At 66.9% G+C, this 57,671-nt stretch carries 48 protein-coding genes, 2 tRNA genes and 1 other RNA gene; 33 read left to right on the top strand and 18 right to left on the bottom strand.

Annotated features, from left to right (window positions below; genetic code table 11):
- Positions 1-158: 158 nt before the first annotated feature.
- Genes HMPREF3167_RS07520 through HMPREF3167_RS07510 form a run of 3 tightly spaced genes read left to right on the top strand, consistent with a single transcriptional unit; the run spans position 159 to position 2,982 of the window.
- Entirely contained in the window at positions 159-1,103 is a 945-nt protein-coding gene (locus HMPREF3167_RS07520) for an ABC transporter permease (protein ID WP_062614181.1), read from the top strand.
- On the top strand, positions 1,103-2,227 hold the full coding sequence (locus HMPREF3167_RS07515) for an iron chelate uptake ABC transporter family permease subunit (protein WP_236698699.1): 1,125 nt from the start codon (positions 1,103-1,105) through the stop codon (positions 2,225-2,227). The genes HMPREF3167_RS07520 and HMPREF3167_RS07515 overlap by 1 nt, the downstream gene beginning before the upstream one ends.
- Positions 2,224-2,982, top strand: coding sequence for an iron ABC transporter ATP-binding protein (locus HMPREF3167_RS07510; RefSeq protein ID WP_070446319.1), 759 nt, complete (start codon positions 2,224-2,226; stop codon positions 2,980-2,982). The genes HMPREF3167_RS07515 and HMPREF3167_RS07510 overlap by 4 nt, the downstream gene beginning before the upstream one ends.
- A gap of 155 nt (positions 2,983-3,137) precedes the next feature.
- On the opposite strand, the gene pgm is transcribed toward HMPREF3167_RS07510, so the two are convergent.
- Positions 3,138-4,817, bottom strand: a complete 1,680-nt coding sequence (pgm, locus tag HMPREF3167_RS07505) for a phosphoglucomutase (alpha-D-glucose-1,6-bisphosphate-dependent) (RefSeq protein WP_062614179.1) — start codon at positions 4,815-4,817, stop codon at positions 3,138-3,140.
- Positions 4,818-5,165: 348 nt separating this feature from the next.
- On the opposite strand from pgm, the gene HMPREF3167_RS07500 reads away from it, so the two are divergent.
- The gene (locus HMPREF3167_RS07500; RefSeq protein ID WP_148132423.1) at positions 5,166-7,124 is read left to right on the top strand and encodes a Rib/alpha-like domain-containing protein; all 1,959 of its coding nucleotides are present in this window, start codon (positions 5,166-5,168) and stop codon (positions 7,122-7,124) included.
- A gap of 230 nt (positions 7,125-7,354) precedes the next feature.
- Here HMPREF3167_RS07500 and HMPREF3167_RS07495 read toward each other — a convergent pair whose 3' ends face one another.
- From HMPREF3167_RS07495 to HMPREF3167_RS07460, 8 genes are all read right to left on the bottom strand, one after another.
- Entirely contained in the window at positions 7,355-10,039 is a 2,685-nt protein-coding gene (locus tag HMPREF3167_RS07495) for a lysylphosphatidylglycerol synthase transmembrane domain-containing protein (RefSeq protein WP_070446315.1), read from the bottom strand.
- A gap of 156 nt (positions 10,040-10,195) precedes the next feature.
- Entirely contained in the window at positions 10,196-12,538 is a 2,343-nt protein-coding gene (locus tag HMPREF3167_RS07490; protein ID WP_068538870.1) for a heavy metal translocating P-type ATPase, read from the bottom strand.
- Complete coding sequence (locus tag HMPREF3167_RS07485) at positions 12,535-12,762, bottom strand: heavy-metal-associated domain-containing protein (protein WP_070446313.1); 228 nt, start codon at positions 12,760-12,762, stop codon at positions 12,535-12,537. Before HMPREF3167_RS07485 ends, HMPREF3167_RS07490 begins: the two co-directional genes overlap by 4 nt.
- 409 nt (positions 12,763-13,171) lie before the next feature.
- Positions 13,172-14,671: a hypothetical protein gene (locus HMPREF3167_RS07480; protein WP_070446310.1), complete on the bottom strand. Its 1,500-nt coding sequence runs from the start codon at positions 14,669-14,671 to the stop codon at positions 13,172-13,174.
- A 154-nt stretch (positions 14,672-14,825) separates the two neighbouring features.
- Positions 14,826-15,491, bottom strand: coding sequence for a DedA family protein (locus tag HMPREF3167_RS07475; RefSeq protein ID WP_062614173.1), 666 nt, complete (start codon positions 15,489-15,491; stop codon positions 14,826-14,828).
- A 5-nt stretch (positions 15,492-15,496) separates the two neighbouring features.
- The gene (purB, locus tag HMPREF3167_RS07470) at positions 15,497-16,897 is read right to left on the bottom strand and encodes an adenylosuccinate lyase (RefSeq protein WP_070446308.1); all 1,401 of its coding nucleotides are present in this window, start codon (positions 16,895-16,897) and stop codon (positions 15,497-15,499) included.
- A gap of 140 nt (positions 16,898-17,037) precedes the next feature.
- Positions 17,038-17,874, bottom strand: coding sequence for a fructosamine kinase family protein (locus tag HMPREF3167_RS07465; RefSeq protein ID WP_070446306.1), 837 nt, complete (start codon positions 17,872-17,874; stop codon positions 17,038-17,040).
- Between the two features lies 1 nt (position 17,875).
- Positions 17,876-18,274 carry a phage holin family protein gene (locus HMPREF3167_RS07460; protein ID WP_062614170.1) on the bottom strand — a complete coding sequence of 133 codons (399 nt, stop codon included), beginning with the start codon at positions 18,272-18,274 and terminating at the stop codon, positions 17,876-17,878.
- Positions 18,275-18,348: 74 nt separating this feature from the next.
- Here HMPREF3167_RS07460 and HMPREF3167_RS07455 point away from each other — a divergent pair, with 74 nt between their 5' ends.
- Complete coding sequence (locus HMPREF3167_RS07455; protein WP_070446304.1) at positions 18,349-19,404, top strand: histidinol-phosphate transaminase; 1,056 nt, start codon at positions 18,349-18,351, stop codon at positions 19,402-19,404.
- Between the two features lie 125 nt (positions 19,405-19,529).
- Here HMPREF3167_RS07455 and HMPREF3167_RS07450 read toward each other — a convergent pair whose 3' ends face one another.
- Together HMPREF3167_RS07450 and HMPREF3167_RS07445 are read right to left on the bottom strand one after the other, a co-directional pair.
- Positions 19,530-20,363, bottom strand: a complete 834-nt coding sequence (locus tag HMPREF3167_RS07450; RefSeq protein ID WP_062614168.1) for a YwiC-like family protein — start codon at positions 20,361-20,363, stop codon at positions 19,530-19,532.
- A 3-nt stretch (positions 20,364-20,366) separates the two neighbouring features.
- Positions 20,367-20,969 carry a hypothetical protein gene (locus tag HMPREF3167_RS07445; protein WP_062614167.1) on the bottom strand — a complete coding sequence of 201 codons (603 nt, stop codon included), beginning with the start codon at positions 20,967-20,969 and terminating at the stop codon, positions 20,367-20,369.
- Between the two features lie 103 nt (positions 20,970-21,072).
- Between HMPREF3167_RS07445 and HMPREF3167_RS07440 the strand changes: the two genes are divergently transcribed.
- Genes HMPREF3167_RS07440 through aroD form a run of 7 tightly spaced genes read left to right on the top strand, consistent with a single transcriptional unit; the run spans position 21,073 to position 27,017 of the window.
- Positions 21,073-22,062, top strand: a complete 990-nt coding sequence (locus HMPREF3167_RS07440; protein ID WP_246825753.1) for an AAA family ATPase — start codon at positions 21,073-21,075, stop codon at positions 22,060-22,062.
- A gap of 8 nt (positions 22,063-22,070) precedes the next feature.
- Positions 22,071-22,949 carry a DUF58 domain-containing protein gene (locus tag HMPREF3167_RS07435; RefSeq protein ID WP_160326888.1) on the top strand — a complete coding sequence of 293 codons (879 nt, stop codon included), beginning with the start codon at positions 22,071-22,073 and terminating at the stop codon, positions 22,947-22,949.
- A complete protein-coding gene (locus tag HMPREF3167_RS07430) occupies positions 22,942-23,397 on the top strand; it encodes a hypothetical protein (protein ID WP_062614165.1) in 456 nt (151 codons plus the stop codon). Before HMPREF3167_RS07435 ends, HMPREF3167_RS07430 begins: the two co-directional genes overlap by 8 nt.
- Entirely contained in the window at positions 23,391-24,365 is a 975-nt protein-coding gene (locus tag HMPREF3167_RS07425; protein WP_083281126.1) for a vWA domain-containing protein, read from the top strand. Before HMPREF3167_RS07430 ends, HMPREF3167_RS07425 begins: the two co-directional genes overlap by 7 nt.
- Positions 24,362-25,372: a vWA domain-containing protein gene (locus HMPREF3167_RS10135; protein ID WP_062614163.1), complete on the top strand. Its 1,011-nt coding sequence runs from the start codon at positions 24,362-24,364 to the stop codon at positions 25,370-25,372. Before HMPREF3167_RS07425 ends, HMPREF3167_RS10135 begins: the two co-directional genes overlap by 4 nt.
- A complete protein-coding gene (locus HMPREF3167_RS07415; RefSeq protein ID WP_168160844.1) occupies positions 25,369-26,256 on the top strand; it encodes a tetratricopeptide repeat protein in 888 nt (295 codons plus the stop codon). The genes HMPREF3167_RS10135 and HMPREF3167_RS07415 overlap by 4 nt, the downstream gene beginning before the upstream one ends.
- Positions 26,253-27,017 (top strand): type I 3-dehydroquinate dehydratase, encoded by a 765-nt coding sequence (aroD, locus tag HMPREF3167_RS07410; protein ID WP_070446296.1) that lies wholly within the window; start codon positions 26,253-26,255, stop codon positions 27,015-27,017. Before HMPREF3167_RS07415 ends, aroD begins: the two co-directional genes overlap by 4 nt.
- A 28-nt stretch (positions 27,018-27,045) precedes the next feature.
- On the opposite strand, the gene HMPREF3167_RS07405 is transcribed toward aroD, so the two are convergent.
- Positions 27,046-27,474 (bottom strand): membrane lipoprotein lipid attachment site-containing protein, encoded by a 429-nt coding sequence (locus HMPREF3167_RS07405; RefSeq protein ID WP_062614160.1) that lies wholly within the window; start codon positions 27,472-27,474, stop codon positions 27,046-27,048.
- A gap of 312 nt (positions 27,475-27,786) precedes the next feature.
- Here HMPREF3167_RS07405 and HMPREF3167_RS07400 point away from each other — a divergent pair, with 312 nt between their 5' ends.
- The 3 genes from HMPREF3167_RS07400 (at position 27,787) to HMPREF3167_RS07390 (ending at position 30,782) form a co-directional block, all read left to right on the top strand.
- A complete protein-coding gene (locus tag HMPREF3167_RS07400; protein WP_210382985.1) occupies positions 27,787-28,758 on the top strand; it encodes a potassium channel beta subunit family protein in 972 nt (323 codons plus the stop codon).
- A 186-nt stretch (positions 28,759-28,944) separates the two neighbouring features.
- Positions 28,945-29,949, top strand: coding sequence for a ferrochelatase (gene hemH, locus HMPREF3167_RS07395; RefSeq protein WP_068538861.1), 1,005 nt, complete (start codon positions 28,945-28,947; stop codon positions 29,947-29,949).
- A gap of 44 nt (positions 29,950-29,993) precedes the next feature.
- Positions 29,994-30,782, top strand: coding sequence for a CDP-alcohol phosphatidyltransferase family protein (locus HMPREF3167_RS07390; protein WP_068538860.1), 789 nt, complete (start codon positions 29,994-29,996; stop codon positions 30,780-30,782).
- Positions 30,783-30,835: 53 nt separating this feature from the next.
- On the opposite strand, the gene HMPREF3167_RS07385 is transcribed toward HMPREF3167_RS07390, so the two are convergent.
- Entirely contained in the window at positions 30,836-31,888 is a 1,053-nt protein-coding gene (locus tag HMPREF3167_RS07385; RefSeq protein WP_062614156.1) for a hypothetical protein, read from the bottom strand.
- Between the two features lie 130 nt (positions 31,889-32,018).
- Complete coding sequence (locus HMPREF3167_RS07380; protein WP_070446294.1) at positions 32,019-33,413, bottom strand: MATE family efflux transporter; 1,395 nt, start codon at positions 33,411-33,413, stop codon at positions 32,019-32,021.
- 281 nt (positions 33,414-33,694) lie between these two features.
- Between HMPREF3167_RS07380 and ppk2 the strand changes: the two genes are divergently transcribed.
- Positions 33,695-34,627 carry a polyphosphate kinase 2 gene (gene ppk2, locus HMPREF3167_RS07375; RefSeq protein WP_062614154.1) on the top strand — a complete coding sequence of 311 codons (933 nt, stop codon included), beginning with the start codon at positions 33,695-33,697 and terminating at the stop codon, positions 34,625-34,627.
- A 64-nt stretch (positions 34,628-34,691) separates the two neighbouring features.
- On the opposite strand, the gene ffs is transcribed toward ppk2, so the two are convergent.
- Positions 34,692-34,788: signal recognition particle sRNA small type (gene ffs, locus HMPREF3167_RS07370), an RNA gene on the bottom strand.
- Between the two features lie 132 nt (positions 34,789-34,920).
- Here ffs and HMPREF3167_RS07365 point away from each other — a divergent pair.
- From HMPREF3167_RS07365 to HMPREF3167_RS07330, 8 genes are all read left to right on the top strand, one after another.
- Positions 34,921-35,005: transfer RNA gene (locus HMPREF3167_RS07365), tRNA-Ser, on the top strand.
- Positions 35,006-35,526: 521 nt separating this feature from the next.
- On the top strand, positions 35,527-38,631 hold the full coding sequence (locus HMPREF3167_RS07360; RefSeq protein ID WP_070446292.1) for a DNA polymerase III subunit gamma and tau: 3,105 nt from the start codon (positions 35,527-35,529) through the stop codon (positions 38,629-38,631).
- Between the two features lie 2 nt (positions 38,632-38,633).
- Positions 38,634-39,251 carry a recombination mediator RecR gene (gene recR / locus HMPREF3167_RS07355; RefSeq protein ID WP_179853720.1) on the top strand — a complete coding sequence of 206 codons (618 nt, stop codon included), beginning with the start codon at positions 38,634-38,636 and terminating at the stop codon, positions 39,249-39,251.
- Between the two features lie 58 nt (positions 39,252-39,309).
- Positions 39,310-40,584, top strand: a complete 1,275-nt coding sequence (locus HMPREF3167_RS07350) for an aspartate kinase (protein WP_062614152.1) — start codon at positions 39,310-39,312, stop codon at positions 40,582-40,584.
- A complete protein-coding gene (locus HMPREF3167_RS07345) occupies positions 40,581-41,636 on the top strand; it encodes an aspartate-semialdehyde dehydrogenase (RefSeq protein ID WP_062614151.1) in 1,056 nt (351 codons plus the stop codon). Before HMPREF3167_RS07350 ends, HMPREF3167_RS07345 begins: the two co-directional genes overlap by 4 nt.
- Positions 41,637-42,172: 536 nt before the next feature.
- Complete coding sequence (locus tag HMPREF3167_RS07340; RefSeq protein ID WP_070446291.1) at positions 42,173-42,805, top strand: endonuclease domain-containing protein; 633 nt, start codon at positions 42,173-42,175, stop codon at positions 42,803-42,805.
- Between the two features lie 107 nt (positions 42,806-42,912).
- Positions 42,913-43,368, top strand: coding sequence for a hypothetical protein (locus tag HMPREF3167_RS07335; protein ID WP_062614149.1), 456 nt, complete (start codon positions 42,913-42,915; stop codon positions 43,366-43,368).
- A gap of 29 nt (positions 43,369-43,397) precedes the next feature.
- Positions 43,398-44,489, top strand: a complete 1,092-nt coding sequence (locus tag HMPREF3167_RS07330; protein ID WP_062614148.1) for a Gfo/Idh/MocA family protein — start codon at positions 43,398-43,400, stop codon at positions 44,487-44,489.
- A gap of 59 nt (positions 44,490-44,548) precedes the next feature.
- Here HMPREF3167_RS07330 and HMPREF3167_RS07325 read toward each other — a convergent pair whose 3' ends face one another.
- Together HMPREF3167_RS07325 and HMPREF3167_RS07320 are read right to left on the bottom strand one after the other, a co-directional pair.
- Complete coding sequence (locus HMPREF3167_RS07325) at positions 44,549-45,820, bottom strand: DUF4032 domain-containing protein (RefSeq protein WP_062614147.1); 1,272 nt, start codon at positions 45,818-45,820, stop codon at positions 44,549-44,551.
- A gap of 109 nt (positions 45,821-45,929) precedes the next feature.
- Positions 45,930-47,111, bottom strand: a complete 1,182-nt coding sequence (locus HMPREF3167_RS07320) for an ABC transporter ATP-binding protein (protein WP_083200622.1) — start codon at positions 47,109-47,111, stop codon at positions 45,930-45,932.
- 395 nt (positions 47,112-47,506) lie between these two features.
- Here HMPREF3167_RS07320 and HMPREF3167_RS07315 point away from each other — a divergent pair, with 395 nt between their 5' ends.
- The 3 genes from HMPREF3167_RS07315 to HMPREF3167_RS07305 all read left to right on the top strand — a co-directional run bounded on the left by HMPREF3167_RS07315 (position 47,507) and on the right by HMPREF3167_RS07305 (position 50,470).
- Positions 47,507-49,354, top strand: coding sequence for a serine/threonine protein kinase (locus tag HMPREF3167_RS07315; RefSeq protein WP_083281123.1), 1,848 nt, complete (start codon positions 47,507-47,509; stop codon positions 49,352-49,354).
- A 64-nt stretch (positions 49,355-49,418) separates the two neighbouring features.
- On the top strand, positions 49,419-50,246 hold the full coding sequence (locus tag HMPREF3167_RS07310) for a DsbA family protein (RefSeq protein ID WP_168160843.1): 828 nt from the start codon (positions 49,419-49,421) through the stop codon (positions 50,244-50,246).
- A 151-nt stretch (positions 50,247-50,397) separates the two neighbouring features.
- A tRNA-Thr gene (locus HMPREF3167_RS07305) sits at positions 50,398-50,470 on the top strand.
- A 141-nt stretch (positions 50,471-50,611) separates the two neighbouring features.
- Here the strand turns inward: HMPREF3167_RS07305 and HMPREF3167_RS07300 are convergent.
- Positions 50,612-51,280 carry a uracil-DNA glycosylase gene (locus HMPREF3167_RS07300; RefSeq protein WP_062614144.1) on the bottom strand — a complete coding sequence of 223 codons (669 nt, stop codon included), beginning with the start codon at positions 51,278-51,280 and terminating at the stop codon, positions 50,612-50,614.
- A gap of 151 nt (positions 51,281-51,431) precedes the next feature.
- Here HMPREF3167_RS07300 and HMPREF3167_RS07295 point away from each other — a divergent pair, with 151 nt between their 5' ends.
- From HMPREF3167_RS07295 to groL, 6 genes are all read left to right on the top strand, one after another.
- Positions 51,432-52,094 (top strand): ABC transporter ATP-binding protein, encoded by a 663-nt coding sequence (locus tag HMPREF3167_RS07295; RefSeq protein WP_210382984.1) that lies wholly within the window; start codon positions 51,432-51,434, stop codon positions 52,092-52,094.
- A 10-nt stretch (positions 52,095-52,104) separates the two neighbouring features.
- Positions 52,105-53,121 carry a COG1361 S-layer family protein gene (locus tag HMPREF3167_RS07290; RefSeq protein ID WP_068539094.1) on the top strand — a complete coding sequence of 339 codons (1,017 nt, stop codon included), beginning with the start codon at positions 52,105-52,107 and terminating at the stop codon, positions 53,119-53,121.
- Entirely contained in the window at positions 53,122-54,495 is a 1,374-nt protein-coding gene (locus HMPREF3167_RS07285) for an ABC transporter permease (RefSeq protein WP_062614141.1), read from the top strand.
- A gap of 135 nt (positions 54,496-54,630) precedes the next feature.
- A complete protein-coding gene (locus HMPREF3167_RS07280; RefSeq protein WP_068539096.1) occupies positions 54,631-55,026 on the top strand; it encodes a DUF3263 domain-containing protein in 396 nt (131 codons plus the stop codon).
- A 106-nt stretch (positions 55,027-55,132) separates the two neighbouring features.
- On the top strand, positions 55,133-55,723 hold the full coding sequence (locus tag HMPREF3167_RS07275) for a LytR C-terminal domain-containing protein (RefSeq protein ID WP_068539098.1): 591 nt from the start codon (positions 55,133-55,135) through the stop codon (positions 55,721-55,723).
- Between the two features lie 272 nt (positions 55,724-55,995).
- Positions 55,996-57,621: a chaperonin GroEL gene (gene groL / locus HMPREF3167_RS07270; RefSeq protein ID WP_062614186.1), complete on the top strand. Its 1,626-nt coding sequence runs from the start codon at positions 55,996-55,998 to the stop codon at positions 57,619-57,621.
- Positions 57,622-57,671 lie beyond the last annotated feature (50 nt).

Below are 57,671 nucleotides of genomic sequence, written 5' to 3'. Positions count from 1 at the left end.
CCCCCGGGCAGGGCGCTAAGTCTCATCAGCAGGACGCCCGTTACCGGCGCCCACTCCAACCCCTCAAGCTGGAGGAATCCCGCGGCTGCCGCCACTCCGAATGCGGGGAATCTGCCACCTGTCGTCGCTCCGCGCGCCGGGGCCACTTCCTACGTTCGATGGGGGCGCTGGCCGGCCTCGTCGTCGTGCTCGGAGTCGTCTCCACGCTAATAGGCGGGGCGAACATGTCGATCGGCGCGATCCTCACCGGTTCCGCCTCCGCCGACGACCTGCAAATCCTCTTCGGCTCCCGCCTCCCGCGCACGCTCGCCGTCATCCTCGCCGGCGCCGCGATGGCCGTGGCCGGCCTCGTCATGCAGCTGCTAGTGCGCAACCGGTTCGTCGAGCCATCCACCACCGGCGTCACCGAATCCGCCGGCCTCGGCATCCTCGTCGCCACCCTCTTCCTCCCCACCCTCTCGCTCCCCGGCAAGATGCTCATCGCGTGCGCATTCGCGCTCGCCGGCACCGCCCTGCTGACCCTCATCCTGCGCAGCCTCAACCACCGCGACATCATCATCGTCCCCCTCGTCGGCCTCATTCTCTCCGGCGTCATCGGCTCGGCCTCCATGTTCCTCGCCTGGGAATTCCAACTCCAAGGCACCCTCAACGCCTGGATGACCGGCGACTTTTCCGGCATCATCCGCGGCCGCTACGAACTCCTCTGGATCGTCGCCGCCGTCGCCGCCCTCGCCTACCTCTTCGCTGACCGCTTCACCATCGCCGGCCTCGGTGAAGACCTCGCCCGCAACCTCGGCCTCAACTTCGCCGCCGTCCAAACCGTGGGCCTCACCATCGTCGCCATTGTCACCGGCATCACCACCGTGGTCGCCGGGCCGCTGCCCTTCCTCGGACTTGTGGTGCCCAACCTCGTCTCCATCCTCCACGGCGACGACATCCGCCGCTCCCTTCCCCTCGTCGCCCTCATGGGCTCCACATTCGTACTCATCGCCGACATCATCGGCCGCGTCCTCATCGCCCCCGCCGAAGTCCCCGTCGGCGTCGTCATGGGCATCCTCGGCGCCGGAATCTTCCTCACTATCCTGATCCGGAGGGTAAAATAGTGACCATCCGTATTCACGACGCGCGGGCCGCCGCGCCCGCCTCCGCCTCGGCTCCTGCGCCCGCTGCTACCGCCTGGGAAGTCGGGCAGGCGCCCGTCGTCCGAGCCCACGGGGCTGAGCCCGCGACCGGCGTCGTGAACCTACCCACTATCGAAAGCATCCTGCACGCCCGCCGCACCCAAACCCGCAGGCGGCTCGCACTCATCGCGCTACTTGCGCTCGCCGCCTGCGCCCTCTTCCTCCTCTACGACGCCCTCGACGCCTGGGCCATCATCGGCAAACTGCGAGCGACGCGGCTGGGGGCGCTCGTCGTCGTCGCCGTCTCGCTCACCACCGCGACCGCCGTCTTCCAAGCCGTCACCCGCAACCGGATCCTTTCCCCCTCGGTCATGGGCTTTGACTCCATGTTCCAACTCATGGCCACCGCCTCCATCTTCTTCTTCGGCTCGGCGCGCGTAAGCGCCGTGCCCAACGCGGTCATGTTCCTCATCAACACGGTCCTCATGACAGGCCTCGCCGTGTCCATGTTCTTGACGGTCCTGCGCGGGCGGCGCTCGAACGTCTATCTACTCGTACTCGTCGGGATCGTCGTGGGAACCTTCCTGCGTTCCATCACCTCACTGCTCTCTACTGTGATGGATCCCGGCGAGTACCTCACTGTCGCCGACGTCGGCACCGCGTCCTTCGCCGTCGTCAACACCGAATCCCTGGGGATCTCCGTGATCGTGGCCGTTGCGGCGATCGCCTACATCGTGGCGCGCAGTCGCGTGTGGGACATCCTCTCGCTCGGGCCGGAGGTCGCCATCGCGCTGGGGCTCGACTACCGGCGGGAGGCGAAACTGGCGCTGACGGCGTCGTCACTGCTGGTAGCCTGCGCGACCGCGCTGGTGGGGCCGCTCATGTTCTTCGGGCTGCTCGTGGTGAACATTGCCCACTATGTTGGCACGTCCACCCGGCTGCGGGAGCTGATCGGGGTGTCCGCGGGGGTCGGCGTGGTGGTGCTCGTAGGCGGGCAGGCTCTTTTGGAACACGTGCTACACCAGGCCACGATCCTGCCCGTAGTGCTTGAACTGGTGGGTGGGCTGTTGCTGCTCGCGATGATTGTGAAGGGAACGCGCCGATGATCGAACTGACCAATGTGACCATGGCCTACGACGCCGACCCCGTCGTCCGCGACGTCACCCTCACCCTGCCCGACTCCGGCGTGACTGCGCTGATCGGCCCGAACGGGGCGGGCAAGTCCACGCTTCTGTCCGGGATCGGGCGGCTACACCCGCTCATCGGCGGCTCGGTGCGGATCGACGGGCGCGAACTGGGTGAATGGGACACCGACGCGCTGGCCCGCACGATTGCGATCTTGCGGCAGGAGAACCACCTGGCCATCCGGCTCACCGTGGCCGAACTCGTCATGCTCGGACGGCACCCCCACTCCAAGGGCCGGCGCACCCGCGAAGACTACGCCCACGTGGCCGACGCCCTCCAATGCGTGAACATGCGCGACCTTGCCGACCGCTTCATCGACGAACTCTCCGGCGGGCAGCGCCAACGCACCTTCATCGCCATGGCCCTCGCGCAGGATACCAAATACTTGTTGTTGGATGAGCCGCTCTCCGCCCTGGACATGCGCCACGGCCGCGACATGATGCGGCACCTGAAGGGCGTGTGCGCCGAGCGCGGGATCTCCGTGGTCATCGTTATCCACGACGTCAACACCGCCGCCGCCTACGCCGACCGCATGGTCGCCATGAAAGACGGGTATCTGGCCTGCAGCGGCACGCCCCCTGAAGTCATGCGCGAAGACGTACTGGGCGAGATCTTCGACGTCGAGGTCAACGTGGCCGAGCTGGGCGGGCGCCTGGTTGCGATGCCGGTGGCGTAGCCGCGGGCGCGGGCGGCCGCCCCTATCCTGGTTTCTCGTCACGCAAAGTGTTTTTTCGTCACTCAAATTGTCGATTTAGGTGACGAAAAAACACTTTGCGTGTGCCGAACCGGCGGGGTGCCCCGCGCTGGCGTAGGGCCAGCGCCCGCGTGTCCCTACGCCAGCGCGGCGCTCACCACGTCCTTCGCCTCGGCCTGCACCTGGGCCAGGTGCTCGGCGCCCAGGAAGGATTCGGCGTAGATCTTATACACGTCCTCCGTGCCTGACGGCCGGGCCGCAAACCACGCGTTCTTCGTGGTCACCTTCAGCCCGCCGATCGGGGCGCCGTTGCCCGGCGCCTCGACCAGCCGTGCGGTGATCTCCTCGCCCGCCAGGGTGGTCGCGGCCACGTCTGCCGGCGAAAGCGCCTTCAGTTTAGCCTTCTCCTCCTTGGTGGCCGCCGCGTCGATCCGCGCGTAGGCGGACTCGCCGTAGGCCTCGGTCAGCTCGCGGTGCAGCACCGACGGCGACTTCCCCGTCACCGCCAAGATCTCCGAGGCGAGCAGGTCAAGGATGATGCCGTCCTTGTCCGTGGTCCACACGATCCCATTCTTGCGCAGGAACGACGCCCCCGCGGACTCCTCACCACCAAAGCCCAGCGACCCGCTGACCAGCCCCGGCACGAACCACTTGAACCCGACTGGCACTTCCACCATTGGCTTGCCCATCCCGGCAACCACGCGGTCAATCAACGACGACGACACCAGCGTCTTCCCCACACCCACCGTGGGCCCCCACTCGGGCCGGTTCTCAAACAGGTACTTGATGGCAACGGCCAGGTAGTGGTTGGGGTTCATGAGCCCCGCGTCCGGGGTGACGATCCCGTGGCGGTCGGAGTCGGCGTCGTTACCCGTGGCGATGTCGAACGGGACCGCGCCGTCCGCGCCCGGCTTCATCCGCCCAAGCAGCGAGGCCATCGCGTAGGGCGAGGAGCAGTCCATGCGGATCTTGCCGTCCCAATCCAGTGTCATGAACGGCCACGCCGGGTCGACCACCGGGTTCACCACGGTCAGATCCAGCCCGTAGCGCTCGCCGATCGCGCCCCAGTACTCGGCCGACGCCCCGCCCATCGGGTCGGCGCCAATGCGCACGCCCGCCGTGCGGATCGCCTCAAGGTTGATGATCGACTGCAGGTCGTCCACGTAGGCCGACAGGTAGTCGTGCCCGCGCGTCGTCTCCGCGTTCCGGGCCTGTTCGTACGGCACGCGCTTGACGTTCTTCCAGCCCTGCCGCAGGATCTCGTTCGCGCGCGCGGCGATTACCTCGGTGGCGTCGGTGTCAGCCGGGCCGCCGTGCGGCGGGTTGTACTTGAAGCCGCCATCGCGCGGCGGGTTGTGCGACGGCGTGATCACGATACCGTCTGCCAGCCCTGGCCCCTCGGTGCGCACGCCCGCCGCCGTGTCCGCACCATTCGCCGTGAGAATCGCCAGCGACACCGCCGGAGTGGGCGTCCAGGACCCGCGGGCGTCAAGCCGCACCTCGACGTCGTTGGCAGCCAGCACCTCAAGCGCCGTGCGCTCGGCCGGCTCGGACAGCGCGTGCGTGTCGCGGCCGATGTACAGCGGACCGTCGATCCCCTTCGACGCGCGGTACTCCACAATCGCCTGCGTGGTGGCGACGATGTGGGCTTCGTTGAAAGCGCCATCGAAGGCGGAGCCGCGATGGCCCGAGGTCCCGAACACGACCTGCTGAGCCGGGTTGTCCGGGTCCGGCTCGATGTCGTAGTAGGCGGAGATCAGGGCATCGACGTCGATGAGGTCTTCCTTTTGGGCAAGCATGCCAGCACGTTCGTTCATGCTCCTATCGTCTCACTTTTCCGCCCCACCTTCTATGGTCAAACACGACTCAACGCTGCCGCCCGGCCGGGTTTGCGCGTGGGGCATTTGAATTTCCTGGACGATTTCGGGGCGTTCTTCGTATATGAGTAGATCGCCCCGGATTCGTCCAAAACTCTTCAATCGGTCCGACGCCCCGACGACCCCCGGCCCGCGGGCGTTCGAACTCGCCAACAACCACTTTGTATCAGAGGATTGTCTGACATGCCGTGTGCTGATACGCTCGATAATGCACAATAATCGCTTCCATATGCGTGGGATCGTGCAACCCATGCGCCGGAGCGTCGGCATTTTTCAAAGGGGAAAGAAATGACAGGAATTCGGCGCCTTATCGGCGTTGGCCTGGTAACCTGCCTTTCGGTGGCAGGCTTGCTAGCTGTGCCGCCCGCGCCCGCGGCGCTTGCGGACAGGGGTCCGGTCGGGGAGATGGTCACCATTGCTAAATGGTATGATAATATCCCAGAGGGTATTAAGTATCGGATCCCGGCGCTGACCCAGACGCCCAACGGCGACCTCCTCGCCGTCTACGACATGCGCCCCAATCAGGACGCCCTGGCGAGTAACATCGGCGTCGTGAAGCGCACAGCCTCCCAGACCGCGCCGGCGATCGCGGACTCGATCGTGGAGGGCGCGGCGGTTCCGAGCTACGAAATCCCGGACAATGGGATCGGCTACGAGCTGGATGGCAAGCTGGTCGAGCCCGGCGTGTACCGGGCCCAGCCGGGCGAGCGCATCGACCTGAAGCTGCATGGCCTGGCCGAGCACGGCTACACGCTACCCGCGGACACCCCGGTCGCTTGGACACACACCTTCCTTAAGGTCACCGCCGGCCCGATCGTGGTGCACGCGGGTGAGGTGATCACGGCCACACCGGTTGACGTGGCCGGCAATGGCGGCGCGCTGAGCTTCGAGCTCGGTGATGGGGCACCGGCGTGGCTGGAGCTCTCCGACTACGGCGTGCTGACCGGCACCGCGCCCGCCGATGCGCCCGAGGGCACCGTGACATTCCCGGTCCTCGTCACCGAGCAGGTGGACGCGGAACACGCGGCCATCCCAGCGAGCATCCCGGGCACGTACACCGCGCAGGCGATGGTCACGCTGACCGTCGTGCCGGCGGGAGTCAACTCGGATGACCTTCCGCAGCTGAGCGTGGTGCTGGCGGGCAACCCGTACGACGCCACGGTGGGTGAGCCGGCCACTAGCCTCGCGCCCGACGCGGTAGATGCTACCGGCATGCCGGTGGCGTGGCCTGAGGGCACCACGTTTGCGTTGGCGGACGGCGCACCGGAGGGCGCGACCATCGACTCCGTCGGCGCGGTGACCTTCACGCCGGGCGAGGCCGACACAGGTGAGGACGTGGACATCACGGTCAACATCACCTACCCGCCGCTCACGGCCCACGCGGATTCCGAGGCGTCGTTTGTGCTGACCTTCCGGGTGGCTGAGGGCGAGTCGGGACCGGACCAGCCGGGCGTAACCTGCCAGCCTGAGAACTTCACCGGGCGGGCACCGTACGCGACCAACCGCTTTGGTGAAGCCACCGGTGATCGTCTGGCCGATCTGTGGTCGCTCGACGCCGAGGGCAAGATTCACTTCTACGAGAATGTCGGATCCGCGTTCGTCCACAAATATGTCGCGCACTGCCCGGGTGCGGAGGTCACGGCGATGACGGCGATCATGGATGCCAACGGGGATCGGCGCGCCGACCTCCTCATCCGCCACGCTGACGGCGACCTGTACTTCTACTACTCGCTCGGGCGCGGCCAGCTGGTCCAGGGGATTAAGGCTGGGCACGGCTGGAACGGGATGGACAACATCACCTACATGGGCAGGCTGGGGACGAAGGAGTACGTCGTCGCGCGGCAGGTCGCAACCGGCGACCTCTACCGCTACGACCTCACCCGCAACGGCCTGGCGAACGGCACGAAGATCGGCCACGGCTGGCAGGAGATGACCAACATCGTGGGCATCGGCCAGTTCGTCGGCGATTCGTACCCGGACGTCGTCGCCACGAGGTCGGACGGCAAGCTGTTCGTGTACGCCGGCACCAATAGGGGCGTGCTGGTGGGCAAGGGGCAGATCGGACACGGTTGGTCGAACTTCGGGATGCTCTCCTCTCCCGGGGACGTCGACGGTGGTGGCACCTTCGACCTCATTGGCATCCGCAATGACGGTACGCTGTTCCTTTACAAGAACCTGCTGGGTGGGCGCTTCGGTGGTGCTACCCAGATCGGCCACGGCTGGGGTTCGATGAAGGCAACTAGCTAGGCGCTTGCGATCAGGGGGGGGGCGAGCGTCACGCCCGGCCCCCTGTGCAGGTGGGATTTGAATTTCCTGGACGAATTCGGGGTGATCTTCGTATATGAGGAGAGCGGCCCGGATTCGTCCAGAATTTTACAATCGTCCCGCGGGATGCCGGCTCAACGACGCTCGGCTGACTCCGGGCCCAACGACGCCGTGGCTCGACTTTCCCGCCGGCCGGCGGCGAGCCAGCCCGGCTAGACGATGTTGCGCTTCTGCGCGATCTGCAGCGCCACCCAGCCGATCGGCACGCGGCCCCAGAAGGTGAAGAGTCGGTAGAGCACGGCGGTGGAGAACGCGATCGAGGAGGGCACGCCGGCGATCACGAGGCCACCGGTGAGGGCCGCCTCCACGGGGCCAATGCCGCCGGGGGAGGGCACCACGGAGCCCACCGAGTTGGAGATCAGGTAGGTGACGGCGAGGGTGATGATCGGCAGCTCGTAGCCGAACGACTTGAGCGCAAACCCGAAGCAGGCGATGAACGCCACCGACATGAGCACCGACCCCAGCGCGCCCAGCAGGAGCCGGGTGGGGTGGGTGAAGAGCCACACGAGGCGGGGCCACACCTGGCTGATCGTGGGCCGGATCTTCGCCATGACCCAGCGGCGCAGCTGCGGCACGCCGCCCACAATCCCGCCGACTACCACCACGATCGCGATCGCTATCTGGATCGTGCCGGACGGCAGGGAGAGGTTGCCGAAGTCGCCGGTAAACAGGGAAAGCATCACGAGCAGCGCGATCGTCACCACGAACTGGCCCACCTGCACCACGGACACGGTGGCGATCGCGGCGGGAGTTGCCACGTTCTTCTTTTGCAGGAAGCGCAGGTTGATGGCGGCGGGCCCGATGCCGGCGGGTGCCACGAGCGTGATGACCGACGCCGCCACCTGCACCAGCAGCGCCTCACGGTAGGGCACGGCTTCCTTCGAGAACGCCACGAGCGTGAGCGCCACGCCCGCATACGTGCCGAGCCCGAAGAGGAACGCCACCACCATCCACCACGGGTTGGCGCCGAGGATGGCGGTGCGCAGGTCGTCGAAGTTGAGCGAGCCAAACAGGATGATGAGCGCGATGACGCCGATTGCCACCGTGGCGATCGTCTTGAGGGAGAACCGCTTATACTCCACGGTTTGCAGGTTGGAGGCCTCGGGCACTTCGGCGGCGAGGGCGTCGCGCAGCGCCTGCAGTTCCTTCTTTTCCAGGGCGTCGCGCGTGGCCTGCGGGAGGATGGAGGTCTGGAGGAAGGGCGCGATGGAGGCGACGGTCGTCGTGGTCAGGTTCCGGTTCGCCGACGCCACGGCCCGCTCCACGCCGACGACGCCGGCCAGCATCGCCACCGTCTGCGCGAGGTCGACCTGCCGGGCCGTGTCCGTGGAAAGTACGGCGGCGTGCTGCCAGTTCGCCACGTGGAGGCCGGCCGGGGTGATCTTGACGTACTTGGCGTGCATGTTGCCGTGCGACATGCCGTGGCGGTGGGCGCGGGTGAGTTCGTCCCACAGGTGGTCGAGGTCGTCGTCGGAAAGCGCGCCGGGATCGGCGTCGATCAGTAGCGGGTCCTCGGTGGCGAGCTCGGCCACGAGGATCGAGGAGTCGAGGCGGGCGATCGTGGCGCAGGCCGGCTCGGTCACCCCAATCTGCTCGGCCCGCATCTGCACCAGCAGCATCTGTTCGGCGGTGGCCTCGAGCGTGCGGCGGGTTTGGCGGATGACGGTGCGCAGGGAGATTCGCGCCCACACGTCGTCCAGGAAGGACAGGATCTGGCGGTCGTTGTCGAGCACCTTGAGGTGGAAGGCCCGCCCGTGAATGTCGGTTGCAATGTAGTTGCGCGACACCGCCGACGGCCGAGTGGCCGGGTAGCGCGCCATGGTCTCGTCGCGGAGGGCGTAGGAGTCGACGTCGGTGAGCTCACGTTCGTCGCTGGGGCGAGTGAGGTTGTCGATCTCGTCGATGAGGTTGGCGGTGTCGGTATCGGGCACGTCGTCGGCGGGGTCGAGGATCTTGCGGATCTGCTCGAGCGCCGCAAGGTTCGTGTGCCCGATGGGGGAGGAGGTGGTGACGTCGGTGGCGTGCAGCATCTCGTCGCCAGTCAGGGGGTCGATGCGGACGGCGGTCACGACGTCGATCCCCGCCTTGCGTATCAACGCTACGAAGCGCGCGCCGGTGGTGCGGTCCGGCGCGCCGCCAACAATGTAGCGGGTGAGTAGGCCGGACAGCCCGCCGATGAGGACGGTGAAGAGCGCGCCGGAAAGATTCTGGTTGCCGCGCAGGATCGACAGGACGAGCGCGATGCCGAGTAGCCACCAGCCCACGCGCGTGATCCAGGATCCCTTCGACGATCCGGACACGGTGAGGAGCGTGGCGAGAAGCGCCACGTAGGGCAGGGCCACGATGAGCGCCACGTAGGGCAGGGCCACGATGAGCGACTGGTCCTGGATCGAGTCTGAGACCTGGTCAAACAGGTCCGAGTTCGGCCACCACTTCGTGCCCATCCACACCACGAGCGCCGAAATCCCCACGGCCGCCGCCGACCCGATGAAGGCCGTGGCGAGGGCGCGCCAGCGCTTGCGAATCACCATCTCGCCCAGGATGAGGATCGGAAGGAAGAAGGACATGAGGCCCTCGAGGGCGTTGATCGGCAGGGCCAGGATCGTCTCGAGGATACCGGAGGTGGCCTGCCGCACGTCCTGAGTGACCGCGATCGTGGTGGACTTGGCGTAGACCGACACCAGGATGACGAACGCGATCCCCACCACGCACAGCGCGGCGCCGAATAGGTCGGCGGGGTTGCGCACCCAACGTTGCTGGGAGTCGATCAGGACCACCTCCCGCTCGGGGGTTTGATCCCTCGCGGCGCGGCTAGCTGTATCGTGGCGGGGTTTCACATGCCCGATCCTACTCATCCGCGGGGCGTTGACTCCACTTTGCCGGCCCGCGGGCGGGGTCACGGGAGCGCGGCCGTCAAAAATCAGGACTCTGAGAGTTTTCGTTGCCGAAATCGGGCGTTTTGCTCTCAGAGTCCTGACGTTTGACGGAGATTGCTAGGCATTGCGCAGGCGCAGCGAGTTCCCGACCACAATCACCGACGAGCTCGCCATCGCGAACGCCGCGATCCCCGGCACGATCACACCGAATACGGCCAGCGGGATCGCGATGAGGTTGTAGGCGAAGGCCCAGGCCAGGTTCTCCTTGATGATCTGCAGGGTGCGGGCCGAGACCCGCAGCGAGTTCGGGATAGCGCGGATGTCGGAGTTGACGATCGTGATGTCGGCGGCGGCCTTGGCCACGTCGGTGCCGGAGCCCATTGCGATCGACAGGTCGGCGCCGGCGAGGGCCGCGGCGTCGTTGACCCCGTCGCCCACCATCGCCACCTTCTTCCCCGCGGCCTGCAGCTCTTTGAGCACCTCGAGCTTCTGCTCGGGCAGGACGTCGGCGCGCACATCCTCGATGCCGAGCTCGGCGGCCACGGTGGTGGCTGCCGGGGCGTTATCGCCGGTGACGAGCACTGGGGTGAGGCCCCGATCGCGCAGGGCGGCGAGAGTGTCGGCGGCCTCGGGGCGGACCGTGTCGCGCACGGCGATCAGCCCCAGTGCGGTGTTGCCCCTGGTCACGACGACGACGCTCGCGCCCTCGCGCGCGAGGTCCTCGGCACGCTCGGCCAGATCCGAGGGGACGTTGGCCGCAAGCCAGGTGAGGCGGCCGGCGGCGACCCTCTCGCCGCCGGCCGTACCCGCCACGCCCATCCCCGCATGGTTGGCAAAGTCAGAAACAGGGGCGGGTGTAATGCCGCGCTCGCGAGCCGACCGCACAATTGCCTGGGCGATCGGGTGCTCGGAGTGGGACTCCAGCCCGGCGGCAAACGCCAGGACGGCGTCTGCCGCCCGCGTGCCAGCCGTGCCGCTATCGGCGCCCGAGGCTGCCGACTCGGCGTCTGCAGCGTCGGCCCCGGTGCCAATACGCCCAAACCCGGCTCCAGCCGCGGCCTCAACCTCGCTGACCGACATGACGCCGCTGGTCAGGGTCCCGGTTTTGTCGAGCATGATGGTGTCCACGGCGTGGGCGCCCTCGAGCACCTCGGGGCCGCGGATGAGCGCGCCCAGGCGGGAGAGCCGACCCGAGCCGACCAGCAGGGCCGTAGGAGTTGCGAGCCCCAGCGCGCACGGGCACGCCACCACCAGCACGGTGATCGCGGAGGCCAGCGCCATCTCGGCGTTATCGGTAAACATCCGCACGCCGAACGTCGCCAGCGCGATGAGGATCACCACGGGCACGAACACGGCCGATATCTGGTCGGCGATGCGCTGCACGGGCGCCTTGCCCGTCTGGGCCTCGGCGAGGAGGCGGCCCATCTGGGCCAGGGTCGTGTCCTTGCCCACGCGCGTGGCGCGCACCTCGATCGACCCGTGCGTGTTGAGCGTGGCGCCGGTGACCTCGTCGCCCTCGCCCACGTCCACCGGCAACGATTCGCCGGTCACGAGCGAAGCGTCAATTGACGACGAACCGGCCACGATCACCCCGTCCGTGGCCACGGTCTGTCCGGGCCGCACCCGGAAAACATCCCCCACGCGAAGCTGCGCCACGGGGACAACCTGCTCCACGGTGTCGTCGGAACCGGCCCTCCGAACAAGGAGCGCCTCGGACGCGCCGAGCTCGAGGAGGGAGCGCAGGGCGTCACCGGCACTGCGGCGCGAGCGGGCCTCCAGCCAGCGGCCGATGAGCAGGAACGTGACGATCATCGCGCTGGTCTCGAAGTAGAGGTGCGGCTCGGCGGCATGCCCCAGGCCGTGGACGCCGGTCATGTGCATCGTGTAGCCGATGCGCCCGGCGCCGCCCAGGGTCAGCGCCCACAGGGACCAGCCCATCGACGCCAGCACACCCAGCGAGACCAGCGTGTCCATGGTGGAGGACCCGTACCGGGCCGCGCGGAACGCCGCCCGATGGAACGGCCACCCGCACCAGAACGCCACCACCAGCGACACCGCGCCGATCACCCACTGCCAGCCCGGGAACTGCAAGGCCGGGACCATCGACAGGCCTACCACCGGCACCGACAACACAGCAGAAACGACGAAGCGCCGCCACAGGTCCGCCACCCGCGCCTGGGCGGACGCCTCCGCGGCAGCCTCGGCGGCCTGGATCATGTCCGCGTCGGGGGCGTCGCCCGTGCGGCTGATCACCGAGGCGTCGTAGCCGGCCTTGACCACGGTGCCCACGAGCTCCTCGTTGGACAGCTCCGCGGCCGAGTCATCCAGCTCGATGTGAGCGCGCTCGGTGGCGAGGTTAACTACCGCCGTCACCCCGGGGACCTTGTTCAGCTTCTTTTCAACGCGCGCCACGCAGGAAGCGCAGGTCATCCCGCGGACGGCGAGGTCAACTTCGATCATGAGCGGACGATCTCGACGACGTTGTAGTTACCCGCCTCATCGACAGCGCCGCGCAGGGCCTCATCCGACACCTCGGCCGACGTGGTCACGCGGACCTCGGACGTGCCCTTCGGATCCAGGGTGACATCCACGGCATCCACGCCGGGCAGCTCCATGAGCTCCTCGGTCACGTGGGCGACGCAGTGATTGCAGGTCATTCCGTTGACCTTGACAGTGGTGGACATGGCAAGCCTTTCGCTCGGTTTTCGTTGGTATCTGGGCCAACGACGCCGCCTGCCGATTTATTCCTGCCCCGCCCGGTTCACCGGATTATCGGCGCTTTGGACAGAGCCTCGGGCGTCATGGCCGACAGAAGTCGTGAACATACCGGCTGACTATTGCTATCGGGCCCTGGTCGGTCTCAGGTTCACGAGTTGTGTCGGGGGTAGCCGGTGCCGGGCGGAAACTGGGGTGTTGGCACGTATTATCGGCGTCCGGCTCAGTGGGTTAGCGGCCCGGCCCACGTTATCGGCGCGCGCCTCGCCGGCTCACCCCATCGGGCATGCGCAACGCTAATTTTCCATGTGCAACGGTAAAAAGCGGTTAATTGTTGTTGCATGCTGCGGATTAGCGTTGCACATCCGGGAGGGTGGGTCAGGCCTGCTGGAGGTCGCCGATCCACTGGATCCCGGCCGTGAGGTCCGCCGAATAGGGCGAACCCTCGCGGGGCGCGGGCGCGCCGCCGGCCTGGGCGCCGCCGGCAAGCTCGGCCTCCCCGGCATCCCCGGCGGGGTCATTCGCGAGCCGGGTGAGGAGCCAGTCGGGCATGGTGTCGCCGGTGCGGGGGAAGGCGTCGGCCTCGTTGCGCCATTCTTCCACCGGCACGAGGTCGGCCCACACGGGTTCCTGCACAGCGTTGACGTTGAGTTTGCCCTGCCCGGCCTTCGTGAGGTTGATGACCGCCACGAAGAAGGGCGCCTCCCCGGCGATTGCCAGGTTTTGCTTGAGGCGGCGCAGGTGGTGGATGACCGCGGTGGGAAGCACGCGCAGCTGGGCGTTCGTGTCCCCCTCGAGCTTCGCGTACCCTTCGTAGATCGCGGATTGGCCCACCAGCTGGACGCGCACGGTCTCCTCGATCCAGTCCGGCGGGGCGGTCTGGGATAGGAGGGAGAGGCACTCGCGCAGGAGGGCGTTCGTGTCGGAGAAGTCGATCGCGGCTGAGCGCGCGGCGATAGCGGGCCGGTCGGAGACGTCCCAGATCACGGGGCGGGCCTCCTGGCGCTTCTGGTTGGTGAGGTTCGCGGGGTCGACCAGGGCGGTGTACACGCCCGTCGACCAGCGCTGGAACTTCGCCCGCTCCAGGTAGTGGGCGTCGTTGATGAGGGCTGCCACCTGGAAGAGGAGCCTGTCGCCGTCGCGAACCGAGCGCACCACCCGCACGGGGATGCCGGACACCTCGCCCGTCACCAGGTCCGCGTAGATGTCCGCGCCCTCGCCCACTGCGATCCGCTTCGCCCACATGCCCGACTCCAGCTGAGTGAAACCGTCCTCCGCCTGCGGGTTCGTGGGGCTGACCATCGTCACCGCCGCCGGGCGCCCGCCCTCCAGCTCAACGTCGCACGGCACCCCGCCCCACGCGCGCTTGATGACCGGGCCGATGAACGGCGAGGGCACCGTGGCCGTGAACGTGCCGGTCTCGACATTCTCCCAGCCGTAAGCCAGTCCGTGGTAGACGCCGCGTAGCTCCGGCTCCGGGTTGCCCGGGTGGAAGCGCCACAGGCGGCTACCCGCCGTGAGCCGCGCCGGCTCGATGAGCAGCAGGTCGGTCTCCACCCCGCCGCCGCGCGCCACACCCGAGCCGTCGTACGGCGGGTATTCCACGACGCCGCCCCGGAACGCCTCCGCACTCAGCGGGCCCACCGCGTGACGGTCGAACACGAACGGGTCCACCGGCACGTGCAGGATGTCGAGCGGTTCGTCCTCCGCATACGGCGCGCCGGGGAAACGCAGGCAGAGCAGGTCCATGAGGTCGCCGACGTCTGTGACGGAAGCCGCGGCGGCGGCGTCGACAGCGAAGCCAGAAAAGAGGTCGTAGCCCGTGTCGAGGAAGGACTGGGCCTGCTGTGCGGAGACGGCAAGTTGGAAGGTGAGCATGAGGGTCTTTCGTCGGGGGCGTTGCCCTACTACTCTACTGGCTCGCGGCCGGCGCGGGAATCGGGCGCGGCTAGCCGGATCGTGGCGGGCGGGTCTGCCGGCTGGGCTGCGGGGAGGTCGGCCCGCGCCGCCGGCCGCCAGCGGGCAGGTCGGGTTACGCCGCCCGGTTTGCGCGCAGGCGCTTCACTACCCACCACCCCAGGAGCACGACGACGAGCGCCGCCACCACGTACGACAGGAGCCCCACGTACTGCTCCACCAGGTGCCAGTTCTCACCCAGGATGTACCCTGCGCCGACGAGGGCCGTGTTCCAGATGGCCGCGCCCGCCGTCGTGAGCAGGGTGAACCACAGGAAGTTCATCTTGATGACGCCGGCCGGCAGGGAGATGAGCGAGCGGAAGATCGGCAGCATGCGGCCGAAGAAGACCGTGGACTGGTCGTGCTTGTGGAACCACGCCTCAGTCTTGTCCACGTCCGACATCTTCACCAGCGGCAGCCAGTTGAAGATTGCGCGGGTGCGCTCGCGGCCGATGAGGCGCGCGATCCCGTACAGTGCCCACGCGCCCACGAGCGAGCCCACCGTGGCCCAGACGATCGCCTCGACCAGGCCGAACGACGTGCCCTGCGACGCCGTGAAGCCCGCGAGCGGCAGAACGATCTCCGAGGGTAGTGGCGGGAACAGGTTCTCAAGCGCGATGAGGAACGCGACGCCGAGCCCGCCCAGGGACTCCATGATCGTCACGGCCCAGGCGGCGATGCCGGTCAGCTGGTCGGCGCCAGCGGTGGCGGTGGCGGCGGTTGCGAGGGTCAGTAGGCTCATGTTCCCTAGCGTACGAGCTTCGGCGCCAGGCCCACGTAGGTGGCCGGGGTGAGATTGGCCAAGCGGGCCGCGACGTCGTCGGGCAGCCCGAGCGAGCCGATGAAGGCGCGCATCTCCTCAGCCCCCACCTGGTGGCCGCGCGTGAGCTCCTTGAGGCGCTCGTACGGGTCCTGCATGCCCGTGGCGCCGGCGATCGCGGCGGCGCGCATCGCCTGCTGGATCGGCTCGCCGAGGACTTCCCAGTGGGCTTCGAGGTCGGCGTTGAGGGCGGCGCGGTTAGCCTCCACGCCGGCGACGCCGCGGCGCAAGTTCGTGATCGCCAGCAGCGAATGACCGAAGGCGACCCCCACGTTGCGCAGGGTGGAGGAGTCGGTGAGGTCGCGCTGGAGGCGCGAGGTGACGAGGGTGGCGCCGAGCGTGTCGAGCAAAGCGCAGGAGATTTCCAGGTTTGCCTCCGCGTTCTCGAAGCGGATCGGGTTGACCTTGTGCGGCATCGTGGACGAGCCCGTGGAGCCCTGCGCCGCGAGGTTCTGGGCGAGGTAGCCGAGCGAGATGTACGTCCAGAAGTCGGTGGCGAGGTTGTGGGCGATGCGGTTGAAGCGGGCGACGTCGGCAAAAAGCTCGCTCATCCAGTCATGGGACTCGATCTGGGTGGTGAGCGGGTTGAAGGTCAGCCCCAGGCCCTCCACGAACTGGCGGGCGAGCGCCGGCCAATCCGCGCCCGGCACCGACACCGAGTGCGCGCCATACGTGCCCGTGGCGCCGTTGAACTTGCCCAGGAACTCGGCGGCCTCGATCCGGCGGACCTGGCGCGCGAGGCGGTGTGCCAGCACCGCGACCTCCTTGCCCAACGTGGTGGGCGAGGCCGGCTGGCCGTGCGTGTGCGAGAGCATCGGGGTGGCGGCGTTCGTGGCGGCCATCTGCTCGAGGTCGGCCACGAGGGCGCGGGCGGCCGGCAGCCACACCTGGGTGAGCGCGTCCTTGATGATGAGCGCGTAGGAGAGGTTGTTGATGTCCTCGGAGGTGGCGAAAATGTGGACGATCTCGTGCATCTGCGGCAGGGTCGTGTCGCCGAGGGCGGCCGGGGCGGCGTCCATCTTCTCCTTGAGAAAGTACTCCACTGCCTTCACGTCGTGGCGGGTCTCGGCCTCGATCACTGCGAGGCGGGCGATGTCGGCGTCGTCCATGTCCGTAGGGATCGCACGCAGGTAGGCGATGTCGGCGTCGGTCAGCACGGGCGCGCCCGGGAGGACCCTGTTGGTGGACAGGAAGATCAGCCACTCGACCTCCACATGTGCGCGGGCCCGGTTGAGGGCCTGCTCGGAGAGGTGGTCGATGAGCGGGGCGACCTCCGGCCGGTAGCGACCATCGAGGGGGCCCAGGGCATACACGTCAGAGAACTTCATGCTCCCATGGTGGCATATTCGGCGTTTGCGCCGCCCGGCATCCACGATGAGGACTCGGCGCGCAGGTTCTGGCTCACTCTCTGAGACGGCGAGCGTGTGCGGGCGCGCTGGCGGCGGGCCGGAAGCGGGCCGACGGCAAGTCAGAGGTAGGGGCCCGCCGCCGCGACCGTCTCCCGCCCATAGCCCCCGCCGAACAGCGCGGCGTGGATGATGAGCATGTGCAGCCGATGCAGTCCCACCCGCTCCTGCCAGCCCTCCGCCAGCGGCGAGGTCTCGTTGTACCCGGCGTAGATGTCCTCCACGAACGGCGCCCCGAACACGGTCAGCTGCGCCAGGTCCGATTCGGCGTGCCCGCCCTGGCACGCGGGGTCGATGAGTACGCCCACGACGCCGTCGCCACCGGTTGCGCCCGTGCCCTCCATGGGCGAGTCGGGCTGGGACCACAGGAGGTTGCCGGACCAGAGGTCACCGTGGAGGAGTGCCGCATCCGTGCGGACGAGGGCGGGTTGGGGTGAGTCGAAGAGGCCATCGCGGAGGCGTTCGGCCAGGCGCTCCATGAGGGCCGCGTCGGCCGGGGTGAAGGAGCCGTTAGCGAGGGCGTCGCCGACGTAGGGCAGGAGGCGGTCGGCGGCGTAGAACTCCCCGAAGCGCCGGGCCGGCGAGCTCGCCGCGACCAGCGGCAACGGCGCCATCCCCATCGCGCCCACGGAATCGGAAAAGCCGTCGGGTGCCTGGCCGAACACGCGCGGGCCCTCTGAATAGGCGTGGGTGCGGGCAAGCCGGGCGCCGAACTCCCGTGCGGCGCCCGCCGACGCCGGGGCAGGCCGCAGAGTGTACGTGGACAGCGAGCCGGCGTCACTGGAGGAGACCCGCGCGACTGGAGCGCCGGCGTCGTGGGCGGCCTTGGCAAGCGCGGTGAGGCCGCAACGCTCGTGGGCGATGGCTCGCCGCGGCCCGCGCTTGGTGTGAACGGACACGCTAGTCGCGGCCGGTGGCCAGGCTCAGCGCCCAGTTCACCAGGCCCACCACCATGCCGCCGAGCACTGCCCAACCGAAGCCGTCAATCACCAGGGCCAGGGCGAAGTGGCCGGTAATCCAGGCGGTCAGCATGAGCATGAGCGCGTTGACCACCACAAAGAACAGGCCGAGCGTCAGCACGTAGAACGGGAAGGACAGCACCTTGACAATCGGGCGCACCACCATATTCACCAGCGCGAGCACCGCGCCGGCCAGCAGGAAGTACACCGCCGCCTGGCCCGCCGGGCCGAGACCGGCGAAAGCCGCCTCGCCCGCGCCCTCGAGCCGGATGCCCGGGAAAATCAGGGTGGCAACCCACAGAGCAATGGCGTTAAAAGCCGCACCAATGAAGAAATTCATGCCCCCATCCTACGGGCAAAGCCGAGCGGTGATCCGCCAATGCGCGGCCCGCGAAATAGGGGCAAGATAGAGGCATGAGCTTCTTCCGCCCCGAGATCGATCAGTTGCCCGCTTACGTCGCCGGTCGAAACCCGGCCGTCCCGGACGTCATCAAGGTGGCCTCCAACGAGATGCCCTTCCCCACCCTGCCCGGCGTGGCGGCGGCGCTGGGGCTGAGGCTCGGGGACTTGGGGCGGTACCCGGACATGGGCGCGGCCGCCCTCAAGCAGGCGATCGCCGCCTTCCACGAAATATCGTTGGACAACGTGGCCGTGGGCAACGGCTCCGTGGCGCTGATCGAGAAGTTCCTCCAGGCCGTGTGCTCACCAGGGGCTGAGGTGGTGCTGCCGTGGCGCAGCTTCGAGGCCTACCCGATCGCGATCCAGGCCGCCGGCGGCACGGCTGTGCGCGTGGCACTGCGTGGCGGGGCGATCGACCTTCCCGCCATGCTCGACGCCATCACCCCGCGCACCCGCGCCATCATGGTCTGCACGCCGAACAACCCGACGTCGGCGGCCCTCACCCACGACCAGCTCCACCGCTTCCTTCGCTCCGTCCCCGCCGACATCCCCGTACTCATCGATGAAGCCTATGTGGACTTCGTGGAGATGGACGATCCCGTGCGCGGGGTGGAGCTGGCCCGCGAGTTCCCGAACGCGGTGTCTCTGCGGACGTTTTCCAAGGCCTACGGGCTGGCTGGGTTGCGGGTGGGGTACGCGCTCGGGATGGCGGACGTGGTGGCCGGGCTGGACAAGGTGGCCACCCCGTTCGGCGTGAACGAGCTGGCGCAGGCCGCGGCGGTGGCCGCGCTCCAGGAGCACGGCGAGGTGGTGCGGCGCGTGGGGATGATCAAGGCCGAGCGCGCCAAGCTCGTCGCGGCGCTGCGGGCGCTCGATTGGGACGGCGCCGCCCCGCAGGGCAACTTCCTCTGGTTCGACCTCGGCGAGGACTCCGAGCGCTTCGCCGCCCTGTGCGAGCGCGCGGGCATCGTGGTGCGGGCTTTTCCCGACGACGGCGTGCGCGTCACTGTGGCCAGCCCCGAGGCATCACTTCGGCTGGTGCGGGCATATCGGACATTCCGCGCTGCGTAACCGGCTTGGGCCCGCCGGTCGACAGCGGCGCCGGCCTTGCTAACAGGTGAGTTTGGGGCAGGAATGAGCGTTTTTCGCGATGAGATTTCAGATTCACCAGTTAGCCACGCCGGGAGCAGCCAAGATCAGATGAAGGCCAGGAACAGGGCCGCCGAGATCGCCACTTCGCCTAGGCCAATCGGCAGCGGCGGCAGCCAGCCGTGGTGGTAGCCCCAGGCGGGGACGGCCGCCGCGCGTGCCACGATGACCACCCACAGCGAGGGCAGCACCCACGGCTCCCCGACCAGCGCGGCCAGCACCACCACCCCGACCAGCCCCACCGCGTGGAAGGCGATGGATGCGAGGAACCAGGGGCGGTTGCCGCGCTCGCGGATGTTGGTCTTGACGTAGAAGATTGTGCCGAGGAAGTACCACCCGACGATGGCGGTGACGATCCAGATCCAGCCCCAGCCGGTCACGGACCCGTTGCCGGAGGCGCCGGGGAGGGTGGCCAGCCCGTGGGTGGCGAGGTCGTAGGCGACGGGCAGGGTGAGGGTAGCGGCGGTGACGGTCGCGGCATCGTTGAGGAAGGAGCGTTCCTTGCGCCGGGAGTAGCACCAGGCTGAGATCACGACGAGCGGTGCGAAGGCCAGCGTCCAGCGCACTAGGAATGGGGCGGTCACCAGGAGGGCGACGCCGAGGGGTGCCGCGATCGCGGAGTAGGTCAGCGCCGGCGCGACAAAGCGGGAGCGCCTGGAGCGTCGGCCATCCCGCCCAGCCCGGCCAATGCGCGCCGGCCCCGCTCGCAGCCACTGCCCGATGGCGTAGAAGGCGAAGTATCCCACCCACCACGTGCCAAGAAGTAGGAGGTGCTGCCAGACGAATCCGCCGAGCACGATCCCCAGCAGCACGGGCACGGTGACCATCGCCCACGCCCCGTGATAGCGCGGAATCCAGCCGGGAGGAAGCTTGCGCCCCACGGGTTAGAAGATCCGGTCGTTGGCGCGCTTGAGCTCGTAGCCGTGGCCGGACATGACCGACCAGCAGGTCACCCCGTCTTGTTCGAGCGTGCAGGCGAAGCCGTTGAGGGCGACTGCGGTGCCGTAGTCGTACACGTCGGCGACGGACACGGAGTGCTGGCAGTCGGCGTCGACCGCCCCCTCGGCCCCGACCACGTACGTGGCGGTGAGGCCCTCGCACTGTTTGGGGGAGGGGTAGTCGTAGGTGTAGATGGAGCACTCGACGTTGTCAGAGTTGATGCGGCAGTGAATGTTCTTGGCCGGCGTGGTGAAGGAGGCCGCCTCGATGGCGCCCTCAGGCGCGGGCCGCTCCGGCGTGGGCTCAGGCTCTGGTTCGGCGGTCTCAGATGGGGAGGGACTGGAGCTCGGCGCGGGTGAGGAGGTCGGGGAGGGCGGGGGCGTCGTCGTTGGGCTGGTGCCGATCTCGCGGCCGTTGGAGATGAGCTGTTGGAAGACGAGGGCGAGGACCACCAGGAACAGGAGGGAGGCGGAGCCGATGAGGAAGTATAGCGGGCCGCGGTTGGTGGCGGGCTGTGGTGGGCCGGCGTCGGGTAGCTGGTGGCTCATGATTCCTCCTTGAGTATCACGCCCATACTAAGGGATGTCGGAGGTGCTGTGTAGGCTGGAACTGTGCGCGCAGGAGCGGACCTGTGCGCTGATGGGAGGGCTCATGGCACTGGCAACGGGGCAGATTAACGACGCCGATCTGGCGCGTACTGAGGATCTGATCGGGCGCGTCCGGGGTATTTTTCGTGGGAGCGTGGTGGGTCAGCAGGATCTGGCGAGGGCGCTGGTCACGGCGTTGATGGCGCGCGGACACGTGCTGCTCGAGTCGGTGCCGGGATTGGCGAAGACCACGGCGGCGCTGACGCTGGCGGACTCGATTTCGGGCACGTTTTCCCGGATCCAGTGCACGCCTGACCTCATGCCGAATGACATCGTGGGTACGCAGATTTACTCGTATGAGACGGGCAGTTTTTCCACGCAGCTGGGGCCGGTGCACGCAAACATGGTGTTGCTCGATGAGATTAATAGGAGCTCGGCGAAAACTCAGTCGGCGATGTTGGAGGCGATGCAGGAGCGCCAGACGTCGATCGGGGGCACGATCTACAAGCTGCCCGATCCGTTCCTGGTGATGGCCACCCAGAATCCGATCGAAGAGGAAGGCACGTACGTGTTGCCGGAGGCGCAGATGGACCGCTTCCTGCTCAAGGAGGTGCTCACGTACCCGGAGCCGGAGGAGGAGGTGGAGATCCTCACGAAGTCGGCGGAGGGCAGCTTCGGGCGTGGTGACGTGGAGCCGATTACTGCTGACGACGTGCTGTTTTTGCAGGCCACGGCTCGGCAAGTGTACGTGGATGAATCGATCAAGCGTTATATCGTGGCGCTCATTAATACCACGCGCGGGCGGGGGCCGTTGCCGGAGTTGGAGCGGCACTTGCGGGTGGGCTCGTCGCCGCGCGGTGGGTTGGCGCTCATGCAGGTGGGGCAGGCGCTGGCGTTGCAGGCGGGGCGCAACTACGTGACGCCGGAGGACATCACGGCGATGCGCTACCAGGTGCTGCGCCACCGGCTTGTGCGCACGTATGACGCGTTGGCGGGCGGGGTGAGCCCGGAGTCGTTGATCGACGCGGTGTTTGAGACGGTGCCCACGCCATGAGTCGGAGGGTGAGGTCTACGGGGACGCGGTCGGCGCTGGTGCGCGCCAAGGTCTCGTTGCCGGTGATCCGCCGCGCGTCGGGGGTGTTCGAGGGCCAGCACAGCTCGATGCTGACCGGCCAGGGGCACGATTTTGACGACCTCACGGACTACGTTCACGGTGATGATGTGGCGGATATTGATTGGAAGACGTCGGCGCGGGCCGGCCGCCCGATCATCCGCCGCTTCGAGCGGGAGACCGACATGTTCACCCAGCTGGTGGTGGACACGGGCGCGGAGATGAGGGCGGCGGCGCCGTCGGGGGAATCAAAGGAGCAGGTGGCGATGTTCGCCGCGGACGTGCTCGGTTACCTGGCGATTCAGCGCGGGGACCGGCTGTCGGTGGTGTACGGGGATAGTGCGGGGGTGTCGCGGATCCCGGCGCGCAATGGCAACTCGCACCTGGACTTTGCGCTCGATGCGGTGCAGGAGCGGATGGAGGCCGGCGCGGGGGAGTCGGCGGTGTCGGACATGCTGGAGGAGCGGCTGCGCGTGCCGCAGCCGCGGGCGTTGTTGGTGTTGGTCACGGACGAATACTGGCCGGGCCTTGCCGACGGGCACACGCTCCGCCGCATCCGCACCCGGCACGAGGTAGTGGTGTTGCGGGTGGCGGACATGTCGGTGGCTGCGCAGGGCGTGGAGCACATGGTCGACCACGCCACGGGCTCCCTCATCCCGGAGTTCTTGCGTGACGACGCCGCGCTGCGGGCCGACCTTGAGGAGGAACGACGCCGTGCTCACGCCTTCGCCGCGGAGTTGCTGCGCGCGAACGGGGTGCGGCACGTGACCGTGGGGTCTACCGAGGAGGTCCCGAGGGCGATTATTGAGTTGTTGAGGCGCCATGCTTGACCAAGTGATCGATCCGTTTGGCACGCCCGCCGTGTGGTGGGTGATTTTTGGAGGGGTGCTGGTGGGGTGTGCCGGCGTCGTGGTGGCGGCGCTTAGGTATTGGAGGCGCGAGCCGGCCGCGCAGGCGGCGGCGCCGGAGCCGGTTCGGACGCGGCGGGTTTCGGGTGCGGTGGCGCGGATTGATGCGGTGGTGGCGCGGCACGCGGCGGACACGCCGGAGGACGTGCGGGCGCTGCACCTGGAGTTGGCGGCGGAGCTACGGGCGATCATGGGGGAGCTCGTGGGCAAGGACCTGTCGGCGTGGCAGGTGGCGCAGTTGCGCGAGGTGGCGGCCTTTAGCGCGGCGGCGGACGCGATCGAGGAGTGGGAAGAGCCCTCGTTTTCGGCCGAGCCGCACGCGAGCGCCCAGGCGGCCCGTGATCGGGCGGTAAGGGCGGTGTCATGGTAAATCCGCTCCTGGGAATTGGGTTGGGCTTCGTGCTGGTGATCGCGGCGGGGCTTGGCTGGTTGCGCCGGCGCCGGGCGGCGGAGGGCGTGCGCGTGGCACATACGCGCGCGGCGCTCCAGCACCCGCGGCTGCGCAAGAGGTTGGCGATGTTGCGCGTGGGAGTCGGGGCCGTGGTGGTGCTGGCCGTCGTCGTTGGCGGAGGAAGCGCATACCTGGCGGCGCGCCCGGCGGGGGCGGACTCGTTGCGGCGGGAGCTCGCCAGCCGCGACATCATGCTGTGCCTCGACGTGTCCGGCTCGGTGCTGACCTACGACGCGGAGGTGCTGCGGTCGTTCGCCAAGCTCGTGGAGAGCTTCGAGGGTGAGCGCGTGGGGCTGAGCATTTTCAACTCGGCCTCGCGGCTGGTCTTCCCGCTGACCAGCGACTACAACGTGGTGACGGGCCAGATCGATGCAGCCGTGGATGTGATGAGCACGCAGGACCCGGCCGGGCTCAACCGCCTGATCGCCGGCACGGAGGCGGGCGTGGAGGTCCACGGGTCGTCGCTCATTGGGGACGGGCTGGTCTCCTGCCTGTATTCTTTCGATTTCGACGACGCCGACCGCGCCCGCACCGTCATCTTCGCCACCGACAACGAGCTGGCAGGCGACTCGGTGTTCACGCTCGCGGAGGGGATTGAGCGGGCGAAGGAGGGCGGTGTGGTGGTGCACGGGATCTACATTTCCGGGCCGTGGAGTGACGACAACGCCGAGATGCGCGATCTGCTGGGTGCGGCCGGGATGTATTATTACCCGTTCAATGACGTGAGTGCGGCGGCGCAGATCGTGGAGGCCGTGGAAGCGCAGGACGTGCAAAACGTCGTTGTGGAGGGCGACGCGGTGATGGTGGACCAGCCCGGGCGATGGCCGGCGATCATCGCCGGGGCGCTGGTGGTGTTGTTGGCGGTGGCGTGGAGGTTCAAGCTATGAAGCTCCTGTATCTGATCGATCCGGTCCCGCTCGCCGTGGTGGCGGGTGTGGGACTGGTGCTTGTAATCGGCGGGCTGGTGACCGGGCGGGAGCGGTGGCTGGCGTGGCTACGTCGGTTCGGGATGCTCGCGATGGCGGTGGCGATGGGCCTGGGGCCGGCGGTGAGCGTGGAGACGCGCACGCTCACCTCGAACCTGGCGGTGTTGTTCGTGGTGGACGCCACTGGCTCGATGGCGGCGCAGGATTACGGTGACGGCCGGCGGCTTGACGGGGTGAAGGCGGACGCGGCGGCGCTCATGAACGCGCTGCCCGAGGCGCACTTCGGGATCGTCGAGTACAGTTCGCGGGCCACCCAGCAGCTGCCGATGACCACGGACAAGCAGGCGGCGCGCACGTGGTTCGACGTGTATGACCGGGAGATGACTGACTTTTCCGGGGGATCGTCGATCAATCGCCCGGTGGAGGAGGTCACCGCCGTGCTCGAGCAGCTCCAGGGTGAGAGGTACGTGCCCGTGGTCGTCTTGATGACCGACGGCGAGGCCACCGATGCCATGAGCTCCCGGCGCGGGGAGGCCCCGAATTATGGGGCATGGGCGCCGCTGGTCAAGGGCGGGTACGTGTTCGGGTACGGCACCGAGGCCGGCGGAAAGATGCTCCGGCGGGACCCCGCGGGCGAGAGCGGGGACTACATTATGGCGCCCTCGGGCGGGGTGGCGATCTCGCGGGCCAACCCGGCCGTGCTGGAGACGATCGCCGGCCAGATCGGCGTGCCGTACGTGCACCGCAGCGGGCCCGGCGGGATTGAGGAGCTGGCGGCTCAGCTGAGCGCCGAGGCAAGCTTGGGCGAGGGCGTGGAGGAGAACGTGTACAGTCCCGTGATCTGGGCGTTTGCCGTGGCTCTCGCGGTGTTGGCTGCGTGGGAGATCTTCGACCTCATGCCGCGCGTGCGGGCCGTGGCTATGATGTCCACGCGGCGCACCACCATTGACACCGGGGGTCGGCGATGAGGCGGGCGATCGTGTGGAGGACACCGGGCGCGGGTAAGCGCGTGGCCCCGGGGTCGGGTGCGGATGTTGGTGCAGGCACGGGCGCGGCGTCGGGAATTGGTGAGGCGCGGACGGTGAGCGGGGCGGCGGCGCGCCGATCGGCGTGGAAGCGGGCCGTGGCGGCGCTGGCCGGGCTGGTCGCGCTGGCGCTCGCGGTAGTGACGATCGTGGCCGGCGTCGCGGCGTTTTCCCTGGCGGCGGGGAAGAGCAGGTACGACGCGGGCGAGTTCGCGGCGTCGGCGCAGGCTTACGACGTGGCGACCCACGTGATGCCGGACTCGCTGGGCCGGTGGAAGGCCTTTTTCGGCGCGGGCACGGCCCGGCTCAAGGGCGGGGAGGCGGCCGCGGCGATCAGTGATCTGGAGAGGGCGCTGGAGCTGGTGCCGCCGGGAACCTCGCGGGACGAAGGCGGTGTGGCGGAGGCGAACCCGGATGTGGTCGCCGAGGATACCGGGCCGACCGACGAGTGCAAGGTGCGCATCAACCTCGCCGTCGCCACGATGAGTGTGGCCGGCGGCGAGTCGGACCCGCAATTCACCGCCGCGGGCTACGCCGACGCCGTGAGGATCATCGCCCCGTGTGAGGACGAGCAGTCGGAAAAGGTCCGCACGCAGGCCGAAGAGAGCCAGGCGGAAGCCGAGGAGGAGGCCGCGCGCCAGGAAGCCGAGCGTCACGAAGAGGGAGATCAGGAACCCGATGCGGGCGAGGCCGGCGACCAGAACTCGGAGCCGATGAGCGAACAGGACCGCGAGTTGCTCGAGCGGATTTCTGAGGCCGAACAACAGCGCCGCGAGTGGAGCGAGTATGATAAGCAGTTCGGGAGCAAGAACGGAGAGAACTGGTGATCTTCAACCAGGAAGGCCGCCCGGCGATCATCGTGCCGGTGGTGGGAACCACCCCGCAGGTGATCCTCGAGGAGGCGAGGGAGTGCGAGAAGGCGGGGGCCGACGTCGTCGAGCTCCGCGCCGACTACCTGCTGGCTGCACACCAGGGCACGGATATCGACGCGATTGCGCGCGACCTCCTGCGTGACCTGTATGCTGGACTGTCCGTGCCGGTGCTCATCACGTTCCGCACTCTGGGCCAGGGCGGGGAGGTGGAGCTCACCCCGTTCCGGTACCGGGTGCTGCTGGCCACGATCCTCGACATCCTCATGCAGGAGGCGATTCCCGCCGACCGCGTGGGGTTGGACCTCGAGTTCGCCTCGGAGGCCACCGCGGAGCTGGCCGCGCGGGCGGCGGAGCTGGGGTACACGGCGGTCGTGTCGCACCACGAATGGCAGGACACCCCGGACGCGGAGGTCATGTACCTCATGCTCGAAGACATGCTGGCCGTGCAAAACGCGATACCGAAGCTGGCCGTCATGGCCCACAGCGAGGAGGACACGGCGCGGCTGCTCGAGGTCACGAAGCAGGTAGCGGAAGAGTCAGGCCGGCCGCTCATCACGATCGCGATGGGGGAGGCCGGGATCCGATCTCGGTTCGAAGGGCACGCCTACGGGTCCGTGGCCACATTCGCCACCGCCGGCGCGTCGACTGCGCCTGGACAGCCCACAATCGAGCGCCTCCGAGCGGTGCTCGGAGGCGCTGATTCAGGCGATATGTAATTCTTGCCCGCGTGCCGGGCGCTGGGCGTTAGTTGGACTCTTCGTCGGCGGGAGCGGCGGCCTCAACCTGCTCGACCGTGCCGTCGAGCTTGCCCTCGAGCTCCTTGAGCGCGGCCTCGTCGCCGGCGATGTACCAGTTGTCGCCCACCAGCGCGGTGAAAGACTCGCCCGCGGCCTGCGCCTTGTGGATGTAAGCCGAGCGGGAGCCCTGGTTGGTGAACACGGCGAAGAAGTCGGCCTCGGAGCAGGTGCCCTGGTTCCACTCGCCGTCGGTCCAGTTGTCGCAGGTGTAGCCGGCGTCCACGGCGGCGTCGCGCAGCTCGGCCACTGAGTTGTACGTGCCTGACAGGGTGCGGGTCACCTCGGGGGTGGGCTTGGTGGTCTCGTTGGAGCTTGTCGAGTCCGAACAGCCGGCGAGGGCGAGTGCAATGGTGATGGTCGCAAGGATCTTCTTCATGGTCTTCCGTTCTGCTGAGTATAAGCCGTGCGCAACTATACTCCTTCCCGCTATGCGGATCCGAACCCGAACCGCTCGTAGGTGTTCGCCGACACTAAAAGAAATCGTGATAACTGGCAGCCCCGGCAGAACTCGTGAATATACCGGCTAGCGATTGCTATACGGGCCTGGTGGGCCTCGGGTTCACGAGTTGTGTCGGGCTCCGGGGTGCCGGCGGATCAGCAGCCCCGGCCGGCCGGGGCCGGGGGAGTCCTTCCACCCTCGGCGCAATCGGAGCGGGCAGGGTCCGAGGCGGCGATTAAACTCGGGTACATGAGTAAACAAATGCCATATAACCGGCTTGGATCTGCAGGTCTTCAGGTTTCCCAGTTCAGCTTCGGCTCCTGGGTCACGTTCGGCGGGCAGGTGGACACCGGGCTTGCCAAGGAGCAGCTGCAGGCCGCCGCCGACGCCGGGGTCAACTTCTTCGACAACGCTGAGGTCTACGCCGGCGGCAAGTCGGAGCAGATCATGGGCGAGGCCATCCGCGAGCTGGGGTGGAAGCGCCACGAGTACGTCATTTCCACCAAGTTCTACTGGGGCATCAACGGCGAGATGCCGAACATGCACTACACCCTCAATCGCAAGTACCTCATGCAGGCCATTGACGGCTCGCTCGAGCGGCTCGGCCTCGACTTCGTGGACCTGGCCTACTGCCACCGGCCGGACCCGAACACGCCGATCGAGGAGACGGTGTATGCGATGAGCGACATCGTGGAGTCGGGCAAGGCCCTGTACTGGGGCACCTCGGAGTGGAGCGCGGATGAGATCCGCGCGGCGTGGGAAATCGCCGACAAGCGCAACCTGCGCAAGCCCGTCATGGAGCAGCCGCAGTACAACCTCCTCCACCGCGACCGGGTGGAAAACGAGTACGCCCGCCTGTACGAGGACCTCGGCCTGGGGCTGACCACGTGGTCGCCGCTGGCGGGTGGCATCCTCACGGGCAAGTACGTGGACGGGATCCCGGAAGGTTCGCGCGCCACGCTCGAGGGCCACGACTACCTGCGCGCTGGCGCCGAAAAGTCGCGCGACCAGGTGCGCGAGCTCGCCAAGATCGCCGCCGACCTCGGCGTGAGCACCGGCCAGCTAGCCCTCGGCTGGGTGGCCGCCAACCCGCACGTGTCCACGGTGATCTTGGGCGCGTCCTCAGTTAAGCAGCTGGAGGAGAACCTCGGGGCGCTCAAGGCCCTCGAGTCTCTGAATGACGACGCCGGCCTCAAGGCCTCCATCGACGAGCTGTTCTAACGCCGCCCGGCGCCGGTTACCCCGGCCAAGCGAAATTTGCGGGACGACTTGAGCCCCACCTGCATATATGTGCAGACCTGGCCCAGATCGTCCCGCAAATTATCCGTCGAGGCTGAGACAAGGCACCCGGCCGGTTGGTTGCCGTGCACATGAGATCTGCTCGGCGCATAGGCTAGGTTAGATGCCATGCCCGGTCTTTTGCTCGTCAACCTTGGTACGCCCGATTCGCCGTCGCGCGCGGACGTGGCCACCTTCCTTGACGACTTCCTGTCCGACCCCGACGTGATCGATTTCCCGCGCGCCCTCTGGCTACCTATTCTGCGCGGGATCATCCTGCGTACGCGCCCCGCAAAGTCGGGCGCGCTGTACGAGACGATTTGGACGGAGGAAGGCTCGCCGCTCGTCGTGATCACGCGCCAGCAGCGCGACCTGCTCGCGGAGGCGTTGCCGTGGGAGGTGCGCTACGCGATGACGTACACGAAGCCGTCGATCGCGCAGGAGCTGGACGCGTTCGCCCGGGAGGGCATGCGGGATGTGACCGTGTTGCCGCTGTACCCGCAGTGGGCGCCGTCGAACACGGGGTCGATCGTGCAGCAGGTGCGGGCATGGCAGGCCGCCTCGCCCGAGACCCGGGTGCGGATGATCGGCCCGTGGCCGGCCCAGGGGCACTTTGTGGACTGGCATGCGGAGAAGATCGCGGCTGCCGTCGCCGCCCTTCCCACCCCGGAGCGTGCTCGCATCCTGCTGTCCTACCACGGCGTGCCCGAGCGCCGCGTCCACCGCCCCCACGAGTACGCCACGCAGTGCGAGGCCACCACGTTCGCGATCGAGGAGGGGTTGCGCAGGCGCGGGGTGAGCAACGCCGTCGTGACCACGTACCAGTCCAAGTTCGGGCCCGGCAAATGGCTCGAGCCCGCCACAATCGACACGATGGGCGCGCTGCCCGGCCAGGGTGTCACCAGTGTTGTGCTGGCCACCCCCGGGTTCCTCGCCGACTGCATCGAGACCCTCGATGAGCTCGACGTCCTCAACCGCGAGGCGTTCGAAAGCGCAGGCGGGACGCACTTCGTGCGCGTGCCGCCGATGAATGACGACCCGGTGTTTGCCGACGTCGTCGCCCACCTTCTCGAGGGCGCGGGCCCGCGTCCAACCGCGGTACGAGATCGGGTTATCGAGGGTGAGGCAAGTTAGGCAATAATTGTGCACAAACACGCCGTTGCACAAAAGGACCGTCCATGCCTACTGACCATTCTGCGCCTCGCCGCGCCCGTTCGATCGCGCCCGAGGCGATAGCCCCACTTCCGGACCGGGTGCGTGCCTGGCTGGTGCATATTTTTACGATGTCGGGGATGGCGTTCGCTGCGCTCGCCACGCTCGCGCTCATCGACCGGCAGATCGCGTGGATGTGGCTGTGGCTTGGGGTGGCGCTGATCGTGGATGGCGTGGATGGGTTCTTCGCCCGGCGGTATCGCGTGCGCGAGGTGTTGCCGTGGTTCGACGGCGGGATCCTCGACATCGCGATCGACTACATCACCTGGACCTTCATCCCCGCGATCTTCATGTACACCCAGCTGGACCTGGGGCCGAAGCCGCTGGCGGGGGTGTTGACGGTGCTGATTTTGACGTCGTCGACACTGTGTTACGCGAACGAGAACTGGAAGTCGGTCGACTATTACTTCTACGGCTTCCCGGCGGCGTGGAACATCGTGGCCGTCATCCTATACGTGCTCCAGCTGGGGCAGGCGGCGAACATCTTCTGGGTGACCCTGTTTATTGTGCTGACGATCGTGCCGTTCTACTGGACGCACCCGTTCAGAGTGAAGCGTTTCATGGTGCTGAATTTGGCGTCGATCTTCGTGTGGATCGCGGCCACGGGCTGGCTGGTGGTGGTGTTCCCACATCAGCCGATGTGGCTGCTGGTGACGTTCTGGGTCTCGGGCGGGTGGTTCATCGGCACGGGCGTGATCCGTACGGTGACGGGGCCGGATCGGCCGCGGCGCCCGGGGCGCGCGGCCTCCGCATAGCCCGCCGGAGCGCCGCCTGAGCCGCATAGCTCGGGGGCGGCGTCGGGCGGCGGCTAGAGACGGGAGTGGCGCAGGCCGGCGGCGACCGCGCGGTCGCGAAGGTAGTTGAAGCCCTCATACAGGAGGGCGCCGGCGATCATCGCCCCCACGACGCCGTGCACCCACCACGAATACCCGCGTCCATGCGACCAGAAGTAGATGTAGGGCGCGATGAACGTGATGAGCGTGACGGCAAACCCGGTCACCCGCACCCAGGTCTTGTGCGCGGTGAAGAACGCGACCAGCCCCCACGTGTAGGGGATCGCCGTCACCACATCCATCGTCCACAGCAGCAGCACGCTGCCGTGGAAGTGCGGTACGAACGTGGCTGGCAGCGCGCGTAGCGTCGAGTAGATGAAGACCACCAGGTAGGCCCAAAACGTGGGGCTGTGCAACGCGCGGTACAGCCGCGACGACGGCACCACCCGTGCTCCGACCTCGCGCAGCGCCCGGTAGTTGTGCGAGCTGATCGTCGACGATTCCTCGCCCACGAACGCCATTCGCACAAACTCTTGCTGGTCGGGGGTGCCCGCGGCCCACGCCCGCAACCACGCCGACGGACTCATCCCGACCACCACGTGAGGCCGATCCACCCCTCCGAGGTAGCGCTCGGCGAGCTCGGGGGAGAGGGACCCGGCCCTGACAAATTTGAGGGCCGAAGGGAGGAAGGAATCGCTCAGTGGCTGGAGGAGGTGGGTCTCCGCGTGGGAGGGGTCGGCGCCGAAGAACACCTGAAGGGCGGCCAGCCGCTCGGCCGGGACCAAGGCAAACATGAGGTGTTGGCGGGTGGTGATGAGGCGGCGGAGGTCGGTGGCTAGGGTGTCGCGAAGGTCGGTGGGGAGGGTGGCGGGCGTGGTCGGAGAATCGGCAAGCAGAGAGGAGAGCGGACCGAGCACCAGGCTCGTGGCGGTGCGGCGCGCGGTGAGATTGCCCAGGCGGTCGATGCCGGAGACGCGCTTGACCGCCGCCGGATCGATCCCGATCTCCCGCAGCATCGGGTAAGCGAGCGCGGAGTGGCGGGTGAGGAGGCGCGCGGCGTCGTCAGTGCTGGTCAGGGCATGTGGCATGCTCGCTCCTCGGGTTGGCCAATCTCAGCCATTATAAGGAACGGGGACGTGCGCGTCCTCATGCCCAGGGTGTGTGGCTTATTAGGGGCGGCGGTCAGCGGGGCGGGCGGCGTCGTGAACGCCCGGGGCGTCAGCAGGGTGCGACCTCACATTCGGCCTCCGCCACCTGGACATGGAAATAAGGCGATTCTACCGAAGCGGTCAGTTCGCGCTTCTTCTTCCGAATGGCAAGCGTGAGGATAAGGAACGCGCCGATCCACGCGAGTGGATGGCACACGACGATCCCGACGAAACCGTAGACCGGGGCGATGAACAGCGCCGTGGCCACGCGGGCGCCCATCTCGATTAAACCGGCCAGCGTGGGGACCAGCGCGTTGCCCAGCGACTGCAGCGAGTAGCGGTTGACGAACAGGATCGTGAGGAACGGGTAGAACGGTACGGTCACCCACAGGTAGATGGAGCCGAGGCGGAGGATTTCGTCGGTGAGGCCGGAGCCGAAGAAGGCGCTGATCACCTCGTGCTGGAAGACGAGGATGAGCGTGCCGATGATGGCGGCGTAGGCAAGCGACATGTAAATCGTCTGGCTGATGCCCACCCACATGCGCTCCATCTTGCCCGCGCCGTAGTTCTGCGCCACGAAGACGCCAGCCGCGATCCCGAAGGAGACGAAGGGGAACATGGCCAGCTGCTCGATTCGCTGGGCGACCGTGTAGGCGGCGATCGCGGCGGCGCCGTGCCCGTTGAGCGCGATCTGGATGACGATGAGGCCGAGGGCAATGACGGAGGTCTGGAAGCCCATGGGGATGCCGAGGCGCAACTGCTCGAGGGCCTCGACCTTGAGGATGCGGAAGTCGGCCCCGCTGATGCGCAGGATCGGGATGCGGGTCTGAATGTAGATCGCGCACGCCACCACCGACAGGCCCTGGGCGATCACCGTGGCCAGCGCCGCGCCCTCCACGCCCATGCCAACGTAGAGGATGAAGACGAGGTCGAGCACGATGTTGAGCGTGGCGGCCATGACGAGGAACAACAGTGGGGTGGTCGAATCGCCGATCGCGCGGATTGCGTTGGCCAGCAGGTTGTAAAACACCGTGAAGGCCAGGCCCGCGAACAGGACCTGGAGGTAGTAGGTGGCGTCGGGGAGGATGTCGGCGGGGGTGTTCATGAGGCGCAAGATGTCACCGGAAAAGGCCACCGCCGGAACCGTGATGACAAGCGCCATGATCGCCGACAAAACGATCGACGTGGCGAAATTCCGGCGCAGAGCCGGCAGGCGCTGGGCACCAAAGTGGCGCGACATCGGGATCGTCATGCCCACCGTGGCCGACTGGGCAAAGCCCATCACTAGGAAGAACAGGGTGCCGACCGAGCCGACCGCCGCCACCGCATCCGCGCCGAGCGTGCGTCCCACGATGAACGTGTCCGAAATGTTGTACAGCTGCTGGAAGAGGTTCCCCGCAAGCAGGGGAAGCATAAAAAGCAAAATCAGCTTGCCCTCATGACCATGCGTCAGTTCTTTAGCCATACTCGTCTTTCCCGACGGCGCAATTACAATCCTCAAAAACCGTCAAAAATCGTACCATTCTTTGCCGCTGGGAAATAAGGGTTTGTCCATGTGAGATGCGAGGCAGGGGGTGGGGCGGGCGGCACGGTGAGCCCGCCGGGGCGCGCGAGGTGACTGCCCCTGCGCGAGGTGAGGGCGTGGGTGCAAAGCGGGACGATCGCGACGTGGGGTGTGGGCGCAAGGCGCGGGCGGCGTCGTGAAAAACGCCAGTGGCAAACAGTGACGAAGAGTACACTTGGGGCATGTCTGATACCGATTCCCTCTCAACAAAGCTCCCCAAGCTCGACTCGCGCGCGTACGACAAGGAGCTTCGCCGCCTGCAGGCAGAGCTCGTGGAGATGCAGCAGTGGGTTATTGCCACTGGTGAGCGCATCGTCATCCTTTTTGAGGGGCGTGACGCGGCGGGGAAGGGGTCGGCGATTAAGCGCGTCACCCAGTACTTGAACCCGCGTCATGCGCGAGTGGTCGCGTTGCCTAAGCCCACCGAGCGCGAGTCTACGCAGTGGTACTTCCAGCGCTACGTGGCGCACCTGCCCGCGGCGGGCGAGATCGTCATCTTCGACCGGTCCTGGTACAATCGCGCGGGCGTCGAGCGCGTGATGGGCTTCGCCTCGCCCGAGGAATACCACCGCTTCTTGCGGCAGGCGCCCGAGTTTGAGCGCATGCTTGTCGACGACGGGATCCGCATCCTCAAGTACTGGTTCTCCGTGTCGGCGGAGGAGCAGGAGGCGCGGTTCAGGTCGCGGTCATCGGACCCGATGAGACGCTGGAAGCTGTCGCCGATCGACGTCGAATCCATCAACCGCTGGGAAGAATACTCGCAGGCGAAGGACGCCATGTTCGCCGCCACGGACACGCCGTGGGCGCGCTGGCGTACGGTCGAGTCGGAGGATAAGAAGCGTTCGCGCATCAACGTCATTTCCGACATCCTGCACGAGATCCCCTGGGAACGCATTGAACCGGAGAAGGTGGAGGTGCCGAAGCGGCCGGCGATCGCCGAGCAGGACGCCCACCAGCGCCTCGACCGCACGAAGTACATTTATGTCGACGACGTCGCCGTGAATCTGGAAAAGGACCGCGTGAAGGCCGCAAAGGATGAGCGCAAGTCGGCCAAGAAGGCTCGCAAGGCGGCCAAGAAGGTGCGCGAGGAAGACAAGGCTGCAGGCGGGGAGTAGGCGCGCGGCGGGATAGGTGCGGGCGAAGGTTGGCTGGACCCCGGAGTCGTCGGGATATGGGAAGAGTAAGGACTCCCCACGCACCCGCCAGAGCCCAAGTACCCTTGCTGCATTCCTGCCCTGGGGGAGTTCCTCAAGATGACGCCACGTGGGGAGCCGCCACCGATCCTACCATGAGTTTCGGGGTGGCAACGTCGGGAGGGTGAGACTAACGGCACCCGCGCCTGGCGGCCCGCAATTTCCCAAAGGGCGCCAGTTTTCGTAAACTGGGTAGGCAGATTGGCAGAATCTGAGGAGGATTCGCCTAGTGGCCTATGGCGCTCGCTTGGAAAGCGGGTTGGGTTAACGCCCTCGGGGGTTCGAATCCCCCATCCTCCGCAAAAGTCCCGTCCCGCAGTAGCGGGACGGGACTTTTTGTTGGATTATCGCGGGTTTTCGTTGGTGTAGTCGGGTTTCGTCAGACACCACCAAAACCACCCCAAAACCCCAAGCGACCCCACAAGACCCCACCGTAAGGGGGGTGCAAAAGGGGTACAAACAAAAACTGAGAAGGGGCACAGGAGGCCCATGACGTCGTCGACGCGTTCATCGAGACGCGCTTCCCCAGTCGTCCATGCCGGCGTGAGTCCTGGGCTAGCGGCCCTTTACCAGAACGATGGTCTGGGCAGTCGCGCCGGAGAGAGTGTCATCTTTACTGGTGGAGGCGTTGAGCGTGGGGAAATCGATGAAGGTTTTTGGTGCTGCTACGGGGCTGCCTCAATTGTGTGGTTGTGGTACCTAGGGCTATCTTGCCGCAAGAGGACGGGCGCATGCCATAAAACTTGCGACCGCCCGGCGAGGTTATCCCCAGGTGGCGGCCGGCGAAAGATTTGTCGGAGGGTGTGCGTAGACTAGGAGGCGTGAGTATAGCCCTGTATCGCCGCTACCGGCCCGAGTCCTTTCAAGAAGTGATCGGTCAAGATCACGTCACCCGGCCACTGATGGCCGCTCTTGAGGCGGGCCGCACCACGCATGCCTATTTGTTTTCCGGGCCGCGCGGTTGTGGCAAGACGACGTCGGCGAGGATCCTCGCCCGCTGCCTCAACTGTGTGGAGTACCCCACCGCGAAGCCGTGTGGGAAGTGTGAGTCGTGCCGGGAGTTGGCGCGCGATGGATCGGGGTCGCTCGACGTCGTGGAGCTGGACGCGGCGTCGCACGGCGGTGTAGACGACGCGCGGGAGCTGCGCGAGCAGGCCGGGTTCGCGCCGGTGCGGGATCGCTTCAAGATCTTCATTATCGACGAGGCACACATGGTCACCAGCCAGGGCTTCAACGCGTTGTTGAAGCTGGTGGAGGAGCCGCCGCCGCACGTGAAGTTCATTTTTGCGACCACCGAGCCGGAAAAGGTGATCGGCACGATCCGCTCGCGCACGCACCACTACCCGTTCCGGCTGGTCCCGCCGCTGGAGCTCGAACAGTACCTGGCGCTGGTTTGCGCGCGTGAGGGCGTGAGCGCGGGGAAGGACCTGCTGTCGTTGGTGGTCCGCGCGGGAACGGGCTCGGTGCGTGACACGCTCTCGGTCCTCGACCAGATTATCGGCGGCTCCGAGGGCACGCGCCTTGACTACGACCGCGCCGTCGCCCTCCTCGGTTACACCTCGGCGGCGTTGCTCGACGACGCCGTTGACGCCATCTCCACGCGGGATGGTTCGGCGCTGTTTGGGGTTGTGGACAAGGTGGTTAAGTCTGGTCACGACCCGCGGCGTTTCGTTGAGGACATGCTCCAGCGGCTGCGGGATCTGGTGATCATCGCGCTCGCGGGAGATGAGGCGAAGGACGTGTTCGTCTCGGTGCCGGAGGATCAGTATGGGCGGATGGTTGAGCAGGCGGCGGCGCTTGGGGCGGAGCGCGCCTCGCAGTGTGCGGACCTGACGAACGCTGCGCTGAGCGATATGGCCGGTGCCACCGCGCCGCGACTCCAGCTGGAGTTGCTGTGCGCTCGGCTGGTGATTGCGCGGGTGGGCGTGCCGGCGCAGGTGGTCGAGAGCGGGCCCGAGGCGCCCAGCCCCGAGGTGGCCAGCAGCCTGGCGAAGTTCCGGGCGAAGCCGGCCGGGTCTGGGCGCGTGACCGGTGGCGCACAGCTGGCCGGGCGCGGGCCGGGGCAGCCGGAGGGACATCAGGTCGGTCAGCAGGCGGGCCAGGCCGGAAATGCGGGCCCAGGCGGGCAGATCTCGGGTGCGCAGGGTGTGGCTGGATCTGTCGAGCAGCAGCGGCGCTTGGACCAGATGGATCCACGCAGACGGCCCATGCCTGTGATGACGAGTGCAGGGTTCGACGGCGATGGCAAGGCGCCCGCGCAATCTGTTCTGGAAAGACAGAGCTCGCAGGAGGGGGAGTCGGCCGGGCGCGCGTCCGAAGGCCGCGCGCCCCAGCAGGGGCATGCCGATATGCCAGCCCCCGAGCGGCAGGCCGGGGAACAGCAAGAAGTGCGGCAGGCGTCGGCGCAACCGGCACCCGAACGCGCTGTTTCCGAGCAGTCGGCTCCAGCACGGCAATCGGCTCCGGAACAACAGGCGACTCACCCTCCGCAGCCAACTCAGGCCCAGGGTGCGCCCGAGCAGGCGCCGGCACAGCCGGCCGAACCCGCCGGGCAGTCCGGCGGCGACCCGCTTGCGCAGATCAGCGCGCAGTGGCCCGCGATCATGGCCGACCAGAGCCTGTCCCGCATCGCCCACGCCCAACTCGGTGCGGCAAATGGCCCGGTCAGGGTCGAGGGCGGGGTACTCTACGTCGGCTTCGAACAGCCCGGCGTTGCCGGGGCGTTCACGGCGCGTGGCGCTCGCGAGGTCGAGCGGATCATAGCGAACATGTTCGGACTCGCCCTCCGAGTCGAAGGATTGGCGGGAGGCGAACCGTCGGCCCCAAAAGCTGACGCCGCGCAGGCCGCGGCACCCCAACCGCCGGCCGTCGACTTTGAGCGAGCCGAACCATCACGCCCAGCGGTGAGCCGAGATCCTGAGCATGCACCAGCCGGCCCGCCTCAAGATGCCGAGGGTTTGCGGGGTGCGCAGTCAGGTGACTTGCGCGCATCTGCAGCGGAGTCGGAGCCGGAGTCAGCCGATGTGCGTGAACCGGTGGCCGGCTCAGGCTCGCACCAGCAGGCAAGGCCGGTAACGAAGCGGGCGGGCGAGCCCGCAGAAACTGGCGAACCTCGCAGGCCCTCCAAATCTCACTCGGCCGCGGAGCCCGACTGGGCCCCGCCCTACGGCGACGAGCCCGACTTCGACGAATCTAACGTCGACGATTCTGATCTCGGCGAACCGGACCCCGCCCACGACCCGAGCTTTACCGCAGAGCCGGCCACCGACGGCATGCCCGGCACCCCTGCCTTTGGCGCGACCGGCGGCCCTGCTTTCGGGGCGACACCTGCTACAGAATCCGGCGCGGCGCCCGGCCCCGGTCTTGACCAAGCTCCCGGCCACGATCACGGCGAGTCGCCCGAGCGCTCCGCCGCTGACATCCTCGGCTCCGCAGCCGAGAGCTTCCCGATGCCGCCTCCGGCCGAGCTACCAGAGAGCTTGGCCTCCGGCCACGCCAACACCACGGGCCACGAGCCGACCGGGTTCGCACAGTTCCACGTGCCGCCCGTCGAAGATCCCTATACGCATACGACATTGGGCAAGTGGGCGCAACCGTCGTCGTTGGACCGCCGCCCGGACGGCCCAGACCCGGACGACCTCCCGGACGAGGGCGCCGACGCCTCCACCCAGACGTACCCGGCCCAGGCCGCCCCCACCCCCACCCGCGCCGGCCTTACCGGCACCGACTTCCAGGCCCTCGCCGCCGCACACGCCCACCCCACTCGTGCCGACTACCCGGACGAGCCCGCCGTCGTCGACGATTCCCACCCCGAATGGGAAGGTGCCTCCGCCGACGACCCGGACATCTCACAGTCGACCATGGTGGGTCTGCAGGTCCTGCTCGAGCGCTTCGAGGCTAAAGTGATCGAAGAACGGGAGGAGTAGGCATGGCCGGAGTGTATGACGGCGCGGTCCAAGCGCTCATTGACGAACTGGGGCGCCTGCCCGGGATCGGCCCCAAGGGCGCGCAGCGAATCGCGTTCTACCTGCTGGAGGCGGATGACTCGGAAGTCGACGCCCTGGTTGGCGCCCTCGAATCCGTCAAATCCAAGGTCCGTTTCTGTGAAATCTGCGGCAACGTCACCGAGGACAAGCTCTGCCGCATTTGCGCCGACCCCCGCCGGCTCGACTCCGTCATCTGCGTGGTCGAAGAAGCCAAGGACATCGTCGCCATCGAGCGCTCGCGCGAATACCGCGGCCGCTACCACGTACTCGGCGGCGCGATCGACCCGATCGGCGGCATCGGCCCCGAAGATCTGCGCATCCGTGAGCTGTACGCAAGGCTGGGCTCCGGCGTCGTGCAAGAGGTCATCCTCGCCATGGATCCAAACGTCGAAGGAGAGGCCACGGCCACGTACCTTTCCCTCAACCTGTCGCACATGAACGTCATCGTCTCGCGGCTCGCCTCCGGCCTGCCCGTGGGCGGCGACCTCGAATACGCCGACGAAGTCACGATCTCCCGCGCCATGGAAGGGCGTCAGAGGATTCACACGCCCAGCACGTGAGAGCCCCAGCCGAACCCGGGGCGCCTCCCGTAGCATGAGGGCACCGAAAGGAGTAGACGTGGCTCTTATAGTGCAAAAGTTCGGCGGCTCGTCAGTTGCTGATGCCGATGGCATCAAGCGCGTCGCCCGGCGCATCGTGGACACCCACAAGGCGGGTAACCGGGTTGTGGTCGTGGTCTCCGCCATGGGCGACACCACCGACGACCTCATCGACCTCGCCGCCGCCGTCACCACCGAACCCACCGCACGCGAAATGGACGTGCTGCTCTCCGCCGGTGAGCGCATCTCCATGGCGCTCCTCGCGATGGCTGTCACCGACCTCGGCGTCCCCGCCCACGCCTTCACTGGCCAGCAGGCCGGCCTTCACACCGACACGGTCTACGGCGCGGCGTCGATCGTCGGCGTCGTGCCCGAACGCATCGGCCGTGTCCTAAAAAACAACGAAATCGCGATCATCGCCGGCTTCCAGGGCGTGAACCGGCACAACGACGTCACCACCCTCGGCCGCGGCGGCTCCGACACCACCGCGGTTGCCTTCGCGGCGGCGCTCCGGGCGGACGTGTGCGAGATCTACTCCGATGTCGACGGCGTCCTCACCGCCGACCCCCGCATCTGCAAATCCGCCCGCCACATCGCTGCCCTCACTTACGAAGAAACCCTCGAAATGGCGGCACACGGCACCAAGATTCTCCATCTGCGTGCCGTCGAATACGCCCGCCGGTTCGACGTGCCCCTGCATGTTCGCTCATCGTTTTCCAACAAGGAAGGAACGTGGATCGTGAACGAGTCCACCCGCAGCCGCTGGGACGGCGACAACGAAGCCCCCATCATCTCCGGCATCAGCCACGACACGTCGCAGGCGAAGATCACGGTCACGCGCGTGCCCGACGAACCCGGCGCCGCCGCGCGCATCTTCCAAGTGGTTGCCGACGCCGGCTCCTCTATCGACATGATCGTCCAAAACGTGCCCGTCAACCAGCCAGGCCAGGCCACGATCTCGTTCACGTTGCCGGTACCCGAAATCAAGCGCGCCGTGTTCGCGCTCGAGCGGGCCCGCGAGGAGCTCGGCTTCGCTGAGATCATTAAGGACGACGGCGTCGGCATCCTGTCACTCATCGGCACGGGCATGCGCTCCCACCCGGGTGTCACCGCGAAGTTCTTCGCTGCGCTCGCCGAAGCCGGCATCAACATTGACATGATTTCCACATCCGAGATCCGGATTTCCACGGTCCTCGCCGCCGCCGACGTGCCCGAGGCCGTCAGGGTTGTCCACAAGGCATTCGACCTGGATGCCGAAGATGAAGCAATTGTTTATGGAGGTACGGGACGATGAGCATCACCCTCGCAGTTGTAGGCGCCACCGGCCAGGTTGGCCACGTCATGCGCACCATCCTCGAGGAGAGGGAGGTGGACGTCGACGCCGTCCGCTTCTTCTCTTCCGCACGCTCGGCTGGCACTGTGCTCCAGTTCCGGGGGCAGGATGTGGTGGTGGAGGACGTTGCCACCGCGGATTATTCCGGGATTGATGTTGCCGTGTTTTCCGCCGGTGGTGCGGTCTCCCTCGAGTACGCGCCGAAGTTCGTAGCGGCGGGCGCGGTCGTCGTGGATAATTCCTCGGCGTGGCGCAAGGATCCGGACGTTCCGCTGGTGGTGACCGAGGTCAATCCGGAGGCGATCGTGAACCGGCCGAAGGGGATCATCGCGAACCCGAACTGCACCACGATGGCGATCATGCCCGTGGTGAAGGTGCTGGCCGATGAGGCAGGGCTGACGAACATGGTGGTCAACTCGTACCAGGCCGTGTCGGGTTCGGGGCTCGCGGGCGTGAACGCGCTGGCGAACCAGGCCCGGGCCGGCGTGGAGGAGGGCGAGGCACTCAAGGGGCTGGCCACGGACGGCTATGCGATTGCTCACCCCGCGGACACCACGCCGTATGTTGCGCCGATCGCGTTCAACGTGGTGCCGATGGCCGGGGCGATCGTGGATGACGGCACGTTCGAGACCGATGAGGAGCAGAAGCTACGCAACGAGTCGCGCAAGATCCTCGGTCTGCCGGAGCTGAAGGTGGCGGGCACGTGCGTGCGCGTGCCGGTGTTCACGGGTCACTCGATGGCGGTGTCGGCGCAGTTTGAGCGCGAGATCTCCGTGGAGCGTGCGATCGAGCTGCTGAAGGATGCGCCGGGCGTGCAGTACGTCGAGGTGCCCACCCCGCTCGAGTGCGCCGGCGAGGATGCGTGCTACGTGGGCCGTGTGCGGCAGAACTTCGCTGCGGATGACCCGGCGAAGGGGCTGTCCTTCTTCGTGGTGGGCGACAACCTGCGCAAGGGCGCGGCACTCAACACGATCCAGATCGCGGAGCTGGTGATCCAGGAGCTGCGCGGGTAGAACGTGGCCGGGTTGTGGGCCCCGGGGTTTCCCGGGGCCCACTGCTGTGCCACGGGTGTCAAATATCAGGACCCTGTAGCTTTTCATTGCGCAATCCCGGGGTTTTGCGCTCAGAGTCCTGAGATTTGACGGGAATCTTGAGATCTTGACGCTGTGCGCTATGCCGGATGTCCGGTTTGTCGGGTGTTTGGGGTGAGGCGGCCAAGGATCTTTTCCACAGACAACGTTCGTGGAGTGGGAACCCCATTTTCGGGGAGCATCGGAAAACAGCTGCGCGGAGTTCTTGTCATGCTGGTGTCATGTTCCATGGTGTTGTGTCTCGTGCAGAGCTCGAATTGCAAGGCTTAGACGGCAACGGCATAGCTGAGCTCGTTTCTGCGGGTGAGCTCCGACATCTGAGTCACGGTTGGTATGCGTGGAGAGGAGCGGAAGAATCCGTTGCGATAGCCGCGTCGAGTCACACTCGGCTTGGATGCCTTTCGGCTGCAAAGTTGCACGGACTTTGGATTCCGCCGGAGCCAGGGCCGACTCTTCACGTGGTCGCGAATCACTGGGAGTCGGCCAGCAAGATCAAACAAGCCGTGTCAGGTCTTGGCAATAGCCGAACTGTTGTGCAGGTGCACCGTGCTGCAGGCGACAAGCGGCAGTTGGTTGTCGCCGCTGAGGATGCCGTTGAGCAGGTTGCACGGTTCCATGATTCGGAGACTGCCCTGGTGGTGATGGAATCAGCGCTGAATCTAGGCATGATGACGATGTCTGGGATCCAGATGATGTTGGAGAGAATTCCGGAAAGCAGAGCACGGAAACTCGGTTGTGCCGCATTTGGGTCACAGTCCGGTAGCGAGACTCGCGTTGCTCACTTCATGCGCAAGCGGGGTGTGAAGGTTGTTCAGCAGTTCTCCCCGATCGCGGGGCGATTCGCCGACATGTTGATCGGGGAATCGTGGATCCTTGAGTGCGATTCCGTGGCGCACCACATGGGGCGCGTTGAATTTGAGAACGATCGCCACCGCGATCTCTTGTTCCGTTCACTGGGCTATGAGGTCACGCGGCTGAGTTACCAGCAGATCTGGTACGACTGGGAAAACACTCAAAAGCATCTGATTGCGATTCTCAAGCAGCGCCGCTACTTGCGCCGCCCGTCTCCGTCAAGAATCAGGACCCTGTAGCTTTTCATTGCGGAATCCCGGGGTTTTGCGCTCAGAGTCCTGAGATTTGACGGGCGGGCGGTGGTATACGATGGGACACGAGCCCAATCCCGACGTCAAGGACGACCATGAACCAGCGCCTCGACCCCGCGCGCAAACAGACCCCCGGCCTGCGCTATCGCAAGATGGTAGCGGTCATCGCCTCGATCACGATCGTGTTCGTGCCGCTCATGGTGGTGGCGGGGTTGCGCTCGCAGGGGATCCCGCAGGCGGCGATGTTCCTGGCGGCGATCCTGCTACTTGGCGTGCTGGCCAGGCAGGCGATCGGCCTCAGGCTCAACTATGCAGTTGACGCCCCGGACTTTTTCGAGTTGCGCGAGTGGCCGGCCGCACCAAAGCGCATCGCCTACGCGGACTTGGCCGAGGTCCGCTTCCTCAACGAGCCGCGCAACTACCTCCACCTGCTCGACACGAGGGGCACGCTCATCAAGGTCGACGTGCGCTACTACAGCCTGCCCACCCTCATTGCCCGCGCTGAGAAGTTCGAGCGGCGCCAGAACCAACGCGGCCGCAAGCGTGCTTGAGCCTACCTCCACGAATGAAAGGACATCCCATGGTTAACTACGGAATCGTCGGAACCGGCTACTTCGGCGCGGAGCTCGGCCGCGCGTTACATCGCCTGGAGGGCGCGAACGTGCTCGGCGTGTACGACCCGGTGAACGCCGCCCGCCCTGCCGCCGAGTTTGGCGCGGAGGTCTTTGACTCGATGGAGGCCCTGGTGCGCGACCCGCGGGTCGACGCCGTGATCGTTGCCTCCCCGAATTCCATGCACGTGGAGCCAACCCTGGCAGCTGCCCGCGCGGGTAAGGCGATCTTCGCTGAGAAGCCGATCGCGTTGAGCTACGCCGATTGCGCCGCAATGGTAGACGCGGCCCGCGAAGCTGGCGTCTTCTTCATGGCCGGCCACGTCATGAATTTCATGAATGGGGTGCGCCTAGCCAAGCGCCTGATCGCGTCGGGCGAGCTGGGCCGGGTCTTGCACATCCGCTCTACGCGCACGGGCTGGGAGTCCGTGCAGCCGGTTGCGACATGGAAGAAGGTCCGCGAGCTGTCGGGCGGCCACCTGTATCATCACGTCCACGAGCTCGACTGCGTGCAGTCGATCCTTGGCCCGGCGCGCTTTGCCACGATGATCGGCGGGAACGTGGCACACAGCGAGGACGACGTCGACGACATGCTCCTCATCCAGCTCCAGTTCGACGGCGCCTTCGCCACCCTCGAGTATGGCTCGGCCTTCCGCTGGCCGGAGCATTACTTGCTGATTCAGGCGGAGAAGGGTGCGATCAAGATTGACCTCCAGGATGTGGGGGTGACGGTCCGGGTCGACGACGACGAGCGCCGCTACCTTCTGCATCGCACCGAGGAGGAGGATCGCCAGCGCGCGGAGATTTACGCGGGCTTGACCGGTACGGATGGTGGGGTGCAGTTTGGTCACCCGGACATGGAGTTGCCGTTGTGGCTGTCGGGGATTGTGGAGGAGGAGATGACCTACTTCCATGGGCTCATGCAGGGTGAGCCGGTGGCAGAGGAGTTTGCGAAGCTGTCCGATGGCACGGCGGCGATGGAGTCGATCGCAACAGCGGACGCCTGCACGCTGTCCCTCAAGGAGAACCGCACTGTGGCGATCTCGGAGATCACGGGTTAAGTCTGACGTTGGCCGGTTGGGCCCGCGGCGGAGCCGCGGGCTAGCCGCGAGCCCCGCCCCTAGTCCCCGAAGATCGTCCCGACATCGAATTCCTCGGTGGCGGGCCCGTCGGCGTCGCGCCCGATGAATTGCGATTCGTCGCGGCGGTGGGTGAGGACTTCGTGGACGTAGGAGTTGACGGCCTCGCGCATGGGCACGTCGCGGTTTTGGCGTTCGGACATGAACCAGCGGTGTTCGAGAATTTCGTGGAAGAGCTGGGCGGGCTGCAGCTTGGTGCGTAGCTCGGGTGGGACAGCTTGGACGGTGGGCTCGTAGACGTTGGTCATCCATTCGTGGGCGACGATCTCGAGCGGGTAGTCGGATTTGCCGGTGTAGGTGCGGTAAGACTCCATGTCGTTAACCAGGCGGCGCGCCTGCTTTTCTTCCACGTCGAGCCCGGTGAGGCGCATGAGTTTGCGCGAGTAGTGGCCGAGGTCCACCACTTTGGGTTGGATGGAGATGGAGGTGCCGTCGATGTCGGTGGACATGGCGAGCTCACCCACTTCGAAGCCGAGGTCGTTGAGGCGGCGGATGCGGGCGTCCACGCGCCAGCGCTCGGAGCGGTCGAAGGATTCTTCGCTGGTGAGTTCGTCCCACAGTTCGAGGTAGCGTTCTTCGAAGCGGTTGCCGACGGCGATGGCGTCGAATTCGGGGTCGAGGATGGAGCCGGCTTGGAGGTCCATGAGTTCGCCAATGATGTTGACGCGGGCGACGTCGATGTCGTAGTTTCGCTTCTTCTCGGAGAGGTTGTCTTCGAGTTCGCCGGTTTCGGCGTCCACGAGGTAGGCGGAGAATTCCCCGGCGTCGCGCCGGAAGAGTGCGTTAGAGAGCGACACATCTCCCCAGTAGAAGCCGAGGAGGTGGAGGCGGACCATGAGCACGGCGAGCGCGTCGATGAGGCGGCTGACGGTGTCGATTCGCATGGAGGCCTGGCCGAACAGGGAACGGTAGGGCAGGGAGAAGGGCAGGTGTTGGGTGACGAGGGCGGCGTTGAGGGGTTCGCCCGCGGCGTCGAAGCGGCCGGTGATGACGGCGATGGGTTCCACGCAGGGAGCGTCGATCCGGTTGAGGTCGCGAAGCGTCTCGTATTCGTGGTGGGCTACGGTTTCGCCGATTTCCTTCACGGCCACGACCTTGCCCTCTAGGTAGGCGAATCGCACGATGTGCCGGGAGATACCGCGGGGGAGGGCGGCGATGATGGAGGTGGGCCACTGTTCGAGGGGCACGTTCCACGGCAGGTCAAGGAGCGCCGGTTCCACCTGCGCTGACGTGATCTGCAGCGACTTGATCACTTTGTTCCCCCACTTCCTCGGCGTGCCGAATCAATGCTACCGCACGCGCGAATGACGCCGGAGCCCGGTCGAAACCCGAGCCCCGGCGTCGTTCACTCAGCTACTGCGATTAGTCCTCGATGTGGACTTCGGCGGCGTCGTTGTCCACGTTCCTCATCGAGGGCTTGTGCATCGAGCTGTCGATGCGCTCGCCCGTGGAGGTCGAGAAGTAGTGGGTGTGCTCGGCCTTGGGCTTGAGGTAGACGACGTCGCCCGCCTTGGGAACGACGTACGGCTCGATGCGCACGACCATGGTCTCGGACTGGTCGCCGGAGCCGAAGTTGGTGTTTTCGCGCTCCGCGCCGACGATCGTGCCGTAGACGTAGGCGTCCGAGCCGAGGGATTCGACGAAGGTGACCTTCACCGGGATGCCACCCTCGCCAGCGCCGGCGACTTCGAGCGCCTCGGGGCGCAGGCCGACCGTGAGGGAGCCGTCCGGGCGGGCGGCGGCGAGCACGTCGGCCGGGAGGGCGAAGCGGGCGTCGCCGAAGACGGCGTCGTTCCCGTCGATGCGCCAGGTGCCGAGGTTCATGGCGGGGGAGCCGATGAAGCCGGCGACGAAGGCGTTGGCCGGGCGGGAGAACATTTCGGCGGGGGAGGCGACCTGCTGGAGGAGGCCGTCCTTGAGGACCGCGATGCGGTCGCCCATGGTGAGGGCCTCGGTCTGGTCGTGGGTCACGTACACGGTGGTGACGCCGAGCGAGCGCTGGAGCGAGGCGATCTGGGTGCGGGTCTGGACGCGGAGCTTGGCGTCGAGGTTCGACAGCGGCTCGTCCATGAGGAAGACCTGCGGCTTGCGGACGATGGCGCGGCCCATGGCGACGCGCTGGCGCTGGCCGCCGGAGAGGGCCTTCGGCTTGCGGTCGAGGTATTGGGTGAGGTCGAGGATCTTGGCGGCTTCCTCCACGCGCTGGCGGATGACGTCCTTATCTTCGCCAGCGATCTTGAGCGCGAAGCCCATGTTGTCGGCCACGGTCATGTGCGGGTAGAGGGCGTAGTTCTGGAACACCATCGCGATGTCGCGGTCCTTGGGGGAGACGTCGGTGACGTCGCGGTCACCAATGAAGATGCGGCCGGAGTTGACGTCTTCGAGGCCAGCGAGCATGCGTAGCGAGGTGGACTTTCCGCATCCGGAGGGGCCGACGAGGACGAGGAATTCGCCGTCCTTGATCTCAAGGTTGAGTGCATCGACGGCCGGGGTGGTTGCTCCAGGGTAGACGCGGGTAGCGTTATCAAATGTAACAGTCGCCATGGTTCATGGTTCCCTTCACCGGCAGGTACGTGCCGGACGATCCGTAGTGAAAGGTGTCAGTGTCAACTCTGACACGATGCCGACGTCCGTGTTGGCATCCCTTAGATTGTGCCACAGGTGGCCCGCGGTAGGATACGACTGTGACGTATTTGTAAGACAATTGCGGGGTGGATCCCTGGCAAGCGGCGTGTTTGCGCGGTTTTGCCCGGGCGGGCGTCGGGATTGTCGGAGGCGCTTGCAAGAATGAGCGACGACGGTCGCGCGGCTCGCGTCGATCGCGGCGACGTGCGTGGCGGCGTGCACGACGCGCGGCTGGGGCGGGCAGCGTCGTGACGGCGTGGCTGGTGTCGTGGCTGGGGCGGACGGCGTCGTGGCAAGACAGAAAGGAGGGTGGCATGAGGCAACGGGCGATGATCGGCGGCTACCGGATCGTGAAGAGGATCGGTTCGGGTGGGATGTCGTTCGTGTATCAGGCGGTGGACGCTGACGGGCGGGATGTCGCCCTCAAGCTGCTGCATCCGGAGTTGGCGGCGGACCCGCGCTCGCGGGAGCGGCTGCGGCGCGAGGTGGCGATGCTGCAGCGCGTGCGGGGGAAGTACGTGGCGCAGATCCTGGATGCGGAGACGGACGAGGAGGAGATTTTCCTTGTCACGGAGCTGATCGACGGGCCTACGTTGGATCAGGACGTGCGCGATTCGGGGCGCTACGAGGGGGCGGACCTGGTGGAGCTGGGTCAGGAGCTCGCGGCTGCGCTGGAGTCGATCCACGACCAGGGGGTGCTACATCGGGACCTTAAGCCGTCGAACGTGATGATGGGCGAGGAAGGGCCCGTGCTCATTGATTTTGGGATCGCGCAACTGGGAGATGACCTGCGCATGACCCAGACCGGTGCTCTCACCCACACACCCGGTTTTTGTGACCCCGTGGTGGTGCGCGGGGGAGACCCTGATGCGGACGCCGACTGGTGGGCACTCGCCGCGGTCCTCGCGTTCGCGGCCACGGGGCAGGCGCCGTTTGGCGTGGGGAACTCGCCGGCGGTGATGCACCGGGTGGTCGTGGGGGAGGCGGATTTGCCGGGGCTCGCGCCGGAGGTGGAGCGGGCGTTCCGGGCGGCACTGGCCCCGCGCCGGGAGGAGCGCATTACGTTTGCCCAGCTCATGGATGTGTTGGGCGGGGCGAGCTTCGGTGACGTGGCGCGCACTGCCCTGCACCCGTGGCCCGGCGAGTTTGGCGGGGCTGGCCAGGGCTGGACCGGTGAGGGCGGCGAGGGCTGGACCGGTGAGGGCGGCGAGGCCGGAGTGAGCGCGGCCCCGTCGTACGAGCCGCCCGTGGCGCCGGCGTTCGCCCCGATGTCGGCGGGCGATGAGACCGCGGGCGATACGGTGGCCTACGGCCCGGCGGGGCCGGGCGGTGCTGGTGCGGGCCGCGCGGGTGGCGGGGATGCGACCCGCCCGATCGTAGGCGCCGGATCCTCCTCTTACCCCGGTGGGTATTCGGCGGCACAGCCGCCGGTCGATGCCACGGCCCCGCTGCCGGTGGCTGATCCGACTCCGGGAACGGGGGCGGGTGAGGGGCCCGACCCCTCACCCGCCCGAACCTCGGTGTTCGAGAGAATGTTGGAACCAGAGCCAGCGCCACCCGTCCAGCTGCCAGGCGCGGTGGGCTACGGCTATGGCTACGGGTACCCGGCGGGCCAGCTCCCCGCCTGGGCGGTGCCGCCGCGCAAGGCGCGGTTGCAGGTGTGGGTGGCGTCGATCGTCGTCGGGCTGTTTGCGCTGGTGTGGCCGGTGACGTCGGCGGCGGTGATGGCGGCGCTCATCGTGGCACTGTCGTGGCTCGGGGGCGCGCAGAGCGACCTGCGTGAGCGGCGGATGCGCAACGGCGGGCCGTACCAGAACGACGTCATGGGCGCGGTGTTGCGCTCGCCGCTCACGCTTATCGGCGCGGTGGCCAGGTCGGTGGTGTCGGTGGGTGTGGGCGCCGGCGTCGGGTGGCTGACCTGGTTGTTCCTCGACTTCCTCGGCGCGTTGCCACCCGCGAGCGGCCAGGCGGTGGGGGTGTACGTGGGCGTCGTCGTTGCGTGGTTCATCGCGCCGAACGAAAACGGGCGCGAAGGCGTGAGGTACCTCATGGAGGGCATCGCGCCAACCGCGGGATACCGACTTTTCTGGATTGCGACTACGCTATTAGTTGCGCTCGCTGCGGGCGTAGTTGTCAGCCAGGCCCATCTCCAGATAGTTTAGAGTTCAATGAGTGATGATGCGTCGCAACGCATGGTTGACCGCGGAAATGTTCGAAAGAGGAACAATGGCAACGAAGAATAGCGCACAGAGCGTGACGAAGAAGGAACGGCGTGACATGGCCCGCGAGCGAGCGCGGATCCTACGGGAGCAGGAAGCTAAGCGGGCACGCCGCAATAAGGCGCTCATGATTGGTGGAATCGTGCTCGCGGTCGCGCTTGTGGTCTTCGCCATTTTGCAGATCGTCGGCAAGGGTGGCAAGGCAAACACGGGCGATTACGAGGGCACGGTCCGCCCCGCCACGCTCGCCAACGTCACGGACGACTACGGCATTGACGTCAATGCGGCCGGCGTGGCAGGCCAGGTGGTCGAGGATGCGGGCGTCTTCGCCGTCTATTCCGACTACACGTGCTCGGGCTGCATCAACCTCGAGCGCAACTATGCCGACACCTACCACAACCATGCCGACGCCGGCGAGCTCTCGGTGCGCCTCTACCCGGTGGCGACCCTGAACAACTCGGTGTCCGATAACGCCGCCGCGGCCATGTTCTACGTGGCCACATACGCCCCCGAGCAGGCGTGGGCCTACAACGACGCGCTGTTCGCACGCACCACCGAAGCAGTCAAGGGCGGCGGAAGCGCGCCCACCCTCGCCGAGTTCGCCGACATCGCCAAGAGCGTGGGCGTGCCCGACGACGTGGCCAACGACCTGCCCGCGTCCGTCGCCTCCGACGACTGGAAGGCTGTGGCCGTTGCGGCCACCGACTCCTTCCGCGAGAAGGGCTACACCGCCACGCCCACCCTCGAGGTCAACGGCGTGGTGGACGATTCCTGGCTGGCGGAGGGCGACGTCGACTCGGTGATCCAGTCCGCGATCGACGCCGGCGCGAAGTAAGCCTGGCGCCAGCGTGAAGTGAATCTGACGCCGGGAAGCCGGTGCGGGGCCGCGGGGAAGCATCCCCGCGGCCCCGCCGCATCCCCGCATGCTTGCTTTGTCAATGGTCGCGGGTATCTGGCACACTGGGATCGTCTGGCCCGTGCCAGGTGCCTCCTTAGCTCAGTTGGTAGAGCGCCGCTCTTGTAAAGCGAAGGTCGTCAGTTCGAGTCTGACAGGGGGCTCTCCCAAGGCTCCGGAACCCACCAGGGCCGGGGCCTTTGCTGTTCTGGTCGAGTCCATGGTCGTGAACCTGAGGCCCACCAGGCCAAAATAGCAACCGGCAGCCGGTATATTCACGACTCCTGTCGAACGCGCTCTGTCCCTTACTCCAGCCGCCAGTCGATCGGCTCCGCGCCCTGCTCCACGAGCAGGGCGTTCGCGCGCGAGAACGGCTTGGAGCCGAAGAAGCCCCGGGTGGCGGACAACGGCGAGGGGTGGGCGGAGGTGATCCTCGGCGTCGTGCGAAGCAGGGGCGTCAGCTCTTGGGCCTGCCGGCCCCACAGGATCGCTACGAGCGGCTGGTCGCGCTGGGCGAGCACGCGGATGGCGTGGTCGGTGATTGCCTCCCAGCCTTTGCCCCGGTGTGACGCCGGCGCACCCGGCCGCACGCTCAGCACCCTGTTGAGTAGCATGACGCCGTGCTCGCACCACGGGGTGAGGTCGCCGTGGGAGGCGGGAGCGATGCCGAGGTCGTCGCTCAGCTCTCGGTAGATGTTCGCCAGCGACCTCGGGAGCGGGCTGACCTGCCTGTCCACCGCGAAGCTCAACCCGATGGGGTGTCCGGGCGTGGGATAGGGGTCCTGGCCCACGATCAGAACCCGCACCTGGCTCAGCGGGTAGGAAAACGCGCGCAGTACGTTCTTCCCGGCGGGCAGGTAGCCGTGCCCGGCGTCGTTCTCGGCGCGCAGGAAGTCCCCCATCGCGTGGATGTTGGCCTCTACCGGCGCCATCGCCTCGGCCCATTCGGGATCCATGACGTCGCTCAAACTCATGCCTTTAACCTACACCGCCCACATCCTGATATCCGCCCTGCGGCGGACATCGGGGAGCTCGCACCTCGAATAGAATCGGCTTAATAATGCCGGCGAGGAAGCTAGGTTCGTGGTAGAAGAAATAGCAGTACGCACAAACGACCTGTCAAAGTTGTACAAGGTAGGCCGTTCGCACGTCGTCGCCCTCAACCAGGTCAACCTTGAGATTAAGAAGGGTACGTTCGTGGCCGTGGTCGGCACGTCCGGCTCGGGCAAGTCCACGCTGCTCAACATGCTCGCGGGCCTGGAGCCGCCGTCGGCGGGGAGCGTGGAGGTGGCCGGGTGCCGGATCGACAAGATGAGCCAGGCCGAGCTGGCCGCGTTCCGCCGCGACCACGTGGGTTTCGTCTTCCAGTCGTTCAACCTCATGCAGGAAATGACGGCGCTGGACAACGTGGCCCTGCCGCTCACTTTCCGAGGGATGGGCAAGGCGGAGCGGCGCAAGCGGGCCGCCCGGGCGCTCACCACGCTGGGCCTGGGCACGCACCTGAATCACAAGCCGAGCCAGATGTCGGGCGGTGAGCAGCAGCGTGTCGGCATTGCGCGCGCGCTCGTGTCCAACCCGGAGATTGTCTTCGCGGACGAGCCCACCGGCAACCTCGATTCCCACACCGCCGCCGCCACGCTTGACCTGTTTCGCCGCCTCATCGCGCACTACCACCAGACGTGGATCATGGTCACCCACGATCGGCACCTGGCCAGCTACGCGGACGTCATCGTTTCGATTGGCGACGGCCGCATCCAAGACATCACGCACACCAACCATACGGACTGAGGAGACACCCGTGAAACGCTTCAGCACCCTTTTGGCCTTCCTAACGTTGCTTTTCGCAGGCCTCATCGTTCCCGCCGCCAGCGCGGATACGGCAGATGCCCCCGAGCCGGGCGACGCGCCGACGGCCGACGCCCCGGTCCAGACCGGCAAGTCCACCCCGCGTCTCATGGTGGAGGGCTTTACTACCACGCCGAAGCCCGTGGTGGCAGGCAGCGATTTCGACATCGTCTTCACCGTCCGCAACACCTCCGCTACGGCCCGGGTGCAGAACATCAAGTTCTCCCTGTCGGCCGAGGGCGGGTTGCTGCCGCGCTCGGGGTCGGCGTCGGTGTACCTGGCCAAGCTCGGCCCGCGCGAGTCGGTGGACGTCACCATGTACTACACGTCCCTGCCCACGCTTGAGGACAGGCCCTACCCGCTCACCCTCACGATCGAGTATGAGGACGCGGATTTCACGGCCCTGACCTCCACTGAGACCGTGGCGGTCGTGGTCAGCCAGCCGGCCCGTGTGGAGACGTCGGTGCCGCAGGTGACGCCCGAGATGCTCACCCTCGGCGGCGAGGGCTCGATCGTGTTCACCGTGAACAACCTGGGCAAGTCCGCGATCTCGAACGTCAAGGCTTCCATCAAGGAGGGACAGGCGATCACGGGGCAGGAGGCCTACGTGGGCAACATCGCCGCGGGTTCCACTGCGAACGTTGACATGATCGTCCGAGCCGAGGACGTCACTGAGGGGCCCATCACTCTCGTCCTCACTTACGAAAACTCCGAGGGGGAGACGGCCAGCATCGAGCGCGAGGTGCCCGTCACCGTCATCGAAATGATTCCCGAGGATGGCCCCATCGCTCCCGGGGACATCGACGAAGAGGAGTCCACGATCCCGTGGGGTCCGATCGCGATTGGTGCGTTGGTGTTGATCGGCGTCGTGATCGTGGCGGTGATGGCCGTGCGTCGTCATCGGAAGAAGAAGGACGTCGAGGACGAGGCGGACGCGCTGAGCCTCCTGGATAGCGACGGCCTGATCTAAATGCGCTTTACCGACATCCTCGCATCGGCGGTGGCGTCACTACGACGCCGGCCGTTGCGTACCGTCCTGACCTCGACGGGCGTGGTGATCGGCACGATGGCCGTGGTGGTGATGATTTCGCTCGGTGTCGGGCTGGCGCGGCAGAACGAGGTGAGCGCCAACAGTCCGTCGGTGCGGCAGGTGAGCGTGCAGTCGCCGCCGCGGGCCGAGCGGGGTAAGCCCGCGCCGAAGATGGACGACGCGCTTGCCCGGTCGCTGGCCGGTTTCGAGGGCGTGGAGGCCGTGTTTCCGGTGTATGCCGTGGACATGAAGATGAAGGCGGCGGGTATGGAGGAGTACCTCCAGATCCGCGCCATTCCGTCCGACGGTTTCGAGAAGCTGGGCTATGAGCTGGCCTGGGGCGCGGCGCCCGTGCACGGCGGCACCGTGCAGTTGCTTGCGGGTGGCAAGGCCAACCAGTCGTGGGACCCGCGCACTGGCGAGTCGAAGGAGATCGACCTCCAGGGCCGCACCTACTTCCTTACGGTGGAAACCGAGGGCGGCATGGCCTACGAGATGGCGGAGCCGCAACCGGCGCCGAGCGAGGGTTCGAGTGAGGGTTCGAGCGAGGGTTCTGGGGGCTCGGGTGAGGGCACGACGTCGGTCGCGCCGCCGCGTCCGATCCTCGCCACCGTTTCGGGGCAGCTGTACGAGGAGCCGCAGGTGTGGTCGATGATATCGTCGTCGTACTTCGCCGACCTCGACACGTTGGTGGCGGCCCTGAAGAAGTCGATCTCCACCGAGAAGCTACCCGGCCAGGAGAGCGCGAACGCCAAGCCGGGGCGCAACTTCATTTACAACGAGTTCATCGTCATGGCCAAGGACGCCGACGCCGCCCTCAGCCTTTCCGAGGAGTTGCGCGATTCGGGTTACGGGGCTTACTCGGAGGCCGAGTGGATTCTCGAGGCGAAGAAGACGGCGGCGCGCATCCAGGCGGCGCTCGGCGGAATCGGCGCGATCTCGATGCTTGTGGCCGCGATCGGCATCGCGAACACGATGCTCATGAGTGTGTATGAGCGCCAGCGCGACATCGGTGTGATGAAGGTAATCGGCGCCTCGATGCGGGACATCCGGAGGCTGTTCCTCGTGGAATCCTCCTCGATCGGCTTCCTTGGGGGCGTGATTGGGATCGTGCTCAGCTACGTGCTGTCGGCGGTCATCAACACGTTGGCCTCCTCGCCCGACCAACAAGGTGGCGGCATCTCCCAGATCCCGCCGCTGCTGGCGGTGGCGGCGGTTGCGGGCGCGACCTTCATCGCGATGGCGTCGGGCATGGTGCCCGCGCGCCGGGCCATGAGGCTCAGTCCGCTGGCGGCGATGACGGCACAGCGCTAGCGGCTGGGCCGGGACTGGCGCACCAATCCTTCCTGTTTGCGGCGTCTTTCTGACATCCGCGACGGCAATTTGCTATCGCGCGTGTCGGAAAGGCGTCACAAATTATTGTCGGAGGGGCGCGCTAGAGTGGTGGGCATGGACGACGAGCTGACAGAGGTGGAGCGTTCGATCCTCGACATCGAACGCGGTTGGTGGCGGATGGCCCCTACCCGGGAGCAGGCCATCCAGCGTCAGCTGGGGATGACGGCGTCGAAGTACTACCTGGTCCTGTCGCGGATGCTCGACGAGCCGCGGGTGTGGACTGCTGATCCCGCGCTTGTGGACCGGCTGCGGCGCTTGCGCGACTCGCGCCTGACCGAGCGCGGCCTTGACTTGCCGGAGGTGCCGGCCCCTCATGCGCCGCGCGGGGGAGGGCCCGAGGTGGGTGACGGGTCTGACTTGGGTGACGGTGAGTCCGGCGGTGAGGGCGAGGCGGGTGGCCAGAGCGGGCAGGACAGCCAGGGCGCACTCGAGCTCGACGGGCGCGATTAGGCCGCAGATAGGACTGGGGGCGCCGACGAGGCGCGGGCGGCTCGGCCGCGAGCCGAAACACAGCCCGGAATCTCGATTCGGTGCCGATTCCCTGTAAACTTGCCCCGTGGCCACTACATATCCTGAAGACGAATTCGACCGACTCGCCGCCGAGCGCAAGACGATCGGCGGCCACCGCCAGCCTCCGAGTGCTCGCCCGTGGATCATCGGGATCGTCGCGGTCTTGGTGCTTGCCCCCTTGCTGGGCATCGGCATTGGGAAGTTGGTTGCGGGGTCGGACTCGCCGCGGGTGGAGACGACGTCGTCGGCGCCTGCCCAGGAGACCACGGAGCCGGAGGCTACGGAGACCAGCGCCGCGCCCACCGAGGAGCCGAGCGCCACGGAGGAGCCCAGCGCCACCGAAGAGCCGGCGGCTGAGCCGAATCTGAGTCAGCGGGTGCTCGTGCTCAACGGCCGCGGGACCGCGGGCTTTGCCGGGCAGCAGTCGGCGATCCTGCAGGAGGCTGGGTTTACGAACCTCAACGTGGCCGATTACAAGGGTGGGGCTGAGCCGACCGAGTCCACCGTGTATTACAGCGGCGCCGAACATAAGGGCACCGCGACGAAGGTAGCTGAGACCCTTGGGTTTGCGAACGTCGTGGAGGATGCGGCGGTGACGGGGCAGTACCAGACGGAGGTTGTCGTCGTCGCGAGGTAGCACCTCGGGCGGCGCATGCGGAGCCTCACGCTCTCACGAGAAGTTGATATAGCCGCGCTCAACTTTTAGCCGGCGGTGAAACGGCCGGGCGCGGTCGTGGGGAGATTTGCACTCCCGGGCGTCGAGTGCCAAAATCGTTACTGGCACTCTTGAAGTGAGAGTGATAATTCTGCAGCCGATGAGGCTCGCCGATGGCCGGGAAGGAAACGGCCGCACGCGGGTCGTCCGTCGCGGGCGTCGGCTGGACAACCACTAACGTGGAGGAAGTTCGCATGGCAAAGATCATTCATTTCGATGAAGAGGCGCGCCGCGGGATGGAGCGGGGCCTGGACCTGCTCGCCAACACCGTCAAGGCAACGCTTGGCCCCAAGGGCCGCAACGTGGTTCTCGACAAGCAGTGGGGCGCCCCCTCGATCACCAACGACGGCGTGTCCATCGCCAAGGAGATCGACCTGGAGGATCCGCTCGAGCGCATCGGCGCTGAGCTGGTGAAGGAAGTCGCGAAGAAGACCGACGACGTCGCTGGCGACGGCACCACCACCGCCACCGTGCTCGCCCAGGCGCTCGTTAAGGAGGGCCTGCGCAACGTTGTGGCCGGCGCGAACCCGATCGCCCTGCGCCGCGGCATTGACCTGGCGGTTGACGCCGTCGTCAAGCAGCTGCTCAAGGACGCGAAGGAAGTTGAGACCCGCGAGGAGATCGCCGCTACCGCGGGTATTTCCGCGGGCGACGCCGAGATCGGCGAGCTCATCGCCGAGGCGCTGGACAAGGTCGGCAAGGAAGGCGTGGTCACCGTTGAGGAGTCCAACACCTTCGGCACCGAGCTGGAGCTCACCGAGGGCATGTCCTTCGACAAGGGCTACCTCTCCCCGTACTTCGTAACCGACGCGGACCGCCAGGAAGTCGTGCTCGAGGACGCCTACGTCCTGCTCGTCGAGTCGAAGATCTCGAACGTCAAGGACCTCCTGCCGCTGCTGGAGAAGGTCATGCAGACCGGCAAGCCGCTGGCCATCATCGCTGAGGACATCGAGGGCGAGGCCCTGGCCACCCTCGTGGTCAACAAGATCCGCGGCACCTTCAAGTCCGCCGCCGTCAAGGCCCCCGGCTTCGGCGACCGCCGCAAGGAGATGCTCCAGGACATGGCAGTCCTCACCGGCGGCCAGGTCATCTCCGAGACCGTTGGCCTCAAGCTGGACACCGCCGATATCTCGATGCTCGGCCAGGCGCGCAAGGTCGTCATGACCAAGGATGCCACCACCATCGTTGACGGCGCCGGCACCGAAGAGGACATCAAGGCTCGCGTGTCCACGATCAAGGTCCAGATCGAGAACTCCACCTCCGATTACGATCGCGAGAAGCTGCAGGAGCGCCTCGCCAAGCTCGCGGGCGGCGTGGCCGTCATCAAGTCGGGCGCGGCCACCGAGGTCGAGCTCAAGGAGCGCAAGCAGCGCATCGAGGACGCGATCCTCAACGCGAAGGCCGCCGTGGAAGAGGGCATTGTCGCTGGTGGTGGCGTTGCTCTGATCCAGGCGGGCGACGAGGTCCTGGCCGGACTCGGGCTCGAGGGCGACGAGGCCACCGGTGCGCAGATCGTCAAGATTGCCGTGGCCGCCCCGCTCAAGCAGATCGCTGAGAACGCTGGCCTCGAGGGCGGCGTCGTTGCGGAGAAGGTCCGCTCGCTCCCCGCGGGCCAGGGCCTCAACGCCGCCACCGGCACGTACGAGGACCTGCTCGCCGCCGGCATCGCCGACCCGGTCAAGGTGACCCGCTCTGCCCTGCAGAACGCCGCCTCGATCGCAGGCTTGTTCCTCACCACGGAGGCCGTGGTGGCGAACAAGCCGGAGCCGGCAGGCGCTGGTCATGATGACCCCGCCGCGGGCATGGGTGGCATGTACTAAGCCGCACGTAGCTGGATAGGGGGCGGCCCGCCGAGGAGACTCGGCGGGCC

It is taken from the genome of Trueperella sp. HMSC08B05 (assembly GCF_001808405.1).
GTDB lineage: Bacteria > Actinomycetota > Actinomycetes > Actinomycetales > Actinomycetaceae > Trueperella > Trueperella bernardiae.
The sequence above is the reverse complement of the archived record's forward strand: the minus strand, read 5'-3'. Positions and strand labels throughout refer to the sequence as shown.

Coding starts and splice junctions, on each gene's coding strand:
- HMPREF3167_RS07520 (WP_062614181.1), top strand. CDS start 159: ATGGGGGCGCTGGCCGGCCTCGTCGTCGTGCTCGGAGTCGTCTCCACG.
- HMPREF3167_RS07510 (WP_070446319.1), top strand. CDS start 2,224: ATGATCGAACTGACCAATGTGACCATGGCCTACGACGCCGACCCCGTC.
- pgm (WP_062614179.1), bottom strand. CDS start 4,817: ATGAACGAACGTGCTGGCATGCTTGCCCAAAAGGAAGACCTCATCGAC.
- HMPREF3167_RS07500 (WP_148132423.1), top strand. CDS start 5,166: ATGACAGGAATTCGGCGCCTTATCGGCGTTGGCCTGGTAACCTGCCTT.
- HMPREF3167_RS07490 (WP_068538870.1), bottom strand. CDS start 12,538: ATGATCGAAGTTGACCTCGCCGTCCGCGGGATGACCTGCGCTTCCTGC.
- HMPREF3167_RS07485 (WP_070446313.1), bottom strand. CDS start 12,762: ATGTCCACCACTGTCAAGGTCAACGGAATGACCTGCAATCACTGCGTC.
- HMPREF3167_RS07480 (WP_070446310.1), bottom strand. CDS start 14,671: ATGCTCACCTTCCAACTTGCCGTCTCCGCACAGCAGGCCCAGTCCTTC.
- HMPREF3167_RS07475 (WP_062614173.1), bottom strand. CDS start 15,491: ATGAGCCTACTGACCCTCGCAACCGCCGCCACCGCCACCGCTGGCGCC.
- purB (WP_070446308.1), bottom strand. CDS start 16,897: ATGAAGTTCTCTGACGTGTATGCCCTGGGCCCCCTCGATGGTCGCTAC.
- HMPREF3167_RS07460 (WP_062614170.1), bottom strand. CDS start 18,274: ATGAATTTCTTCATTGGTGCGGCTTTTAACGCCATTGCTCTGTGGGTT.
- HMPREF3167_RS07455 (WP_070446304.1), top strand. CDS start 18,349: ATGAGCTTCTTCCGCCCCGAGATCGATCAGTTGCCCGCTTACGTCGCC.
- HMPREF3167_RS07445 (WP_062614167.1), bottom strand. CDS start 20,969: ATGAGCCACCAGCTACCCGACGCCGGCCCACCACAGCCCGCCACCAAC.
- HMPREF3167_RS07440 (WP_246825753.1), top strand. CDS start 21,073: ATGGCACTGGCAACGGGGCAGATTAACGACGCCGATCTGGCGCGTACT.
- HMPREF3167_RS07430 (WP_062614165.1), top strand. CDS start 22,942: ATGCTTGACCAAGTGATCGATCCGTTTGGCACGCCCGCCGTGTGGTGG.
- HMPREF3167_RS07425 (WP_083281126.1), top strand. CDS start 23,391: ATGGTAAATCCGCTCCTGGGAATTGGGTTGGGCTTCGTGCTGGTGATC.
- HMPREF3167_RS10135 (WP_062614163.1), top strand. CDS start 24,362: ATGAAGCTCCTGTATCTGATCGATCCGGTCCCGCTCGCCGTGGTGGCG.
- HMPREF3167_RS07415 (WP_168160844.1), top strand. CDS start 25,369: ATGAGGCGGGCGATCGTGTGGAGGACACCGGGCGCGGGTAAGCGCGTG.
- HMPREF3167_RS07405 (WP_062614160.1), bottom strand. CDS start 27,474: ATGAAGAAGATCCTTGCGACCATCACCATTGCACTCGCCCTCGCCGGC.
- HMPREF3167_RS07400 (WP_210382985.1), top strand. CDS start 27,787: ATGAGTAAACAAATGCCATATAACCGGCTTGGATCTGCAGGTCTTCAG.
- hemH (WP_068538861.1), top strand. CDS start 28,945: ATGCCCGGTCTTTTGCTCGTCAACCTTGGTACGCCCGATTCGCCGTCG.
- HMPREF3167_RS07390 (WP_068538860.1), top strand. CDS start 29,994: ATGCCTACTGACCATTCTGCGCCTCGCCGCGCCCGTTCGATCGCGCCC.
- HMPREF3167_RS07385 (WP_062614156.1), bottom strand. CDS start 31,888: ATGCCACATGCCCTGACCAGCACTGACGACGCCGCGCGCCTCCTCACC.
- HMPREF3167_RS07380 (WP_070446294.1), bottom strand. CDS start 33,413: ATGGCTAAAGAACTGACGCATGGTCATGAGGGCAAGCTGATTTTGCTT.
- ppk2 (WP_062614154.1), top strand. CDS start 33,695: ATGTCTGATACCGATTCCCTCTCAACAAAGCTCCCCAAGCTCGACTCG.
- recR (WP_179853720.1), top strand. CDS start 38,634: ATGGCCGGAGTGTATGACGGCGCGGTCCAAGCGCTCATTGACGAACTG.
- HMPREF3167_RS07345 (WP_062614151.1), top strand. CDS start 40,581: ATGAGCATCACCCTCGCAGTTGTAGGCGCCACCGGCCAGGTTGGCCAC.
- HMPREF3167_RS07335 (WP_062614149.1), top strand. CDS start 42,913: ATGAACCAGCGCCTCGACCCCGCGCGCAAACAGACCCCCGGCCTGCGC.
- HMPREF3167_RS07330 (WP_062614148.1), top strand. CDS start 43,398: ATGGTTAACTACGGAATCGTCGGAACCGGCTACTTCGGCGCGGAGCTC.
- HMPREF3167_RS07320 (WP_083200622.1), bottom strand. CDS start 47,111: ATGGCGACTGTTACATTTGATAACGCTACCCGCGTCTACCCTGGAGCA.
- HMPREF3167_RS07315 (WP_083281123.1), top strand. CDS start 47,507: ATGAGGCAACGGGCGATGATCGGCGGCTACCGGATCGTGAAGAGGATC.
- HMPREF3167_RS07310 (WP_168160843.1), top strand. CDS start 49,419: ATGGCAACGAAGAATAGCGCACAGAGCGTGACGAAGAAGGAACGGCGT.
- HMPREF3167_RS07300 (WP_062614144.1), bottom strand. CDS start 51,280: ATGAGTTTGAGCGACGTCATGGATCCCGAATGGGCCGAGGCGATGGCG.
- HMPREF3167_RS07285 (WP_062614141.1), top strand. CDS start 53,122: ATGCGCTTTACCGACATCCTCGCATCGGCGGTGGCGTCACTACGACGC.
- HMPREF3167_RS07280 (WP_068539096.1), top strand. CDS start 54,631: ATGGACGACGAGCTGACAGAGGTGGAGCGTTCGATCCTCGACATCGAA.
- groL (WP_062614186.1), top strand. CDS start 55,996: ATGGCAAAGATCATTCATTTCGATGAAGAGGCGCGCCGCGGGATGGAG.